The organism is Rhizobium sp. Leaf341 (assembly GCF_001424325.1).
Taxonomy (GTDB): domain Bacteria; phylum Pseudomonadota; class Alphaproteobacteria; order Rhizobiales; family Rhizobiaceae; genus Ferranicluibacter.
This window is the reverse complement of sequence record NZ_LMPE01000002.1, coordinates 180,102-237,772: the sequence shown is the minus strand read 5'-3', so window position 1 is coordinate 237,772 and position 57,671 is coordinate 180,102. Positions and strand designations below refer to the sequence as shown.

General features: G+C 60.5%; 43 protein-coding genes and 1 tRNA gene (2 of these 44 cut by a window edge). 26 read left to right on the top strand and 18 right to left on the bottom strand.

From position 1 onward, the window contains the following. Positions 1-18, top strand: partial view of a hypothetical protein gene (locus tag ASG03_RS01050; RefSeq protein ID WP_062691578.1) — the 3' portion only. It extends 1,056 nt beyond the left edge of the window; the window shows 18 of its 1,074 coding nt (coding positions 1,057-1,074); its start codon lies beyond the left edge, outside the window; the stop codon is at positions 16-18. 78 nt (positions 19-96) lie between these two features. Then, positions 97-588, top strand: a complete 492-nt coding sequence (locus ASG03_RS20890; RefSeq protein ID WP_082475477.1) for a GNAT family N-acetyltransferase — start codon at positions 97-99, stop codon at positions 586-588. Here the strand turns inward: ASG03_RS20890 and ASG03_RS22195 are convergent. Continuing rightward, positions 553-1,068 carry an AAA family ATPase gene (locus ASG03_RS22195; RefSeq protein ID WP_082475476.1) on the bottom strand — a complete coding sequence of 172 codons (516 nt, stop codon included), beginning with the start codon at positions 1,066-1,068 and terminating at the stop codon, positions 553-555. The genes ASG03_RS20890 and ASG03_RS22195 overlap by 36 nt on opposite strands. A 591-nt stretch (positions 1,069-1,659) precedes the next feature. Further along, the gene (locus tag ASG03_RS01035) at positions 1,660-2,940 is read right to left on the bottom strand and encodes a PAN domain-containing protein (RefSeq protein WP_244475121.1); all 1,281 of its coding nucleotides are present in this window, start codon (positions 2,938-2,940) and stop codon (positions 1,660-1,662) included. A gap of 181 nt (positions 2,941-3,121) precedes the next feature. Between ASG03_RS01035 and ASG03_RS01030 the strand changes: the two genes are divergently transcribed. From ASG03_RS01030 to ASG03_RS00990, 10 genes are all read left to right on the top strand, one after another. Further along, on the top strand, positions 3,122-4,114 hold the full coding sequence (locus ASG03_RS01030; protein WP_062691572.1) for an integrase: 993 nt from the start codon (positions 3,122-3,124) through the stop codon (positions 4,112-4,114). Between the two features lie 55 nt (positions 4,115-4,169). Beyond that, the gene (locus ASG03_RS21250; RefSeq protein ID WP_156381683.1) at positions 4,170-4,682 is read left to right on the top strand and encodes a hypothetical protein; all 513 of its coding nucleotides are present in this window, start codon (positions 4,170-4,172) and stop codon (positions 4,680-4,682) included. Positions 4,683-5,083: 401 nt separating this feature from the next. Next, positions 5,084-5,308 carry a hypothetical protein gene (locus tag ASG03_RS21245; protein ID WP_156381682.1) on the top strand — a complete coding sequence of 75 codons (225 nt, stop codon included), beginning with the start codon at positions 5,084-5,086 and terminating at the stop codon, positions 5,306-5,308. Between the two features lie 64 nt (positions 5,309-5,372). Next, positions 5,373-5,675, top strand: a complete 303-nt coding sequence (locus tag ASG03_RS01020) for a hypothetical protein (protein ID WP_156381681.1) — start codon at positions 5,373-5,375, stop codon at positions 5,673-5,675. Between the two features lie 49 nt (positions 5,676-5,724). Next, complete coding sequence (locus ASG03_RS01015) at positions 5,725-5,979, top strand: hypothetical protein (protein ID WP_062691565.1); 255 nt, start codon at positions 5,725-5,727, stop codon at positions 5,977-5,979. Between the two features lie 146 nt (positions 5,980-6,125). After that, positions 6,126-6,326 carry a hypothetical protein gene (locus ASG03_RS01010; RefSeq protein WP_062691563.1) on the top strand — a complete coding sequence of 67 codons (201 nt, stop codon included), beginning with the start codon at positions 6,126-6,128 and terminating at the stop codon, positions 6,324-6,326. Between the two features lie 63 nt (positions 6,327-6,389). Then, entirely contained in the window at positions 6,390-6,620 is a 231-nt protein-coding gene (locus ASG03_RS01005; protein WP_062691561.1) for a hypothetical protein, read from the top strand. Positions 6,621-8,056: 1,436 nt separating this feature from the next. After that, the gene (locus ASG03_RS01000; RefSeq protein ID WP_156381680.1) at positions 8,057-8,575 is read left to right on the top strand and encodes a hypothetical protein; all 519 of its coding nucleotides are present in this window, start codon (positions 8,057-8,059) and stop codon (positions 8,573-8,575) included. Between the two features lie 653 nt (positions 8,576-9,228). After that, positions 9,229-9,624: a hypothetical protein gene (locus ASG03_RS00995; RefSeq protein WP_062691557.1), complete on the top strand. Its 396-nt coding sequence runs from the start codon at positions 9,229-9,231 to the stop codon at positions 9,622-9,624. A 292-nt stretch (positions 9,625-9,916) separates the two neighbouring features. Beyond that, positions 9,917-10,294, top strand: coding sequence for a hypothetical protein (locus ASG03_RS00990; protein ID WP_156381678.1), 378 nt, complete (start codon positions 9,917-9,919; stop codon positions 10,292-10,294). A gap of 494 nt (positions 10,295-10,788) precedes the next feature. Here ASG03_RS00990 and ASG03_RS00985 read toward each other — a convergent pair whose 3' ends face one another. From ASG03_RS00985 to ASG03_RS00970, 4 genes are read right to left on the bottom strand one after another with little or no spacing between them, the layout of a single operon-like run. Next, positions 10,789-11,568: a hypothetical protein gene (locus tag ASG03_RS00985; protein WP_062691553.1), complete on the bottom strand. Its 780-nt coding sequence runs from the start codon at positions 11,566-11,568 to the stop codon at positions 10,789-10,791. Further along, on the bottom strand, positions 11,565-15,008 hold the full coding sequence (locus ASG03_RS00980; protein WP_062691551.1) for a DEAD/DEAH box helicase family protein: 3,444 nt from the start codon (positions 15,006-15,008) through the stop codon (positions 11,565-11,567). The genes ASG03_RS00985 and ASG03_RS00980 overlap by 4 nt, the downstream gene beginning before the upstream one ends. 6 nt (positions 15,009-15,014) lie before the next feature. Beyond that, complete coding sequence (locus ASG03_RS21635) at positions 15,015-16,181, bottom strand: restriction endonuclease subunit S (RefSeq protein ID WP_062691549.1); 1,167 nt, start codon at positions 16,179-16,181, stop codon at positions 15,015-15,017. After that, positions 16,178-17,746, bottom strand: coding sequence for a type I restriction-modification system subunit M (locus ASG03_RS00970; protein ID WP_062691547.1), 1,569 nt, complete (start codon positions 17,744-17,746; stop codon positions 16,178-16,180). The genes ASG03_RS21635 and ASG03_RS00970 overlap by 4 nt, the downstream gene beginning before the upstream one ends. Positions 17,747-17,902: 156 nt before the next feature. Here ASG03_RS00970 and ASG03_RS00965 point away from each other — a divergent pair, with 156 nt between their 5' ends. Beyond that, entirely contained in the window at positions 17,903-18,364 is a 462-nt protein-coding gene (locus tag ASG03_RS00965; protein ID WP_156381677.1) for a hypothetical protein, read from the top strand. Positions 18,365-18,615: 251 nt separating this feature from the next. Beyond that, positions 18,616-18,705, top strand: a tRNA-Ser gene (locus tag ASG03_RS00960). A 130-nt stretch (positions 18,706-18,835) separates the two neighbouring features. Here the strand turns inward: ASG03_RS00960 and rtcR are convergent. Continuing rightward, positions 18,836-20,443 (bottom strand): RNA repair transcriptional activator RtcR, encoded by a 1,608-nt coding sequence (rtcR, locus tag ASG03_RS00955; protein WP_062691544.1) that lies wholly within the window; start codon positions 20,441-20,443, stop codon positions 18,836-18,838. Between the two features lie 209 nt (positions 20,444-20,652). Here rtcR and ASG03_RS00950 point away from each other — a divergent pair, with 209 nt between their 5' ends. Together ASG03_RS00950 and ASG03_RS00945 are read left to right on the top strand one after the other, a co-directional pair. Further along, positions 20,653-22,209, top strand: coding sequence for an RNA-binding protein (locus ASG03_RS00950; protein ID WP_062691542.1), 1,557 nt, complete (start codon positions 20,653-20,655; stop codon positions 22,207-22,209). Positions 22,210-23,180: 971 nt separating this feature from the next. Further along, a complete protein-coding gene (locus tag ASG03_RS00945) occupies positions 23,181-24,584 on the top strand; it encodes an RtcB family protein (RefSeq protein WP_062691540.1) in 1,404 nt (467 codons plus the stop codon). Positions 24,585-24,671: 87 nt separating this feature from the next. Here ASG03_RS00945 and ASG03_RS00940 read toward each other — a convergent pair whose 3' ends face one another. Then, a complete protein-coding gene (locus ASG03_RS00940; RefSeq protein WP_062691538.1) occupies positions 24,672-25,595 on the bottom strand; it encodes a cobaltochelatase CobT-related protein in 924 nt (307 codons plus the stop codon). 821 nt (positions 25,596-26,416) lie between these two features. Between ASG03_RS00940 and fdhA the strand changes: the two genes are divergently transcribed. Next, complete coding sequence (fdhA, locus tag ASG03_RS00935) at positions 26,417-27,607, top strand: formaldehyde dehydrogenase, glutathione-independent (RefSeq protein ID WP_062691535.1); 1,191 nt, start codon at positions 26,417-26,419, stop codon at positions 27,605-27,607. Between the two features lie 366 nt (positions 27,608-27,973). Here fdhA and ispG read toward each other — a convergent pair whose 3' ends face one another. The 3 genes from ispG to ASG03_RS00920 form a co-directional block, all read right to left on the bottom strand. Beyond that, entirely contained in the window at positions 27,974-29,227 is a 1,254-nt protein-coding gene (gene ispG / locus ASG03_RS00930) for a flavodoxin-dependent (E)-4-hydroxy-3-methylbut-2-enyl-diphosphate synthase (protein WP_062691532.1), read from the bottom strand. Positions 29,228-29,402: 175 nt separating this feature from the next. Next, complete coding sequence (locus tag ASG03_RS00925; protein WP_062691530.1) at positions 29,403-30,605, bottom strand: MFS transporter; 1,203 nt, start codon at positions 30,603-30,605, stop codon at positions 29,403-29,405. 56 nt (positions 30,606-30,661) lie between these two features. Beyond that, positions 30,662-31,441 carry a DeoR/GlpR family DNA-binding transcription regulator gene (locus ASG03_RS00920; protein WP_082475475.1) on the bottom strand — a complete coding sequence of 260 codons (780 nt, stop codon included), beginning with the start codon at positions 31,439-31,441 and terminating at the stop codon, positions 30,662-30,664. A gap of 209 nt (positions 31,442-31,650) precedes the next feature. Here ASG03_RS00920 and ASG03_RS00915 point away from each other — a divergent pair, with 209 nt between their 5' ends. Further along, on the top strand, positions 31,651-32,028 hold the full coding sequence (locus ASG03_RS00915) for a CidA/LrgA family protein (protein ID WP_062691526.1): 378 nt from the start codon (positions 31,651-31,653) through the stop codon (positions 32,026-32,028). A gap of 95 nt (positions 32,029-32,123) precedes the next feature. Beyond that, entirely contained in the window at positions 32,124-32,843 is a 720-nt protein-coding gene (locus tag ASG03_RS00910; protein WP_062478077.1) for an LrgB family protein, read from the top strand. A gap of 106 nt (positions 32,844-32,949) precedes the next feature. Here ASG03_RS00910 and pyc read toward each other — a convergent pair whose 3' ends face one another. Next, complete coding sequence (pyc, locus tag ASG03_RS00905; protein ID WP_062691524.1) at positions 32,950-36,405, bottom strand: pyruvate carboxylase; 3,456 nt, start codon at positions 36,403-36,405, stop codon at positions 32,950-32,952. A gap of 407 nt (positions 36,406-36,812) precedes the next feature. On the opposite strand from pyc, the gene ASG03_RS00900 reads away from it, so the two are divergent. Beyond that, positions 36,813-38,567, top strand: coding sequence for a glucan ABC transporter ATP-binding protein/ permease (locus ASG03_RS00900; protein WP_062477580.1), 1,755 nt, complete (start codon positions 36,813-36,815; stop codon positions 38,565-38,567). A gap of 100 nt (positions 38,568-38,667) precedes the next feature. On the opposite strand, the gene ASG03_RS00895 is transcribed toward ASG03_RS00900, so the two are convergent. Next, positions 38,668-39,072 (bottom strand): RidA family protein, encoded by a 405-nt coding sequence (locus ASG03_RS00895; RefSeq protein ID WP_062477583.1) that lies wholly within the window; start codon positions 39,070-39,072, stop codon positions 38,668-38,670. Continuing rightward, complete coding sequence (gene leuD / locus ASG03_RS00890; protein ID WP_062477586.1) at positions 39,069-39,674, bottom strand: 3-isopropylmalate dehydratase small subunit; 606 nt, start codon at positions 39,672-39,674, stop codon at positions 39,069-39,071. Before leuD ends, ASG03_RS00895 begins: the two co-directional genes overlap by 4 nt. 261 nt (positions 39,675-39,935) lie before the next feature. Here leuD and ASG03_RS00885 point away from each other — a divergent pair, with 261 nt between their 5' ends. Beyond that, entirely contained in the window at positions 39,936-40,460 is a 525-nt protein-coding gene (locus ASG03_RS00885) for a DUF3597 domain-containing protein (protein WP_062477589.1), read from the top strand. Between the two features lie 99 nt (positions 40,461-40,559). Here the strand turns inward: ASG03_RS00885 and ASG03_RS00880 are convergent, their stop codons facing one another. After that, positions 40,560-40,883 (bottom strand): hypothetical protein, encoded by a 324-nt coding sequence (locus ASG03_RS00880; protein ID WP_062478079.1) that lies wholly within the window; start codon positions 40,881-40,883, stop codon positions 40,560-40,562. 159 nt (positions 40,884-41,042) lie between these two features. Beyond that, positions 41,043-43,745 carry a DNA translocase FtsK gene (locus tag ASG03_RS00875; protein WP_082475473.1) on the bottom strand — a complete coding sequence of 901 codons (2,703 nt, stop codon included), beginning with the start codon at positions 43,743-43,745 and terminating at the stop codon, positions 41,043-41,045. A gap of 283 nt (positions 43,746-44,028) precedes the next feature. On the opposite strand from ASG03_RS00875, the gene ASG03_RS00870 reads away from it, so the two are divergent. The 4 genes from ASG03_RS00870 (at position 44,029) to pbpC (ending at position 53,834) form a co-directional block, all read left to right on the top strand. Continuing rightward, positions 44,029-44,421, top strand: coding sequence for a hypothetical protein (locus ASG03_RS00870; protein ID WP_062691522.1), 393 nt, complete (start codon positions 44,029-44,031; stop codon positions 44,419-44,421). 268 nt (positions 44,422-44,689) lie between these two features. Continuing rightward, positions 44,690-46,087, top strand: a complete 1,398-nt coding sequence (locus ASG03_RS00865; protein WP_062691520.1) for an FAD/NAD(P)-binding protein — start codon at positions 44,690-44,692, stop codon at positions 46,085-46,087. Positions 46,088-46,263: 176 nt separating this feature from the next. After that, positions 46,264-51,705 carry an alpha-2-macroglobulin family protein gene (locus tag ASG03_RS00860; RefSeq protein ID WP_062691518.1) on the top strand — a complete coding sequence of 1,814 codons (5,442 nt, stop codon included), beginning with the start codon at positions 46,264-46,266 and terminating at the stop codon, positions 51,703-51,705. Between the two features lie 50 nt (positions 51,706-51,755). Beyond that, entirely contained in the window at positions 51,756-53,834 is a 2,079-nt protein-coding gene (gene pbpC, locus ASG03_RS00855; protein WP_062691516.1) for a penicillin-binding protein 1C, read from the top strand. Positions 53,835-53,885: 51 nt separating this feature from the next. Here the strand turns inward: pbpC and ASG03_RS00850 are convergent, their stop codons facing one another. Continuing rightward, entirely contained in the window at positions 53,886-54,095 is a 210-nt protein-coding gene (locus tag ASG03_RS00850) for a hypothetical protein (RefSeq protein ID WP_156379806.1), read from the bottom strand. Between the two features lie 448 nt (positions 54,096-54,543). On the opposite strand from ASG03_RS00850, the gene ASG03_RS21240 reads away from it, so the two are divergent. After that, a complete protein-coding gene (locus ASG03_RS21240; RefSeq protein WP_156379805.1) occupies positions 54,544-54,699 on the top strand; it encodes a hypothetical protein in 156 nt (51 codons plus the stop codon). Positions 54,700-54,750: 51 nt separating this feature from the next. Here the strand turns inward: ASG03_RS21240 and ASG03_RS00845 are convergent, their stop codons facing one another. Next, positions 54,751-57,671 carry the 3' portion of a PAS domain-containing protein gene (locus ASG03_RS00845; protein ID WP_062691769.1) on the bottom strand. It continues 148 nt past the right edge of the window, so only the last 2,921 of its 3,069 coding nucleotides appear in the window; its start codon lies off the right edge, out of view; it ends in the stop codon at positions 54,751-54,753.

Below are 57,671 nucleotides of genomic sequence, written 5' to 3'. Positions count from 1 at the left end.
GCAAAAAAGCGCCCATAACCGTTTATAATTACCGCCATACCTCTATGTCAGAGAGACGATAGGTGTATAGTTCCGACTCGCACCCTGGGAGACATTATGCAATTAGCTCATTTCACATGCGCGCGCACGCTCGCAGCTCAGGTGGATTCTGAGCGGGTTCGCGACCTGATTTCGAACTTTGCAGTTTATTATCCGGGTATCGATAGATGGTTCACATCAAAAGTTCAGCCCGGCCTCATGAGTGGGGCGCGCAAGATCCTTGTCGATGTTGCTGATAATAATAAGTTGAACGCCATTGCAATCCTCAAGAAGAATGATTCTGAAAAAAAGATCTGCACGTTCTGGGTGTCCCCCACCGCGCGAGGACGAGGGGTGGGTAGGCGTCTGTTGGCAGATTCGGTAGCTTGGCTCGAATGCGCTACTCCTCTTCTGACGGTTCCAGAAGAGGAGCTGGCGAACTTTAAGCCCTTGCTTTCAGAAACAGGCTTTAAGCTCACACAGTTTATACCTGGTGCCTATAGGCATGGTTCGATTGAATACGTTTTCAATGGATCAATTCCTACTCGTGGTAATTCCATATTCCAGTAGTGTTTCCTCTAGCAAGTTCTGACTTGCTGAAGGGATAATTTTGAACTGGCACTTGAGAGCATTCGAAAGGTCTTTCATGTAGCCCAGCTCAATCATCTGTAGTTCGCTTATTTTGAGCGCACAACTGTCGCTTAGTCCTGCCCTTCTCGCTAACACAGACGGATCAGTCTTAAGGAAAATGAGCGTATGTATGGGTAGATCAACAAAGAAATCCAGCGGCAGGTAATAAAGCCCCTGTTCAGATGGTATTATTGTGTGACCGTCCCAAATCACTTTTGATCCGATAGACTTTCCAACTAGCCATCTCCTTAATGATATTTGGTTTTCATTAAGATCTTCGAAATTCAACCTTTGTGTTGGTCGCCCTATCTGTTTAAGGATTGAACTTGCCGTCAGGAGAGTGAACTCGGAATTTTTTTCGATAAACGTTTTCAAAGTGGTAGTCTTACCACTCCCGGATGGGCCGCTAACAAAAATCATATTTTTCTCAAGATCTCTGATAATCCGTTACACCATCGCCAAGATTGCGGCGGGGTGAACTCATACCCCTTCTGAAGCTCAGCGCGTGAAAGCTCCGGTAGGTCGATTTCCAACACCTTCAACTTTATGGCGTTGGCGAAGCCGCACCCTTTGAAGTAAGTGTCGAACTCAGCTCTTGTGCATCCCGTCAAGCCCCCAATACTCGTCCAAAGAGCGTCATTTTCCATTGTAATTATTTCTTGAACCTCACATGCACAGACAAGCCTGCAAACAGGTGAGGTTGCATAAATCAAAGCTATGTCCCCTTGAGCATGTTGGGGAGGAGGCCTGCGACGGAGCTCGTAGAGCTTTTGCCGCTCTGCAATCATAGTGGCCCACCTAGGCTTGATGCTAAACATCAACATGCGCGCTACCCTATCGAGCCCTGTAAAGTAGCAAAGGTTTAGAAGGAACGTTGCGGAAACGCCACCTGTTTTGGACAGAGCATTTGCATCTCGCAATTTGGCGGAGGGCATCCTACGCGTGATCTTCGATTTGGTTATAACGATGATGCAGACGCTTCGTGATGGCTTGTGGCTCTCCGTTTAATAACTAGTCGAGGCTGATGATCTTCGCAGCCATAAACGTTTCAAGCTTCTTGAGCCCCGACACCATTCCCTTGCCGAACATCGGCGTGCCGACTGCACCCTTGAGCCAGCACTCCCTCTTCGGCTTGATGTAGGTGAACGCCACGCAGCGCTTCTCATCGATACAGGCCAACCTGCAGTCTAGCGGCGTCCTCGCTGATCGCTCTGGTCTGCTTGAAAGATCTCCACCAGGCAGATCGACATCATCAAAGAGTGCAGTTTGCGGGTCGATCGTCCCAAGGGTAAGTGCAGAGGGATCTGCCTCTGCACCGCTAAGGAAGCGGCCGGAGAATGCGACGCTGTTGCCGTCAGCTCGACCAGCGCTCGACTTGAGGAAGCAGTTTGGCCCTCGCTTGATCTTCGGGTTTGCGTTGAACGTGAAAGCCTTGCACTGGCCATTCATCGCGAGACAGCTCCTCGCGCACTCTCCTGCTTCCGCTACTCGGGAAGACAAGATGTCATCACCAAAGAGATCCAAGCCGGTATAAAGTGCTATCCGGTTAGGGCGGCGGGTGAATTCTTCAAGAGGTGATAGCTTCGCCTGCTGATTTGTCTCCGGCGCTGTAGAAGCCACTGCGGCTTCGGTTGAGGCTTCGATATTGTTCACCCGGTCATTATCTTTCGGAGCTACACCGGCCACGGCAACAGGCACGTCAACAATGGCAGTGGGGGGCTTCTCGAGACCGCTGGTCCGATTGAGTTTGTATTCAGCGACTTCTCCCTGACTGAAGACGTGCATGTCGTCCGGGGGTGTCTTGAACATGATGTGCATCACGTCCATCGGCGTCCCGAACCGGTTCAGCATCTCGATGATGTCAGAGATCGCAAGTTGCGCTCCGACAAGGTCGGGCGACTCCGAGGAGATCTGGTGCACGCCGAGCGCGCCATCGACTTTTCGCTCATCGCCGGCGAGAAAGACAAAGGAGCATGCCGAGAAGCACTTGCTCTCCTTCGGAATGTAGGTCGCCAGCCTGCGTTGATGGATGTCGTCGGCGATTAGCAAGCCCATCTGCACGCTGCCGCCTGGGCTATTGAGAGTGATCAGCTTAGCAGCTGGTGCCGCTTGAAGTGCTCGCCGGAAGTTTAGGCCAGAATTAACGTCGATGTCGCCATCAAGAGCGATGACACCGGGTTTGGTGTCGTCAACCGTGAAGGGGCCAAACTTCTTCTCGCCAGCCGCGACGCCGTTAATTGATACAAGCGATAGCAGAATGCCAGCGAGCGCAGCTCGAAGTCGATGACGCATAGAACAGACCCCTACCGGCAGTCATCAAACTACATCTGCTGTTCAGGAGCAAGGGCCTCCCAGCGGCCGGCTGACCTGCTTGTTCTTACTGTTCATTGTTGCTGCTGGCGGGCCGGGAATCCTCCTTGGCGCCCGTGAAGGGGCATCCTACGCAACATCTCGATCACAAATGGAGAGTGAGATGGCTACGATCAGAAAACTCAGGGGACGCTGGCAAGCTCAGGTCCGACGCCGTGGCACAAAGCCCCGCTGCAAATCCTTCGATACAAAGCTCGAAGCCGAGAAGTGGGCACGCGAGCTGGAGGCGCAGGTCGATCGGTTCGGTGCCGCGCCGGATACTCGTATCCTAGAGAGCACGACGCTCAGCGAGCTCCTGGAACGCTACAAGACAGAAGTGTCGCCCACTAAGCGGGGCTCGGTCCAGGAGATCCAGCGCATCGACGTGCTGAAGCGCCATGACATTGCCTACCGGACGATGATGGGTCTTTCACCGCAGGATATATCGTCGTTCCGCGACGAGCGTCTGAGAACCGTAGCTCCTTCCACCACTGTCCGCGAGCTCGCCATCCTGAGCCACGTCCTCGAGGTCGCAATCCGTGACTGGGGTCTCCCACTTGGCCGCAACGTCGTGAAGCTTGTGCGCCGACCGGTCATCCGAAACGAACGAAAGCGCCGCCTGGAGGGTAATGAGGAGCAGCGTCTGCTCGATGCTTGCTCCGGCGGTAAGATCCCCTACTTCCGCACGTTGCTCATCGTGGCGATCGAGACAGGGATGCGCCGAGGCGAGATCCTCGGCCTACGCTGGGGTGACATCTCGCACAATCGCCGGGTGATCACTCTGACGATGACAAAGAACGGGTCAGGGCGCGAGGTGCCGCTGTCACAGCGCGCCTACAGCGCTCTGAGCGAGTGGAAGGGTCGCTCCGACGAGACGGAGACCCGCGTGTTCGCTATGGCACCTGGTTCACTAGAGCAGGCGTGGTATCGGCTTTTGGCACGAGCAGAAGTTTCCGGGCTGCGCTTCCACGACCTTCGTCATGAAGGAGTCAGCCGGCTGTTCGAGAGAGGACTGAACGTCATCGAAGTCAGCAGCATATCCGGACATAAGGAACTACGCATGTTGAGGCGTTATGCGCATCTTGACGCAGCTGATCTGGTTGCTCGTCTAGGGTGACGATTTTTGCATGCACTCTCGGACATCGAAGTCCTAGAAAAGACAAGGAAGCTCGATGGGGATGCCTTTTGCGCCGCGAGATTTGAAATACCTATCCTCCTCTGCCGGTCGCTTTGAACCGCAGCTTGATATCGCCTACTCTTCACTTCACCATAAATGCGATCGTTCCCGCGGGCTATTAAGCCGGCCGCTACCCGCGGCTGGCCGTCGTGTTGTTGAGGATCTGGACGCATCAGCGCGTCTTGGCGCCAAAGCGGGGACGGTGCGCCGCAAGGACATGACGTTTGCCTGGGCCTTTGGTGAGCAGCGGCTTACCGATGTGTGCCGGCCGGCTGTCCTGAAGATCAGCATGCTCGGCAGCTATGAGCGCGAGGCGCTGACCGATTTCGTGCGGGCCGTTCTGGAGGACGACCGCCCACCGCGGATCCCGTTGCAGAACCTGGCGTTCATGCGGTGCGACGAGGAGCTCGCCCATCTGCTCGACGACCTGCATTTCAGGCGCTACTGGATCGGCGCTGACCTTATCTGCTGGCACCCTGTGACGGGCCAGCGGGAGCTTTTGCTCTAGCCAGTAATCCACAACCGCAAGGTAACGGTGGACTAAGGCCATCTAATATTCTTTCAATAACAATGATTTAGAAATCGCACTCGGGGGATAAACTCTCCACCCGAGGTAAAAGCATTGCTATTGGAAACGAATCAGTAGTAACTGCGAAGCAGCAAGCAGCCATCACCTATTTTTTTTGGTGAGAGGTGTGCCTATGCGAAATCCCAAAGATCAGTTGCGCGTGAAGATCCTATGGTTTGAAGTGTCCGCGATCGGGACGCTTCCGATTATCTTGGCCTTTGTCCTGGCACTTGTCATTTTGGTGCTGCGCCCGCTCATTGCATAGCCGCGCACAACCTGCCGCACTCCATGCGTGGCGCAGTTATATTCTAAGCATCAGCAACGCTTAGAGAGCGCCAGTCATGCCTCCTATTCTCTTCACCCCACGCAAGAGCGCCCGCTCTTTCACCCGCCTGAGCATGCGTCTGTCGGAAACCGACGTCGGCAAACTGCAGCGCGGCCGCTGGCGCGCAGAAATCACCGATCAGAACACCAAGACGCGCTACCTGGTGCGCGGCGCACCGATCTGTGCAGGAGACGCCTACGGCTTTGACCGGGATCTCTCCGACGCCGAGCTGATCGCTTAGCCGACCCTCGACAATTAGAAGAACATAAAGGTAAGCTGCCCGTCACCAATGGGCGGGGGCTTGCATGGGTGTTTCTCGGTTACGCAACAAGACGAAACTGCGCCTCGTGTCATCGCGCACCAACTATCGGCTAGAGGTGCTCTACAATGGCGACGAGATGCTCACGACCGTTATGGGCATTCAGAGCCTCGGCAAGCTTCTGTCCGACATCGGCGCCCTGAAAGAGCATTCCGTCCAGGATTGGGTTCGCATCATCGTCACCAGCGAGACCCCTCCGGAGTTCATCCTCAATAAGGAGACCGGCATCTCCGTCCGGGTAACGCCAACTCTGGCTGACCAGGACTACGACCCCAAGATGCTCAACTGAGGAACAAAGCGTCCATCATCATGTTCTCCCGCTCAACAGGGAGAACCATATGACCAGTGGACCACGCGACAACTCCTCCGGACCAGACCGCGCTTTTGATTGCCAGGAGAGCCTCGGCCTTCCCGTTACGCGCATCATCGATGATGCGGTCATGGCTGGCTGGACAACACCGGAGGTCTTTGACGCCCTCGAGGAAGTGATCCGCAACCGTCGCCTCTCTTACGCAGAAGACCCAGATCCGGCCGACGCACCCTCGGAGATCTCCATGGTGAGCACGCTAGACGGAGCCACAGCCAACCTCTAGCGCACCACGTTGACGACGCCGCCTCCAAGCGTCATCCTCCGGGCACCGACACAGGAGACCATCGTGACTAGCCGCAACGACTTATACAAGTTCCTCGCCAAATCGGTCATCAAGAACGCCTGCTGAAGAACGACGGCGAGGTAGCCATGTCGAGCAATGGTGCCATGTTCATCCGCATAGGGGCGCAGGTCTTCAAGATCAACATCGAGGATGTCGACGCCATCAGCGCTCACGAGCGTCCGGAGGAGCAGGCGAAGCTGTTCATGTCGACCCAGCCGTTCCTCTATACAGCCGAGGAGGACCGCAACGATCGTGACCCGAACGAGCCGGAAGCCCACCCGACATGAGCCAATAGCGGAATGCTATATTTGAACCCTGCATTCATAGGCGTCATTACTTAGGAGACACGTATGGCCAGCCCCAATGAAATCCTTAACGCTCTGGCGACTGCCTATCGGGACGCCGGTCGTCTCGATGAACATTCCGCAGCCGCACTTGACCACAGTGGAAAGCTTTATATTCGGATCGACGATCAGGTGTTCGAGATCGAAGCCGCTGAGGTTGACTTCCAAAGCTGGGCAGACCCCACGACACCTGACGACTTCATGAACAATTTGCCCTTTGTGATCGAGAAGCGATAGCCCGGTTAGACATCAAGCAGTGATTGCTCCGAACCATTTGACAGTCCTATCTAGCCTACCTGTTCAATCTTACGTTGGTTGCCCAATGTTGACACTCAACCACATTCTGCCAACATAGGCGCCAACATCAGGCCATCCAGAGGCCCGAAATCGCTATTCCGGCCAGGCCGACTGACAACATACGACTGCTAATATACCCCTGAAACATACCGCTATGTTGACATATGTTTACCTTATGTTGACAGAAACAGCCCGTTTTTGCGTTTTTCGGAAAAGTGTCAACTTGAGCGATCGCTAATCCTCAATCTCAGCTCGACTCATAGAAGCTCACAGAGAGCGACCGCATACATAGATAAGCAACGAGAGCAGACAGGCACACGGACGCGCTCACAGACGAACGTCGTGTCAAACCCGAAGCGCTACGGGGTAAGGGTCAATACGTATTCGAAGACGACACCGAGAGGGCGCTACACCAACACCGCCCATAGAGACCGAGAGAGCCGACCATCTATGAGAGGAGACTGATACGTAGAGAGGTAGAGGTGCATGCGCGTAAGTGAGTAGACGCTAAGAGAGAATGCCAGAAAGTATGCGGATGTGTGAGAGCGCGGTAGAGAGCTGTTATAGGAGGTCGGTGGCCGCGCCACGGTTATCCGCCATCCCAAGCACCCGCCCATCACCTCCCGCGCCATGCCATGCCGATTCATGGACAGCCGAGGCACATCACAATGCCGACAAGGTTGATGCACCCTGGCGATCTGTGAACACACGACAGCCTGCTCCGCGTCGATAAGGCTCTTCGGATACAGCGCTCCGGCGCCGACGAGGTCAATGATGAAGCGCCGTTTTTGAGAACATCAACGAGGTCGATGTCGCCGGCCAGCAATACATCGCGATGACAACCGAGGACTGAGGCGGCGGTAGCGCCGACGAAATGCATAAAGCTCCTGTCCTATACGATAGACACAGCATCGATCGCGGCAGGCAAAACGATGGCTGTCCGCTGGATGATGCCGCTGAAGAGATAGGATATAGGTCTGACTTGCCCTCTTCGCGTAACTCGACGCAGGAGCTCGTAGGCGAGCATCCGCTTGCCCTCGTGCATGACACTGAAATTGGTTCCGGTTTGTGCCAGTGCGAATCCTGGTGTCTTCAAGCATATGTTTACATGATCAGCGTCGCTCAGCCGAGGAGGGGAACAGCACCTTGCTGTTGCTCGACCCTCCGTCTTCTTTGGTGGCGAGCGTAGCGAGCCGCAGGCTCTCGACCAGCCGGAGCGCCTGTCACGTTTTCTGCGTTTTCTCCCTATGTATATATACTCTTAATTTTAATATTAGAATACAGTGAGGAAAGGCACAAAGCGTGACGCTCATGATCTCCGCGGTCCCACGGGAAGCCCCGTTATAATGGAAGTGTAAGTGAAGAAGGAGTCACGCATGAACGCATTGGAAACCATTACTACTCTTCCGGCCGTGGAAGGTGCGGTAGAACGTAACTGCCATGAACGCTATCGTGGAAATGCACCTCTAAGTGCTGCAATCGATGCCTGGCGCCGGAAGCGCAGTGAGGATGTGCACCGGAAGGTCGCCGCTGCCTCTGCTGCCGTCTCACGCAAGAAGTATCGCGAGGAGAGGGCCGCTCAGGGGCTGACGGTGCGCCCGCACACCTACCATGATCACGTTCCTCAGCAGCCCCATGAACACCGTGAAGACTACGAAAAGCGGATCCATCGCGACCGCGAACGCGAAAGGCGCGGTGTCACCGCGCAGACTGTGCGACCCTATCACGATCTGTCGAACATGACGGAGGAAGAGAAGGCAGAGCATCGTAGGACGCAGGCCAAGCTTCGGAAGGCGAACGAGCGGAAGCGCAAGGCGGAGGCAAAGGACTCGCCTATCGAACCGAACGTGTTAGAGGTTGGGTATGCTAGTGACCCCAACTTCGGCAGGTTCTGATTCATGCGGCGCAATGGTCTGAGCGAGGAACTGCGGTTGCGCTTTGCGGGAGTTGCCACGAAGTATCTCGATCCCGGGCTGAATTAGTTGAAGGGATCGGAACATTTTTGTTGCATGAAGAGGGAGAAGCCTCGCTTCAGAGTGAAGGCTAAGTGCGCCCTCTTCCTTCATCGTCACACTCATCGCAATAGCATGTTTGAGCGATTGGTGCACGAATAGACCATTTCCAATTTGTGCACCTCTTGACTGGGACTCGTCGTGTTGCGCGGCTCCTGAGCGCAATTGGTGCTTGCCCCAAAGTGTTCGATGCCTGCAGACGGCCAGTCTACCAAATCGTCCTCTACGCGGCTGTAAGGCACCGAACCCGCTCATTCGCAGTGGGATCGCGGAACCAGGCCTTGATTGCGGCGCATGAGGTGCTGTCTCTTGTCGCAGATGCATTGCACCTCCGCAGCTCCGGCACATAAGATTTACCGCTTCCGCAAATCCAGCTCGATGCTTTAGCCGTCATGTTGTCGGCCTACCCAAGGACAGGTAACGCGCTAAAAAGAGGACGCTAATTAAACCACGCGCAAGATCGACGCTCGACTTCGCGCATCCGAGCACCCAGCCCGCTATAACGAAAACATGAATGACAAGCATAGGAGCTGATCATGTTTTCATTAGAGGCGCTGCAGAGGATGTCGCACGCAGCGAAGAGTTACGCGTCCCATTGCGATACCGTCGAGGAGCTCGAGGGGCCCTATCTTTCCTACCCGCCGGAGCGACAGCGCGTTCCTCACCCTGCAACCTTCGCCAAGTTTTCGATCACCGAGAAGATCGCGATTATCGAAGCGGTCCAGCGCGAACTCGACTACCTGACTGAAGGAGTAAGGTCTGGCGCGATCACGCCAAACCATCGCGGCAGAGGTGCGGCGTTGAAGGATCTTCGCGCTCGGCAGATGCGCCTCAACAAGTTGGCCAGAGCCTTTGGCTTTCACCGGGAGTGGCGGTTGCGGGTAAGGACAAAGGCGATTGGTCGGCCGCTTCAGCTGGATCATAACTGTTGACGTGGTGGGGCAGGGTGCTTGCCGATCGTTTTGGCGAGTTCTTGTGCCGGCGTCGCGCGATCCGATACAGGATCTGCTTCATTAGCACCGCATATCGCTCACAAGCCGGAGGGTCTGGCAATGTAACAGTATGCTGAAAATGCTATATCTTTATGAGTTATATCAACATTAGGCTTGCGGTTATAGCGCTACATCCTTCCGGTTCGGCAATGCATGCTTCCGAATAGTAGGGCAGCTGTTGCGGGCAATTATAGGGTGTCCTGCACAAGCAACCCGGCACCCTCATGAGGAAATGATGATCTACGACTACATGAAAGCCCGTCGGTTTCTGCGGAACCGCATTGAGCACATTGCGGAAACCCGCGACCTCATTTGCACCACCCGGTTCGATGAATGCACAATCTCCCTGCGCGAGCTTTGCTCTGCCATGGTCAGCGATCCCGAGCCGTTCCCGCAGCATCTCGACGAGAGCATCGGCAGTATCTGCGCGCATGAGTATCGAATCTGGCTTCGGAAGGAGAGGACCTACGGTGACGCAGCAGCTCTTCTGATCGCGTTGTTGGATGCAACGGCGAATGGTTCGCGGCCAGCTCAGGGGATGTGGGTAACGGATGTCCTCCGCCAACGGCGGGATGTGGGGTGCGGCGCCGTGGCTAGCGGAGGTGCATAGCGGACCCTCTGTAGAACGCGCAATGCAATCGGACGGCCGAATATGGGGTTCCAGCAGAGCGATGTCAGCTTAATGAAACTTCCGTTCGCTGAGCGAGAGCATGGATACGTCGCTATCTGGCGGGCGCTTAGTCTTCACATGATGGGCGCGATGGCAGAGTTCGAAAGAGCCATTATCTGTTAACGCACCAAGGCGGCGATGGTAGCTGCAAGAGCATGAGGATCTCATATTGGACGCCGTCGCTCTATGACCGAAGTGCAGACCGAGGCAGCGAGGCACTCTGTCGAGATCGACCTGGAGCCGATCTCTAAGGTGGCTGCAACGTATCAGGTCCATCCGAAAACGCTGTCTCGTGTTCTACGGGGTGTCCAGATGCAAAAGCATTGTTGATTAAATCGGCTGGGAGGGTCGCTGGCGCGTCTGGCAGATTCATAGCTGCGACGCAACGTTTATGACCCCCAAGCCAGCCAGTGAACATCCTCGAGTCAAGCCAGCTATGCCAAAGCCAGCCTGCTCTTCTCAAGCGCTTCCCGAGCCCAAGGAGCCCATAAAACCGACGGCGGCATCCAGAACCACCCGCCTATTTCGTCCCCAACGACCTCGGATATGCCGGTCACCGCGCAGGCCGCAGTCAACAGACAGATCCATGCTGCTCTCTTCTCGTGGTCGGTCTCGGCTCGCATCGCGGCGAGCAGCTCCTGATTGCGCCAATTGAGAGCCTTGAAAACGTCGCTGAGAACGCCACTGTCGACAGCGTGATCATACAGCCAGTCGAACTTCTTTCGCTTCCCCGCCGCGGGCATTGCAAAGCGCGACTCGGGCAGAAGAACGCCGAGGAAGGCGTTGGGGAAGGCTTCGATCACTGAGGTGCCCGGCCGAATAGCCTTCTCGATCGCGTCACTCGGCAGTGCAAGATGGAGAACCTGCTCGGCGGTCTGAGCCGCCGCACGGCGCAGGTCCTTGCCATAGCCATGATTGCTCAAGCCCGGCTTGCATCGCGTCTGGAAGGCGCCGCGAATGAACAGGCGTTCGCACAAGCGGTCCAAGCTGTCATCTGCACCAATACGGACAAGCGGCCCGTCGATTGCAATCACCGAGAAGGCTGTTGACGGCGGGATGTGGAGGCTACGGCGGTCCCAGTCCGAATGTGTCCTCGCTGCTTTGAATTGCCCGCACTTGCTCCAGGCAATGCCTGTTGTCGGCCGTGACTTCGAAAAGCCGACATCGATCCCAAGAAGAGCAATCTGGTCGAGATCGACGGCTGGCTTGTTCATCCTGCTGCGCTTTCGTTCAACCCTCGGATCACTTCAACCAGTCTCTTCGTCTTCTCGAAGTCGAACACCTGTTGCGGGCCTTCTGGCGCCATGTCGATGAAGGGGCTTTCATAGAGCAGGCCGGGATCCATCACGCCCTTCTCGGTCAGGTGCTCGATCACCATGTCAAGGAATTCGATCTGGTCGGCGGTGACGCTGGTATCCGAGAGAAAACTGCTGAAGGCTTCGGCAACGGCGGCCCGGTCGAGCCCTACCAGCGAGCGGATGAAGAGGCCAAACCCGTGGGCAAGCTCACTGGCCTTTTCGAGGTGGGCCGCCTCGCCGATGCCGGCGGAGAGCAGCATCTGCCGGAGCTCCTCGATGTCGGTCGTCGTCAGCGGCTTGCCGTGGCGAAGCTTGGCAATGGCGATGTGGTCCTCATGCTCGCGCAGGAAATGCCGGGCCTTTTTCTTGAAGCGGGCAAAGTCTACCGCGCCGACCTCCGGCAAATCGTGCTCGATGCCCTGACCCAGCTCATCGACGAAATTGGTGTAGACGATCGCCTTGCGGCCTTTCTCGATGTGGTGCACCAGGCCGCGAAGCCTGAGCCGCACCAGCTCCAGCAGCGGCACGGTGATGCCCTCCCACCAGGGATCGGAGAGAATGTCGAGGATCAGCGCGTGCTGCGCGGCAATCGGGGGGATAGCGGTCTGCTCGTCCAGCACTGAAGCGATCTCGATCAGTTGCTTCTTCAGCCGGTCGAAGTTTTTTGCGCCCTTCAGCAGCGCCAGCTCCAGACTGAACATCAAGAGATCGAAGCGCTTTGCCTCCTCGGCCTCGCTCTTCATTTGGTTGGGCAGCGGTGCCACTTCGTCCAGCAGCTCGTCGCGCATGGTGTCGGAGAGACTGCTCCAGGCCTGTGGTGCCTGGTATTTCTCCACCAGCTTGCGCCGGGTGCGAACGATGAAGTTGTCGAGGTTCATGGTGCCGACATAGCTCTTCAGGAAATCGAGCGCGTCTGCCCGGATGGTGTCCTCGCTCGGGACCGCGTTCGGTCCGGCATCATAGGCCTCGCCGTCTTCGGCAACCCCCGGCGGCCGCTCCAGCGCCTGTTTGTCGTCCAGCGCCCGCACCAGATCGAAGCGCGCGGCAAACAGCCGCTCGCTCAGCGACTTGGCATTACGTCCTTCGTCTGGTTTGGGGTTCTCCTTGAAGAACTCGAGGTTCTGGCAATAGTCGAAGACGCGGAAGAACTCCTTGTCTTCGCCGGGGCCGAACAGATCCGGGCAGAGCCGCGTGCCGCGGCCAATAATCTGCCAGAACTTGGTCTTCGAGCGGATCAGCTTGAACAGCACGAGATTGACCACCTCGGGCACGTCGATTCCGGTGTCGAGCATGTCGACGGAAATGGCGATATGGGGGCCGGCGTCCTTCTTGGAGAAATCGTCGATCAGGCTCTGCGCATAGTCGGTCTTGAAGGTGATGACGCGGGCGAAGTGCCCGGCCAGATGCGGATAGGCCTTGTTGAACCGCTGTTCGATGAATTCCGCATGGGCCTGGTTCTTGGCAAAGATGATGGTTTTGCCCAGCCGGTCGCCGCCCGCCACCTTCACGCCATCGGTCATCACATGCGCCAGCACCTTGTCGACGGTGTCGGCGTTGAACAGCCATTTGTTGACCGCCTCGGCATTGACGCTGTCGGGTGGGTCACCGTCCTCCTCGTCCCATTCCAGCATGTCCCACTGCTCTCTCTCTGTCTCGGAAAGATCGTCGTAACGAATACCCTCACGGACGAATTTAAGCGGCACTGAGACGGAAACCGGCGGCACGAGCCAGCCATCTGCTATCGCCTGATCAAGCGCATAGGCATCGGTGGGCACACCGTCTTCCAGGTCGAACAGGCCATAGGTGTTGTGGTCGATTTCGTCCTTCGGCGTCGCGGTCAGTCCCACCAGCAGGCTGTCGAAATAGTCGAAGATCGCACCATAGCGCTGATAGACCGAGCGGTGTGCCTCGTCGATGATCACGAGGTCGAAATGGCCGGGGCCGAAGCGGGCTGTGCTGGCCGATTTTGTATCCGCCTTGCCAGACTGCCGCTCGTCAATCAGGTTCATCATGGTCGGATAGGTCGAAAGAAAGACGCGGCCCTCGGCTGTCTTCTCCGTCACCAGGTTGACCGGCGAGGAGTCCGGCAAATGCGCCTTGAAGGCCCGCAACGCCTGGTTGACCAGCGCCACGCGGTCGGCCAGGAACAGCACGCGCTTGACCCAGCCGGCGCGCATCAGCTGGTCGACCAGCGCGATCACCATGCGCGTCTTGCCGGAGCCGGTGGCCATAACAAGGAGTGCCTTGCGGCCTCGATCCTTCTCAAAAGCTTCTGCGACCCTCCGGATCGCTCCGAACTGGTATGAACGCTCAACGATGTTCTTGTCGATCGGAGATCCGGTGACCGGCCGCCGGCTTTGCCGCCGCTGGATCAGCAGCTGCAGCTCGTCTTTCTTGTAGAAGCCGGACACGTTGCGCGGCGGATATGCCAGATCGTCCCACAGCCAGTGATCATAACCATTGGTGTAGAAGATAACCGGGCGCTGGCCGTATTGCCGCTCCAGCCCGTCGGCATAAAGCTTGGCCTGCTGCTGGCCGGCTGTCGCATCGCGCTTGGTGCGCTTGGCCTCGATCACCGCGAGCGGCCTGCCGTCATCGCCCCACAGCACGTAATCGGCAAAGCCCTCGCCCTTCTGGTTGGGCATGCCGGGGATGGGGAATTCCCGGTCGCGCGCCTCGCTCAGCGGCCAGCCGGCTTCCCTCAGCAGCAGATCGATATAGAGGTCGCGGGTCTCGGCCTCCGAATAGTCGTGGGCGTCCGGCCGCGCCTCGTTCTGCCAGCGCACGCGAGCAATCTCGTCGCGCAGAACCTGCAGTTCCGCGTCGCGCTCCGCTTTGTCGCGCAGGAGGTCGGCAAAGGCCTTGTCGCGCGCCTCGGTCTCGGCCTTCAGGCGCGTCAGCTCGACAAAGGCCTTCTTCACCACGTCTGTCTTGCGGGTGAGCAAGGCCGGGTCGAAGCTCAAGCTGTCGGCGGGCGGGCGGCGCGCATAGCTGCGGGCCAGCCAGAAGCACAGGTGAAACAGCTCGCGCACGGCGTCGCCCGCATCTTTTGCCTGCGTCTGCCGGCTTTCATGGACCGCCTGGTTGCCGATGCGGATGATCAGCTTTGCCTTGGTGAAGACAGCCGGCCCGGCGCGCTCGACAAAGCTCGGCTCGTGGATCAGCGCGGAAATCTTGTCGTCATAGGGAAAGTGCAGGCTCTTGTCGTGCTTGTAGGCCCATTGCACCGCCAGTTCCACCGTGCGGCGCGCATAAAAGGCCGCGGCCCGCGGATCGCCCGCCGCATAGCTCTCCGCCTGCCTCGCGCTGTCGAAGATCTCGGGAAATTCGGCAGAGAGAAAGGCGAAATTGGACATGAAGCCTCAGAGCTGGCCGGAGAAGGCGCGGTGTTGGAGGGAGGCGAAGAGACCATCACTTTTGACTACGGCATCCTGTAGTCGCCCTTTCCGTTCCGCATTTTCAAGCGCTAAGCTTGCATACTCTCTCTGTTTCGAAAGGGAGGGTAGCATTATTTTCAGAGATTTAACGTCCGTTTGGTTGATGCTTGACTGATTTACGGCATCCTTCGCCTTCATAGAAATTTGCTGTTTTATCGAACTACTTTGAAGGAGGTCTATGCAATATTTTGAAGAAATAATGTCTTGATCGAGGCTTAGTCTCATCATGTTAGACTCGAATACAACTGGCTCTTCGAGCTTGGGGATCAGGGCACTTTTCCCCAGATATTCACGGCTATTCACTCGATTTATAACAAGATCGTTCTCGGAAAGGCCATAAGCTTGCTGCTCTTTCTGGGAAATTTCAAGTCGTCTGAGTTTATCGAGTTCGACGACCGCACCGTCATAGAAATTGTTTATCCGCAAAATTCTGACGCCGGACCCGTAGGCGTTTGCAGGCTTGTATAGGCCGTTTGTTGGGCCACTCACAATCAGAGAACCGAAGTCCACAATCGGCAGCTTCTTTGGATTCTCGTCTGGATCCCCGAACATCTCCAGAAAGATCGACTGGGTGAGGCTGTCGAGCAGCGCGATGGCTTTGCGGCGCTTATGCCGGAGCTGATCGGCCTTATCGAGAATCGCAGCAATCCGCTTCTGCTCATCGAGCGGCGGGAGATCGAGTTTGATTGCTCGAAGATCCTTTACAGAGAGGTGTTTAACCGTAACGAACGGCGTCCGGTCCTCTATCGTCTTTAGGGCAGAGGGCAAAAAATGGAACAGATAGTTGTTGTCCAGTTGGCCAGGTTTTCCAAATATCTTGCAGACACGCTGGTTTAGCAACGAGGCATTGCCTTGCCATTTTGCTCTATTGAACTCGCCGTCCATGCCAATCAGAATGTCACCATTCTCAACAACGAAGTCTCCATCGTAGTTGCCCTCGAAAAAGGTGTCTGTATAACCTCGAACAACGTCTCGGATTCGAACTAAAGGCAGGCCCTTGCCGTCCGTGTTAAAGCCACTGGATTTGAAGGCAAAGCCAGACACAATGACGCTGACTTCGCCTAACGACAGGGTAGACCAGGCCCGTTTCACAGCATCGCCTCCAACTCCTTAAGCCCCGTCGCAATCTCATCCTCCAGTGCCAGCAGCTCCGCAATGATCTCCTTCGGCGGGCGGTGGTCGGCGGCTTGGTGGGTCACTTCGCGGTAGCGGTTGAGCGACAGGTTGTAACTGGCAGCCGCGATGTCCTCGCGGGAGACGGAAAAGCTCTGGCCGGTGCGCGGGTTGTCGCGTTCGCTGCCGGTGCGGTTCTTCCAGCGGGCCAGCACGTCAGGCAGGTTGTTCTTCGCGTGGTCCTCGGCGTTCAAGGGCACCTGCGGCACCGGGCCGAACTTGTCCTCGGGCAGCAGCATCTGCCGCTTGTCGTCCAAGCTCATGCCGTCGGCCTGCACGTCGTAGAACCAGACATGATCCGTGCCGCCGGAATTGGTCTTGGTGAAGAAGACGATGGCGGTGGAGACGCCGGCATAGGGCTTGAACACGCCGGACGGCAGCTTGACGATCGCGTCGAGCCGGTGATCCTCCACCAGCATCTTGCGGATCGCCTTGTGCGCCGTGGAAGAGCCGAACAGCACGCCATCCGGCACGATCACCGCTGCACGCCCGCCGGGCTTCATGAGCTTGAGGAACAGCGCCATGAACAGAAGCTCGGTCTTCTTGGTCTTGACGATCGACAGCAGGTCTGCGGCTGTCGTTTCGTAATCCAGCGAGCCGGCAAAGGGCGGATTGGCCAGGATCAGCGAATATGTGTCGGCATCGTCGGCATGGCCGGTGCTGAGACTGTCGCGGTAACGGATATCGGCGCCCTCGACGCCATGCAGCTGCATGTTCATCGAGCCGATGCGCAGCATGGTGTTGTCGAAATCATAGCCATGGAACATGCTTTGGTGGAAATGCCGGTTCAGCTCGGTATCGCGGAACAGACCCTTGTGGTGCTCGCGCAGGAATTCCCCGGCCGCGACCAGGAAGCCGCAGGTGCCGCTCGCCGGATCGCAGATCACATCCTTCGGGCTCGGCGCCATCAGCTCGACCATCAGCTTGATGATGTGGCGGGGCGTGCGAAACTGGCCGTTCTGGCCGGCGCTTGCGATCTTGCCCAGCATGTATTCGTAGAGATCGCCCTTGGTGTCGCGGTCATCGAGCGGGATTTCCGCCAGCATGTCGACCACCTTGGCGAGCAGGCCGGGCGTCGGGATGGTGAAGCGTGCGCCCTTCATGTGCTCGGCGTGCGCCGTGCCCTTCTCGCCCATTTCGCGCAGGAAGGAGAACACGTTTTCGGAAATGATGAAGAACATGCGGGCCGGATCGTCATGACGGAATCTCGACCAGCGCAGCATGGCATAGGTGATCTCTTCCTTCACCGCGCCGGTCTCTTCATTCCGCACGGTGCGATAAATAGCATCTGGGAAAATCACCCGCTCGACCGGCCGGCCCAGCATGTTGGCCTTGCTTTCCTCTCGCGTTTGGATGTCATCCAGTCCGCGCATGAACAGCAGGTAGGTGATCTGCTCGATCACCTCCAGCGGATTGGCAATCCCGCCCGCCCAAAAGGCATTCCAGACCTGATCGACCTTCGAGCGAATTTCACCTGTGAGCATGCTGCATTCCATTTCAATCATGTGAGCGCGACAGTAGCGAAGCGCGGAGGAGAGGCAACCGGGAAAAGCTATGACAACCATCAGTTATCGCACTGGAAATTTAGCCAGTTGTTAGCTCTCTACCTGCTAGCGGAACAATCCAGCTCGGAGGCAAATATGAAAGCAATAATCGCTGCAGCTGTGGCTGTTGTGGGCGCGCTACTGACCTATGTGACATTCTTTAACACCGTGGCGGGATCGCTGGATTTTACCCGCGTGTCTAGCGCCTTTGTAGGCCTGCAAAGCATGGGCGGCATAGATCCTAAGGCTCAAGAGCTGGCAGGCACGATCGTTTTTCAGTGCAGGGCAGCGCAGATCGAGATCATGCGGACGGCTGCACAGGAGGCTGTTGTTGATCTTACCATTGAACGCATAAATCTCGCACAATCTCTCGCAGTCGATGCCGTCCTTACGTCTGTTTCAGCCTTGGCAAGTCAGTCAGGTGCAACGCCGGAGCAGTCTAAGTGCTTGGCTGCTCTCACGGTTATGAAACTCAAGTTTCCGGAGGCATGGAGCTACGTCGAGCGCGAACATCCGGAAGGCCTGACGCCGTTCGATGAATTGATCAAGCAGCAGTGACCTGATGCGTGACAAATGTCTTTTAGCCTGCAGGCATCCTATGCAGACTGACTTTGCGGTCGTGCAATCGTAGCGGGCGGCAACAACGCGAAATTGATTGCTGCTGATGCCCCTGGCTGTGTGACAAAGCCATTTATGCAGCTACAAGTGAAGTAATGATCAGGAGTGGTGGGATTTATCCGCGGAGGCACGTTGCGGCCACATCGCCGGTGCCCGTGTCGCAATCGCCAGCCCGATTTTTTCNACCCCGCGGAGAGGTGGCAGAGTGGTCGAATGCACCGCACTCGAAATGCGGCATGCCTGCAAGAGCATCGTGGGTTCAAATCCCACCCTCTCCGCCATCGGAGCCTTCGCTGGCAGTGGTTTGCCGATGCCTTTGTATCGGCTCTGTCGCCCAATTGCATATTTCTATCTTGTCGGCCGTATTAAGGGCCACACTCACGGCGCACCCATCTTCTCACCAGTAATCGCTTAGTCTCGTTTTCTCACGTCATCGAACTTCAGGTCGAATCTTGCCAGATATTTGACCAGACGATCCGCATCGTTGCTGCTCTTCTTTTCCATTCGCGAGTTCGCGAAGAGGGCTCGGCCGGCAGCGCTCGCAGTTGCCTGCTCCCGACAAGTGCGAATAACTGCGGAAAGCTGAGTTGCGTCGAAACGATCCAGGCGCTCGGCCGCTTCGGATCCCAAGAATTCCTCAATCAGTGCATCCGCCGCGTGACTGTCGGATGACGAGCGCCAGAAGTTGCTCAGCCGCCGAACTTCGTCGTCGACAACAGTCGTCGTGATGCGTCCATGGGGCGCCAACGTCGCCATGCGGGTGACGGAGGCTGACAGGTCGCGGAAATTGGCTTTCCAGAGCCCTTGGGGGCCCGTCGCGAAAGCAAGATAGCGCTCGCGCGCTTCCTTGTTGAAGGTGATGTTTTCGCCTTCGCGTTCTAGGTAGCGCTTTAATTCAAATTCGAGATTTGGCTCAATGTCCTCTTTACGCTCGCGCAGGGCCGGCAATTGGAACGTCCAGAGGTTAAGGCGGGCGTAAAGGTCCTCACGGAACTGCCCCTTGCGCACGTCTTCTCCTAGGTCGCGATTGGTGCCAGCCAGTAGCTGGAAATCGGCCGACATTTCTCGGTCGGCGCCCACAGGCAGAAAACGCTTTTCCTCGATCGCGCGCAGGCACATGGCCTGTTCATCAGGGCCCAATTCGCCGATCTCGTCTAGGAATAGGACACCTTTGTCGGCGGATTTGAGCAGCCCAGAGCGCTCGCCTGCTGCGCCTGTGAATGCGCCCTTCACATGACCGAATAAGGTGGACATCGCCTGGTCGCCGCGTAGCGTCGCGCAATTAACTTCGATGAAGGGCCCGCTCACCTTGCGCTGGCTTTTCTTCAGCTCATAGATTTTGCGGGCGAGCTGGGATTTGCCTGCCCCGGTCGGGCCGGTCAGGAGCACGGGCGCCGTCGAGCGGATTACCACCCGCTCGATCTCGTCGATCATCCGGTTGAAGGCGGCATTGCGGGTCGAAATTCCCGACTTGAGGAAAGAGGCTGCATCTTCGCGCTCCGAGGCAAAACGCTTGGCGATTTCGTCATAGCGCGAGAGGTCAAGATCGATGATCCGGTGCGTGCCGGCAAAGTTCTGGTCCGGTTCGCGGTCGCGTGGTGGCGAAAGCTGCAGCAATTTGCCGGGGATGATACGGGCCTCGGTCAAAAGGAACCAGCAGATCTGCGCGACGTGCGTGCCAGTGGTGATGTTGACGAGGTAATCCTCCATATCGGGATCGAACGGGTAGCTGCGGGCAAAATCGCGAAAGCTTGTGTAGACCTCGGAAAAATCCCACGGATCCCGGAAGTTGATGACGTTAGTGCGCACCTCCGTTGCCGGCGATACCGTCGTGATGTCAGCGATGATCCGGTTGGCGAGTGCGCTCGCGTGGTTGTCGTGGATGAGTTCCAACCGATCGATGAACAGGCCGGATTGCTGGCAGAGCCCGACATTGGGTCGCCAGCGGCTCCAGCGATTGTCCCATTTACCCATGTCCAGGGTAGTTCCCAATATGCTGATGGCAACACGCCGTTTCATGACTTATCCAATTTTATAGAATACAATAATTTTAGATACGATAGTAGGTGCGCTGGCTTTTGGCAATTTCTAGAAGTTCTTGCGGAGCGATAGTTTTTATTTTTAAATAACAGATAGATAGATTACTCTCTGCTCAATCGCGGCTGATTTTTTCTAACTGGCACATGTCTTGAATTGTATCTGGCATGAACCAACCAAGAGGTGCTGTCGTGGTCAACAAGGCGATCTTCAAAACCTACCTCGGAAAACTGCTTCCGGGCACGGACACGAAAAACCAAGAAGCTGCGCCGGCTTACAAGCTGACGCCGCGCGAAGCCCTGGCGCAATATGCTGTGACGGGCACGTTCAACGGAACCTTTTATGCGGATGGCGTCGATCAGTTGGAGGTGGTCAAGGCGCTTGCCCTGCAGGTCGAGCCGGAGTTCCTGGCCAAGGTGGCTATCCATGCCGCCGAAAGAGGCCACATGAAGGACATGCCGGTGACGCTTCTGGCTATGCTGACCGGTCTCCAGAGCGAGGCGTTTGCCCGTGCGTTTCCGCGCGTCGTCAAGAGCGGCAAGATGCTGCGCGGCTTCGTCCAGGTGATGCGGTCGGGTGCTACTGGACGCAAGTCGCTGGGCACGCGGCCGAAGAAGCTGGTGCAGGCATGGCTGGAACGGGCAAGCACCGAACAGATCCTGCGCGCGATGGTCGGTAACGACCCTTCGCTTGCCGATGTGATCCGTATGGTGCATCCGAAGCCGGCCTCGGAAGAACGCAGGGCTCTCTACGCCTGGGCGATCGGCAAGCCGCACAACTATGGGGCGCTGCCGGAGCTCGTCAAGGCGCTGGAGGCCTTCCGGCGCGACCAGACAAGCCCGGTGCCGGACGTGCCGTTCCAGATGCTGACCTCGCTGCCGCTGACGCGGGAACATTGGGTCGAAATCGCCCGGAAGGGTAACTGGCAGATGGTGCGGCAGAACCTCAACACCTTCGCACGCAACGGCGTGTTCGAAGTTGAAGGGTTTCCCGAGGTGCTGGCCGAGCGGTTGGCCGATCCGGACGAGGTCCGCAGGGCCAAAGTCTTCCCCTATCAGCTGATGATGGCGTGGAAGATGGTCGATGGCCAGGTTCCGGATGTCGTGCGCGATGCGTTGCGGGACGCGATGGATGTGGCAATTGCCAACGTGCCGTCGCTTGCCGGCAATGTGGTGCTCTGCCCGGACGTTTCCGGTTCAATGGGCTCGCCGGTGACCGGTTTTCGTAAGGGGGCGACATCAGCGGTTCGCTGCATCGATGTCGCCGGCCTGATGACCGCGGCATTCCTGCAACGCAACCAGAAGGCGCGGGTGCTGCCGTTCGAAAATGACGTGGTGAACGTCAAGCTCAACCGGCGGGATTCGGTGATGACCAATGCCGCCAAGCTGGCGGCGGTCGGCGGCGGCGGAACAAACTGCTCGGCGCCGCTGAGGAAGCTCGCAAACGAGAAGGCCAAGGTCGATATGGTTGTGTTCATCTCGGACAACGAGTCTTGGGTGCATGCGGGCAAGAACGGCCAGCCGACGGCTGTGATGTTGGAATGGGCAAGGATCAAGCGGGTCAATCCGGCTGCAAAGTTGGTCTGCCTCGATATCCAACCCCATGCCACCACACAGGCGCCGACGCGGGACGACGTGCTTAACATCGGCGGCTTCTCGGATGCCGTCTATGGGGTGATCACGGCGTTTGCGGCAAACTCGAACGGAGCAGACGGCTGGGTGGAGACCATCGAGGCGATTGAACTCTGACGCCAAAAGCAATGCCCCCCGCGCCGCCGTGAACGACGCGGGGACGTGACGAATGCCTTGGAAACTACAGTTCACACTTCCATGTCGCGGGTTCGAATCCCGCCGGGTCCGCCATACTATGGACCCGTAGCTCAGCCGGTAGAGCAGGAATGTTTCCAAAATCCTCGTCGTCGCGAACGGATGACATGGCGAATGCAAAGCGGATGTTTCCGTGAAATTGGTTGCCATGATCAACAAGGCGAAAAGCCGGAAACGATACTGGTGCTCCGCGAATGGAGTTGTGGGTTCGAAGCCTGCTCCGTCGTCGCCTCCCATCGTGGAGGACCGGCGGGAAGTGTCCGGGTAATTGTCATTCTGACGGGAATTGCAGCGGCGAATGCCGGGCGGAACTACAGCCACCAACGTTGGATGGTCTGGCAGGTTCGACTCCTCCTGGGCATACGCTCTCTGGCATGAGCGGGGCCATCCGGTTTCGTCCACCCTCGTCGCCGCTGCGAGAACTACCCGGCAAATGCCGGCAGGACTACAGGTAGAGCAGCCGATCGGTTTACCGATCAGTGTGTCGGATGTTCAATCATCCCGGGTTCCCGAAGGGAGCGCGTAGCTCAAATACTGTCCCGCCACCCTTGTTGCCGAGGCTTGAATGAACGGAATGCCCGGCGAATGCCAGGCAGGACTACACGGAAAGAGCAGCCCGTCGCTTTGCGGCGGGAAGGTCGGATGTTCGAATCATCCCGGTTGCACAAGGCAATGCGTAGCTCAGCACAACCGTCCTGCCAAAACTCGTCGCCGGGACCACGAAGAAGACCCTGGGCGAATGCCGTCGGTGGCTACAGGGGCCACTTAGCGCCATCGGTGATGGAATGCGAGCGGTGAGTTATTCTCCGGCCAACGCTCGTCGTCCGGGTGCTGTGACGAAACGAAACTGAACCAGAAGGACTGCAAACGCAGAAAAGACAATGACAGAGGTAATGAGCGGACAGGATTTGATCGATGCCGGCATGAGCCAGGGCAAGTGGTTTCGCGATGCGCTGGAAGCGGCCAACCGGGTGCTGAGCGAGGGCGGCTCGACGGCCGATGCGCTGACGGTTGCCGGCGGTTATCAGCCGGGGCCGACCCTGCCGCTCAAGACGCCGAATGATGTGTTGATCCATATGAACATCCGCGCCGAAGATGCGTTCGAACAGGGTAATATCGAGAAGGTGAGTGCGACGATGCGCGAGCTTTCCCGCACGCCGGTCGTTCGCACGGCCGCGATCATGCCTGATGCCTGCCCTTCCGGGCCGGTCGGCACGATCCCGGTCGGCGGCGTGGTGGCGTCGGAAGCGATCCACCCCGGCATGCATTCGGCCGATATCTGCTGCTCGATGGCGATCTCGATCTTCCCTGATGTGGAGCCGAAGGCGTTGCTCGACGCGGTGCACGCTGTCACTCATTTCGGCCCGGGCAGCCGTCCACGCGGCGCCCAGATCAAGCCTTCTGACGCGACCTTGTCGGCGTTCCAGGAAAATCCGCTTTTGAAGGAGATCCTGAACATCGGCATCGATCACTTCGCCACGCAGGGCGACGGCAACCATTTTGCCTATGTCGGGCAGATGAAGTCGACCGGCGCTACTGCGCTCGTCACCCATCACGGATCGCGCGCTCCTGGCGCACGGCTCTATGACCGGGGCATGAAGATCGCCAACAAGTTCCGCGAGCAGCTGTCACCCGAAACGCACCGGGAGAATGCCTGGATTCCTGCCGAGAGCGAGGAGGGAGAAATGTATTGGTCGGCGCTGCAGACGATCCGTCAATGGACGAAGGAAAACCACTACGCCATCCATGACATGACGGCGGAAAAGCTGTCGGCGAAGGTAAGCGACCGTTTCTGGAACGAGCACAACTTCGTCTTCCGCAAATCCGACGGTCTTTTTTACCATGGCAAGGGTGCGACGCCGGCTTTCGACAACTGGGCCGAAGACGCGACCGATTTGACGATCATCCCACTCAACATGGCGGAACCGATCCTGATCGTGCGCGGCTCGAACGCTGCCCACGGCCTTGGCTTCTCCCCACATGGCGCGGGGCGTAATTTCTCGCGGACGGCGCATATACGCCGCCTCGGCGCGGAATTCGGCGCCGATAGCCGTGGTCTCAGCCCGAATAACATCGCGGCTGTCATGGAGAGGGAGACGTCGGGCCTCGACGCGCGCTTCTTCTCCGGCATTCCCGATATTTCGGAACTGCCGAGCGCCTACAAGAATGCCGCCAATGTCCGGTCGCAGATCGAACATTACGGCCTTGCCGAAGTCGTCGACGAAGTAATCCCCTACGGCAGCATCATGGCCGGCGATTGGCAGAAGGATGCGCCGTGGCGCAAAAAGCGCCGCTAACCAACTGAGAGGGCGGGTTGCCGCCCTCTCGACAGATCTGCCGATACGACGGTCGGCCAATCGCATTTCGAGGCTTCGCTGTCCGCATCAGGTCGGCACGAGCCTCTTTTTCATGGTTTCCGCCAGCATATCGACCATTTCGAGAGCCAAATCTGCGGGCGTGTCGATGCGCCGATTGGTCGTGTAGACATCTGCCGCCCGGTGACCAAGGCTAATTGCCATAACCGTTACACGCTCATCGCATTCAAGCTCAGCCACAACATTTCGAAGATGCCCCGGTAAAAGATCGGGGCCATTCGCCGCGAGCGTCGAGTCATCCATCGGAACTCCGTCTGATAGAACGAGCAGAAATTTATGGGGCTCTGATGCGTGAAGCAAACGTTCGCTTGCCCATTGGAGGGCTTCGCCATCGATATTCTCTTTAAGAAGATCTGGGCGTAGCATGTTTTTGAGTCTATGGCCGAGGGAGGAAACGCGCAGATCATCCGCTGAGCGATAAATGATATGAAGAACGTCACAGAGGCGGCCAGGTCGCCTTGGCGATCCCAGCTTTTGCCAACGCTTGCGCGATTTCCCGCCTTTCCAACTGACAGTCGTGTATCCCAGCACCTCTACCTTGCACCCTAGATTTCGAAGAAAGTCTTGAGCGATATCCACAGCGACAGCTGCCATCAGAATTGATTGTCCGCGCATTGATCCGGAGTGATCGACGAGAAGCGAGACGATGATGTCCTCACGTTTTGGCCTTGGGATTTGCGCAGCAAGATCGGACCCGGTCCGTATGGCGGCGAGCGTCCATTCAGTGCGTAGAGACGTGACCGAAAGCTCGTAGGTCTGCCAGGCGCGGTCGAGAATTGCGGCATCTTTTGGGTTAGGAGAGCCGAGCACGCGATCGAGGTCATCGCTTCTCGCGATTTGATCGAAATCGGTGGTGAATGCTTGATAATCCTTCCCCTTCACCAACACAGGCTCGGCAGCGCTGCGCGTAAACATCTTCTCGAAAAAACGCATGTTCAAGGTCCGATATATCTGGAAGCCAATCTGTGTCTCACATCGACATATCGCTTCGAATATTGTGAATTCGTTTTTAGCGGCGGCGACCTCACGGCACTAGACTGGAACGCGAATACAGCAAGAATTACAGCGTCGGCACCAATTACTCAAGGAGGAGCTTAAACGCGTCAAGATAAAACAACTTGCTCTTTGATCAGCCGTCGGCCGGTGCGAAATGCGGCACGCATGCAAGGGCATCGCGGGTTAAAACCCCACCCTCTCCGCCATCGGAGCCTTAGGCCTCCAGCCCTTCCAGTGATCTGCTGATGTCTCTTGGTCTGCACGGCATGCCCATGTGGCCAGGGCCATGCTGCGGGCGCGTCCCTGCATTAGCGACCCGACTGCCACCATGTCTGCGAATGTGACCGGGAGAGAGGTTGACGTTGCGTGCTTGCTCCCTGCGTAGGGCATGTGGCAAGGCTCTGAGCGATACGCATCCCCGTATGCAGCGCAGCGGATGTTCACGGCAGGGGGGATCAGCCCATGCAGCTGGCCGCGGGTCGACGTGCTGGCTCCAGGGAGCAGGGCGGATTTCTTCGGTGAAGAGACGTGGGTCATGCACGTTGCAGATCGATTCCCGTCGCCAAATCGTTTCCCCGTGTCGTTGTTGCAGCAGTCGCGAGACGACTTTGATGTTCTGCTGGCGAGGTCAAAGGTGATAGTCTGCCGCGTGTGATCTTTTCGAGGAGGAAAAGATCCGGAACACGGCAGGATGGCCGTATTCGACCAGCGGCAGGCGACCGTTTTTGACGTCGTAAAAACCCAGAGGAGGAATGGGAATGAGCAGGAACAGAGGTGTAGTGTATCTGCGGCCGGGCAAGGTCGAAGTGAGAGATATCGATGACCCCAAGCTCGAGGCACCGGACGGTCGTCGGATCGAGCATGGCGTCATCCTGAAGGTCATTTCCACCAATATCTGTGGGTCCGACCAGCATATGGTGCGTGGTCGCACAACAGCTCTGCCCGGTCTGGTGCTGGGGCACGAGATCACGGGCGAGGTCGTCGAGAAGGGCATCGATGTCGAGATGCTGGAAATCGGCGATATCGTCTCCGTTCCCTTCAACGTCGCCTGCGGCCGTTGCCGCTGCTGCAAGTCGCAGGATACCGGAGTCTGCCTGACCGTGAATCCATCCCGCGCCGGCGGGGCCTATGGGTATGTTGACATGGGCGGCTGGATAGGCGGCCAGGCCCGCTATGTCACCGTCCCCTACGCCGATTTCAATTTGCTCAAGTTCCCGGATCGCGACAGAGCGCTTTCGAAGATCCGCGATCTTACCATGCTGTCCGACATCCTACCGACCGGTTTCCACGGGGCGGTGAAGGCAGGGGTCGGTGTCGGCTCCACGGTCTATGTCGCAGGCGCGGGTCCGGTTGGTCTGGCAGCGGCCGCGTCAGCGCGCATTCTTGGTGCGGCAGTGGTGATGATCGGCGATTTCAACAAGGATCGCCTTGCTCATGCCGCCAAGGTTGGCTTCGAGCCGATTGATCTTTCAAAGAGCGACCGTCTCGGGGACATGATCGCCCAGGTCATTGGGACCGATGAGGTCGATAGCGCGATCGATGCGGTGGGTTTCGAGGCCCGCGGCCATTCCGGCGGAGAGCAGCCGGCGATCGTCTTGAACCAGATGATGGAGATCACCCGCGCGGCAGGCTCCATCGGCATTCCCGGCCTCTACGTCACCGAGGATCCCGGTGCCGTCGATGACGCCGCCAAAAAGGGAAGCCTGTCCCTTCGGCTGGGCCTCGGCTGGGCCAAGGCCCAGTCCTTCCATACCGGTCAGACGCCTGTGCTGAAATACAATCGTCAGCTCATGCAAGCCATCCTTCACGACCGGTTACCGATCGCCGACATCGTCAACGCCAAGATCATTTCGCTTGATGATGCCGCGCAGGGCTACGAGAGTTTCGACCAAGGGGCGGCGGTCAAATACGTGCTGGATCCCCACGGGGACCTGACACGAGCCGCGTAACCTGCCTCGGCCGCGTCGCGGTCTGCTGTCCTTGCTCGGCCGGTTCCAAGGCCGGGCAAGAACCGCCTTTCTGGTCGCCCACCTCATGCTTTCGATTCGTTTCGTCTCGCCGGAATGTTCCTTGGCACCTTCAACATGGCATGCGACGCCTGATTTCAACGTTGAGATCGGCGCGGCGACCGTCAGAAAGCTCAGGGTGTGCCGGCAAGCGGAGGTCCCCTGCCGTGTCACGAAACCTGCTGCAAATCCTTTGATGCAAAGCTTGAAGCAGAGAAGGGGAACGCGAACTGGAGGCGCAGGTCGATCGATTCGGCGCCCCTCCAGGGACTTGCGTCCCAGCACGCATCACGCTTTCTCCGCGTCGGCCTATTCCGCCGCGGCATGGCCCTGGCCAAAGCGTTTTTCGATATACTCGCCGACGAGCGCTTCGAAGTCGCCTGCGATGTTTGTGCCGCGGATGGTCAGTGCCTTCTTGCCGTCGATATAGACCGGAGCGGCAGGAAGCTCGCCGGTCCCCGGCAGGGAAATGCCGATGTCGGCATGCTTGCTCTCACCGGGACCGTTGACGATGCAGCCCATGACGGCAACCTTCAGGCGTTCGACACCCGGATATTTTTCCTGCCAGACCGGCATGTTGCGGCGGATGTCGTCCTGGATCTTCTGGGCGAGCTCTTGAAACACGGTCGACGTCGTGCGCCCGCAACCCGGACAGGCGGCGACGACGGGGACGAACTGGCGGAAGCCCATCACCTGCAGCAGTTCCTGTGCCACCTGCACCTCACGGGTCCGGTCGCCGCCGGGCTCGGGCGTCAGCGAGATGCGGATCGTATCGCCGATCCCCTGCTGCATGAGAATGCCGAGCGAGGCAGACGAGGCGACGATGCCCTTGGAGCCCATGCCGGCTTCCGTCAGGCCGAGATGGAGCGCGTGATTGGTGCGCACCGATAGCATGGCATAGGTCGGAATGAGGTCTTGAACGTTGGAAACCTTGGCCGAGAGGATGATACGGTTGCGCGGCAGGCCGATCTCCTCGGCAAGTTCCGCCGAGATCAGCGCCGACTGCACGATGGTCTCGCGCATCACCTGTTGGGCCGTCAGGGGAAAGCCCTTTTCCTGATTGTCGTTCATCAGGCGGGTCAGGAGCTCCTGATCGAGAGAACCCCAGTTGACGCCGATGCGGACGGGCTTGTCGTACTGGATCGCCCGCTCGATGATCGCGCCGAACTGGCGATCCTTCTTTTCCTTGAAACCGACATTGCCGGGGTTGATCCGGTACTTGGCCAAGGCTTCCGCGCAGGCCGGGTGATCGGCGAGCAATTTGTGGCCGATATAGTGAAAATCGCCGATCAGGGGCACGTCGAGGCCAAGGCGTTCCAGCCGCTCGCGAATGCGCGGCACGGCGGCCGCGCTCTCATCACGATCGACGGTGATGCGCACGAGTTCGGAACCCGCGCGATGAAGGGCCGCCACCTGGGCTACGGTCGCATCCACGTCGGCCGTATCGGTGTTTGTCATCGACTGCACGACGACAGGCGCGCCGCCGCCGACCAGAACCCCGCCCACATCCACCCCGACTGTTTCACGGCGTGGCTGCGGTTCGAAGGCGAAGGACATGGACATGATGGGCCTCGTGCATTCCCGGTCGGTGGGCGCTCCTGAGGTGCAGGAGGATCGCCACGCTGTCAACTGACGCTGCCTCCCGATGGCCGAAAAGCGGCATCGGCAGCAGCGGTGCTCCAACAGATCTTGGCGGCAAATTCGTGGCGCCTGTGTCGCTGCCTTGCGTGCCTTTGGTTCAGCCCTTTGCCGAATCGGCGTGGACCGCATGGCGCGAGAGAAGCAGAACGATAAGGAACAGTGCGGGAATTGCCGTGAAAATCGCGGAGAAGCCGACATGTTCGGCAATGAAGCCGATGAGGGACGGAGCAAACAGGATGCCGGAATAGCCCATGAAGGTGACGACCGAGAGGCCGATGCCCGGCGCCAGGCCCGGCAGGTTGCCGGCCGCCGAAAAGGCGATCGGGACCATGTTGGAAATGCCGATGCCGGCAAGCGCGAAACCGATGATGGCAACCGTTGCATCGGGTGCAAGCCCGGCCGTCACCAGGCCGACGAGCGCCAGCAGGGTGCAGACCCGTAAAGTCCTCACCGCACCGAAGCGGTCCCGGACGTGATCGCCGGCAAAGCGCATGATCGCCATGGTGGCCGAGAAGGCGGCAAAGCCGTAGCCCGACAAGGCAACCGACGCGCCCAGTTCGTTGCGCAGGTAAAGCGCGCTCCAGTCGATGACCGATCCCTCGGGAATCATCGAGAACAAGGCGATGATGCCGATCAGCCAGGGCAGCGGCGAGCGGGGCAGGGCCAGTTTTTCCGCCTGCGCCTCGGGGTGCGGATGATCCGCCATCACGAGCGGCCAGGCGACGGCGAGGAATGCAAGCCCGGCGATCGTCACGAGCACCGCATGCAGGATCTCGCCGAAATGCGCGATCGCCGGACCGCCGAGGGCCGCGCCGGCCAGGGCACCCAGGCTCCAATAGGCATGGCAGGACGACATGATCGCGCGCCGCATGCGCTTTTCGACGGCGACGGCGTTGGCGTTCATTGCCACATCCATCGCGCCGATGAAGCCGCCGAAGAGGAACAGTCCCACGAATGCGAGCGGCAGGCCCGGCATCAGGCTGAGCACCAGAAGAACAGGCACCAGGCATGCGGCCATCAGCTTGGAGATCTTCTGCGAGCCGAGCCGAGAAATCAGACCTCCTGCAATCGGCATCATCAGAAGGGAGCCGATCCCGAAGGTAAGGATCAGCAAGCCGAGCACGCCCTCGCTAATGCCGAGCCGGTCTTTCAGGATGGGGATCTTTGGCGCCCAGCTGCCCATCATGAAACCGTTCATGAGGAACAGCAACGAGACGGCGAGCCGGATCCGCGGCATGTAGCCCGATGGGGCCAGATCTGTCGGAGGAACCGAAGCGCCTGCGTTCGTGTGGTGGTCCATCCTCTGTCTCCTTGCGGTCTGCGACCGGATCGTGTCGCTTTGGTTTTATCTGCGGATCAGCTGGCCACCGCCTGCGCGCGCAGAACGGATGCACCGGTTGCCTGAAGCGCGGTCGTAAGCGTGTCTGGCGCGTCCGCCTCGAGCGTCAGAGTCATCCGCGCGTCGAGGGCAGCGATGACGAAGGGATGAACCGATCCCAGCTTGTCGGTCGTGCAGGCAACGAGGACGGCGGATGCATGGGCAGCGGCAATCGTCTTGAAGACCACGTCGTCATAGATCAGCCCGGTCAGGCCAGACCCGGCATCGATGCCGCAGGCGCCGAGAATGCAGAGGTCCGGTCGCAGCATCTTGAGATCCCGCTCCGCCTGCGTGCCGATCGCCGCGCCGACATGACGATCGATCCGTCCGCCGATGGTGATCACCTCGATCCGCGCATGGTCGAGCGCCGCCGCGGCGATGGCCGGCATGTTGGTGGCCAAGGTCAGGGAGAGACCGGGGGGTAGCGCCTTGACGATTGCGAGGTTGGTCGATCCGGCATCAACGAACACCGTCATCCCGTCCGTGAGACGCGTGACGGCGGCTGCGGCCAGCGCCTGCTTGCGTCCGCGTGAAATGCCGGTCCTCACGGAGAATGGTTGCTCGGAGGGCAGAGCCAGAGCGCCGCCATAGACCCGCTCGCAGAGACCGGCTGCCGCCATGTCGCGCAGGTCGCGCCGGATCGTGTCTTCCGATACCTTGAAATGGCGCGCAAGGTCGCCGGCGAGAACCCGGCCGGATTGGCGGAGTTCGCTCCGGATCGCTTCCTGTCTCTCGCGCGTCAGCAGATCGCTCGACATCCGCGTTTTCCAATCATGCATAAATCGGTACGAACGTGCATAAACGTATTCTTTCGATATGCAAGGCGTATCTCGCTCGACGGGGTGCCGGACACGCACCGCTTTCCTTTCCCAGTTGCCGGTTGACGTGTCTTGACGCTTTCGGAATCACAGGTTCACAAGCAGAAGCAAGGGACAGATCGATTGCGTCATCACAGGAGAGACCCGGCATGATCCAAGGCATCACATGGCTGCTGGGCTTCCAACTTGTCGGGGAGGCTCTGTCGTATGCAGCTGGAGGACAGGTTCCAGGACCTGTCATCGGCCTTGCGCTTCTGACACTCTTCTTGCTGACGACCCGGGGGGTGTCGGCTGCCGCCTCGATGGAGCAATCCACCGGCAAGGTCGCAGATGGCCTTCTCGCCAATCTCGGCATCCTGTTCGTCCCCGCGGGGGTCGGCATCATCCAGCATCTGGATCTCGTGGTGTCCATGGGGCTGCCAATCCTCGCCGCGATCCTCGTCTCCACGGTCGTCACGCTCGTCGTCACCGTCTGGGCTTTCACATTCGCCAAATATCTGGAGCAGAAATGGAAGCGCAAACCATGACCGGCCTAACAGAGGGAGTTCCAACAGGAACGGGTCTGGCGGTTCCGGACATAATGGGGCAGGTCTTGGCGGGGAAAGCTGCGGCCGGCGGGGTCATGGCGCAGCAAGCACCTGTTCTGCCATCCAGCCTGTGGGTCTATCTCTCGGCAACGCCCCTCTTCTGGCTGACGGCGACGCTGGTCGTCTGGCTGCTTGCCAGTGCCGTGGCTCGCCGCGCGAAGGGGCATCCCATGGTTAATCCGGTGCTGATTTCCGTCATCGTCATCGGCCTCGGGTTGACGCTCGGCGGCGTCGCCTATCCCGCCTATTTCGAGGGGGCACAGTTCATCCACTTCCTGCTGGGTCCGGCGACGGTCGCGCTCGCGGTGCCGCTCGTGCGGCAGATCAGGCTCGTCATTGCCAATCTGCTGCCCATGCTGGTGGCGCTCGCCGCCGGCAGCATCACCGCCGTCCTCAGCGTGCTTGCGCTCGGGAGGCTCTTCGACTTTCCCGACGCGCTCACCGTCTCCATGGCGCCGAAGTCTTCGACAGCCGGCGTTGCCATGGCGATCTCGAAAGGCCTTGGAGGTGATCCCGGTCTCACCGCGGTCTTCGTCATCCTCACCGGCATCACTGGCGCGGTGGTCGTCACGGGTTTGATGAACCGCATGCGGATTACCGACTACGCGGCCCGCGGCTTTGCCGCGGGTCTCGCGTCTCACGGCATCGGTACGGCGCGCGCCTTTCAAGTCGATCCGGTCGCCGGTCTCTTCGCCGGCATTGCCATGGCGTTGAACGCGCTGGTCACCGCGCTGATCGTACCTCTGTTTCTCTGAAGCCGGCGAGACGCACAGACCGTCCGGATACGAATCGGAGCAGACCGCCTAAACCCTGGAACACCGGCCGTCGCCGACCGGTGTCCCCCTGTGATCTGGCCGCGGCTCAGCCGAAGACGACGAGCAGATCCTTGGTGTCGATCTGGTCGCCTGTCTTCACCAGCACCTCCGCGATCACACCGTCTTTTTCGGCATGGAGCGCGGTTTCCATCTTCATGGCTTCGATGGAGAGAAGCACGTCGCCGGCTTTGACCCTCTGGCCGGCAGAGACGGCGACGGTGGAGACGACGCCCGGCATCGGCGCACCGAGATGAACGGCGTTTCCGGCTTCGGCCTTGCGGCGCACGGCGGCCGTCGCCGCCCGATTCCGGTCTGGCACCTTGATCATGCGGGCCTGGCCGTTCAGCTCGAAGAAGACCTTGACCATGGCCTGCTCATCCGGCTCGCTCTTGGCCTGGTGCTGGATCACCAGCGCCTTGCCGCGCTCGATTTCCGGCAGAAGCTCCTCGCCCGTCGTCAGTCCGTAGAAGTAGGCATGCGTCGGCAGTACCGAGACGGGGCCGTATGTCTCGACCGCCAGCGCGTAGTCCGTAAAGACCTTGGGATACATGAGGTAGGAGGCGAACTCGGCGTCCGACACCGGGCGGCCGATCTTGGTTTCGACCTCCTGGCGCTCGGCATCGAGATCGGCTTCGGCCAGCAGCGAGCCCGGACGATCGGTATAGGCTTCCTCGCCCTTCAGCGCCTTCTTCTGCAGGGCTTCCGGCCATCCGCCCGGAGGCTGGCCAAGATCGCCCTTCAGCATGGACACGACGGATTCCGGGAAGGACACGTCCTTGGCCGGGTTTTCAACATCGGCGACGGAAAGGTCCTGGCTCACCATCATCAGTGCCATGTCGCCGACCACCTTGGACGACGGTGTGACCTTGACGATGTCGCCGAACATCTGGTTGACGTCGGCATAGGTCTGGGCGACCCGATGCCACTTGGTCTCGAGCCCGAGCGAACGGGCCTGTTCCTTGAGATTGGTGAACTGGCCGCCCGGCATTTCATGCAGGTAGACTTCCGAGGCCGGTCCTTTCAGATCGCTTTCGAACGCCGCATACTGATGGCGCACGGCTTCCCAATAGAAGGAGATGCGGCGGATCGCTTCAGGGTCGAGGCCCGGATCGCGCTCTGATCCCTTCAGCGCTTCGACGATCGAGCCAAGGCAGGGCTGCGATGTGTTGCCGGACAAGGCGTCCATTGCTGCGTCGACCACGTCGACGCCTGCATCCACGGCGGCCAGCACCGTTGCCGCGGCAATGCCCGACGTATCGTGCGTGTGGAAGTGGATCGGCAGGTCTGTTGCCTCGCGCAGGGCCTTGAAGAGCACGGTGGCGGCTGCCGGCTTCAGGAGGCCTGCCATGTCCTTCAGCGCAATCATGTGAGCGCCGGCCCGCTCCAGCTCACCGGCCAGCGCCGTGTAGTATTTTAGGTCGTATTTCGGGCGCGCGGAGCTGAGGATGTCACCCGTGTAGCAGATCGCCGCCTCGCAGATGCGATTCTCCGCATTCACGGCGTCCATCGACACGCGCATGTTCTCCACCCAGTTCAGGCAGTCGAACACGCGGAACACGTCGATGCCTTCGCGGGCTGCCTGGCGCACGAAATACTTCACGACATTGTCCGGATAGTTCTTGTAGCCGACGCCGTTCGCGCCGCGCAAAAGCATCTGGAGCAGAAGGTTGGGCGCGTCCTCGCGAATGCGGGCAAGGCGGTCCCATGGGTCTTCGGTGAGGAAGCGCATGGAGACGTCGAAGGTCGCACCGCCCCAGCATTCCAGCGAGAAGAGCTGCGGCAGGGTCTTGGCATAGGTGTTGGCGATTCGCGCGATGTCGTAGGTCCGCATGCGTGTCGCCAGCAGCGACTGATGGCCGTCGCGCATTGTCGTGTCGGTCATCAACACGCGTTTTTCGGCACGAACCCATTCGGCGAATTTCTTCGGGCCGAGTTCGTCCAGCTTCTGCTTGGTGCCGGAAACCACTTCGCTGCGTGCGAACGGGACGACCGGCTTGGCAGCATCTGCCGGCGGGCGTGGCCTGCCCTTGGCTTCCGGGTGGCCGTTGACAGTGACGTCGGCGAGATAGGTCAGCAGCTTTGTCGCACGGTCCTGCCGTTTGACCTGCTGGAAGAGCTCGGGCGTTGTGTCGATGAAGCGCGTCGTGTAGGAATTGTCCCGGAATTTCGGATGCGTGATGATGGCTTCGAGAAAGGTCAGATTCGTCGCCACGCCGCGGATCCGGAACTCGCGCAGCGCGCGCTCCATGCGGGTGATCGCCTCGGCCGCGCCCGGCGCCCAGACGGTTACCTTGACGAGCAGCGGGTCGTAGAAGCGGGTAATGACAGCGCCGGTGTAGGCTGTGCCGCCATCAAGCCGAATGCCGAAGCCGGCCGCCGAACGATAGCCGGTGATGCGACCATAGTCGGGAATGAAGTTCTGTTCGGGATCCTCGGTGGTGATGCGGCACTGAAGCGCATTGCCATTCAGGCGGATGTCCTCCTGCTTCGGTACACCCGATTCCGGCGTCCCGATGGCATGGCCGTCGAGAATGTGGATCTGCGCCTTGACGATGTCGATCCCCGTGACGACCTCCGTCACGGTATGCTCCACCTGGATGCGCGGGTTTACCTCGATGAAGTAGAACTTCCCGGTATCCATATCCATCAGATACTCGACCGTGCCGGCACCGACGTATTGGGTCGACTGAGCGATCTTGACGGAATAGGCCGCAAGTTCCTGACGCTGCGCCTCGTTCAGATAGGGGGCGGGCGCCCGCTCCACGACTTTCTGGTTGCGGCGCTGAACCGAACAGTCGCGCTCGAACAGGTGCACCACATTGCCGTGCGTATCGCCGAGAACCTGGCTTTCGACGTGGCGGGCACGCTCGACGAGTTTCTCCAGATAGACCTCGTCCTTACCGAAGGCCGCCTTCGCCTCGCGCTTGGCTTCCGTCACCTCGCGGGCAAGATCCTTCGGATCGCGAATGGCGCGCATGCCGCGCCCGCCACCGCCCCAGGAGGCCTTCAGCATAATGGGATAGCCGATCTCCTCGGCCATGCGCGCCACTTCGGCCATGTCGTCCGGCAGCGGCTCGGTGGCGGGTACCACGGGGACGCCGATCTCGATCGCGAGATTGCGGGCCGCCACCTTGTTGCCGAGGCGGCGCATCGTGTCGCCTGTCGGTCCGATGAATATGATGCCGGCTTCCTTGCAGGCGTCCACGAATTCGGGGCTCTCAGACAGCAGGCCATAACCCGGATGGATCGCATCCGCGCCTGACAGCTTGGCCACGCGCAGGATTTCCTCGATCGAAAGGTAGCTTTCGATCGGTCCGAGGTCGCGTTCCAGATGTGGGCCTCGCCCGATCTGATAGCTTTCGTCGGCTTTGAACCGGTGCAGGGCGAGCTTGTCCTCCTCCGCCCAGACAGCCACGGTTTTCAGGCCCAACTCGTCGGCTGCTCGAAACACGCGGATGGCGATTTCGGATCGATTGGCAACGAGAATCTTTTTGATGGACAAGCTGGCCTCCTACACCTTGACGTGCGGCTCTGCTGCACCGCGGAAGAACTCTATCGGCTCACTTTAGGAAGTTCAATTTCGGAATCTCACGGGATGCGAGATTCAGCACGCCCCGGCGTCTTTTCCGCCCAGACAGCGGAAGCCTGCGCACGCGGCCTGTTCCGCGGCGGCGGGGCAGAAAATCCGCGGTCCGCTCCGGATGGAAATGGCCGTGTCGTGCAGGGAATGCAGTGCGCTTTTTGCGCTGCACCGCAACATGAATACCCCGTTCAGCGACCATTCATGTTGCGATTGCGATAGTGGCGTCATCGAACAGGGAGAAGCACGTCTTCTGACCGGTTCGCCTTCAAGCCGGGCCGGTTGGCCGGTCTGGCGCGACAACGAGATTTCCCACGAGGGATAAGACAGTGTCATTGTTTCAGGTCTATGCGAGAGCTCTCCAGTATCTCGCCGCTCACAAGTTTCGCGTTTCTGCGATCGTCATTGCCAACATTGTGCTGGCGGCCATCACGATTGCCGAGCCGATCCTGTTCGGCCGCATCATCGACGCGATCTCCTCCAAAACGGAAGTCACGTCGACCCTTATCATGTGGGCGACGCTCGGCATCTTCAACACCATCGCTTTCGTGCTGGTTGCCCGTGAAGCCGACCGCCTGGCGCATCAGCGCCGCGCGACGCTCATCACGGAGGCGTTCGGCCGCATCATCTCCATGCCGCTGTCCTGGCACAGCCAGCGCGGGACATCGAACGCCCTGCATACACTGCTGCGAGCTTGCGAAACGCTGTTCGGCCTCTGGCTCGAATTCATGCGCGAGCATCTCTCGACCGCTGTTGCGCTGACCCTGCTGGTTCCCACGGCCTTTGCCATGGACTACCGCCTCTCGCTCGTCCTTGTCGTTCTCGGCACGCTCTATGTCATCATCGGCAAGCTTGTCATGGCGAAGACCAAGGACGGTCAGGCTGCCGTCGAAGGTCACTATCACACCGTGTTCGGCCATGTATCGGATGCCATCAGCAACGTCTCGGTCGTCCATAGCTACAACCGCATCGAAGCCGAAACACGCGAACTGAAGGCTTTCACGCAGAAGCTCATGTCGGTCCAGCTCCCGGTTCTCGACTGGTGGGCGCTGGCCAGCGGCCTCAATCGCATGGCCTCCACGATCTCCATGATGACGATCCTCGTCATCGGTACCCTCCTCGTCCAGCGCGGCGAACTGGGTGTTGGCGAAGTGGTTGCCTTCATCGGCTTTGCAAACCTTCTGATCGGCCGTCTCGACCAGATGAAGAACTTCGTCAACCAGATCTTCGAAGCCCGTGCCAAGCTCGAAGACTTCTTCAACCTGGAAGATTCGGTTCGTGACCGCGAAGAGCCTGCCGATGCCGGCGAACTGAACCATGTTCGTGGCGACGTCGAGTTCCGTGATCTGACCTATCACTTCCCGGGCACCACGGATGGCCTGCACGACATCAACATCAAGGTAAAGGCTGGCCAGACCATCGCCATCGTCGGCCCGACCGGCTCCGGCAAGACCACGCTGATCAACATGCTGCAGCGTGTCAACGAACCGAACTCCGGCAAGGTCCTGATCGACGGCGTCGATGTTGCCAAGGTAACGCGCAAGTCGCTGCGTGCCTCGATCGCTACAGTCTTCCAGGATGCTGGCCTCCTCAACAGGTCGATCTCGGACAACATCCGTCTCGGTCGTGAGGATGCAACGCTCGAAGAGGTCGTGAAGGCCGCTGAAGCTGCCGCTGCTTCGGACTTCATCGAAAGCCGCGACACGGGTTACGACACACGGGTCGGCGAACGGGGTAACCGCCTCTCCGGCGGCGAGCGTCAGCGGATCGCGATCGCTCGGGCCATCCTGAAGAACGCACCGATCCTGGTGCTGGACGAAGCCACCTCCGCGCTTGACGTGGAAACGGAAAACCGGGTGAAGGACGCGATCGACAACCTGCGCAAGGACCGGACGACGTTCATCATCGCACACCGTCTGTCGACGGTTCGCGAAGCCGACCTGGTGGTCTTCATGGATCGTGGCCGGGTGGTCGAAATGGGCGGCTTCAACGAGCTCAGCCAGTCCAACGGCCGCTTTGCAGCCCTGCTGCGGGCCTCGGGCATCCTGACGGACGACGACGTCCGCCGCGCAACGGCTGCCTGATTTGTCAACGATCAAATACCGGATATAGGAACGCCCCGTCAAAAGCGGGGCGTTCTTGCGTTGAGGTGCTGATGTGCGACGGGATATCTGGGTGCCGTGATCAGCGCCGAAGCGCCGTGACCTCGATCTCGATCCGCATTTCGGGGCGGATCAAGCCACAGACGACCATGGTGGCAGCCGGGCGGATCTCGCCGAACGCTTCTCCCAGAATGGGGAAAACCAGGTCGGCAGAGGACGACTCGGTAATGTAGTAGCGGCAGCGGACGATGTCGGACAGCGCGAAGCCGGCCTCGTGCAGAACGGCGGCGATGGTCTTCAGGCAGTTGCGGGCTTGATCCTCTACCGCTTCCGGCATGGTCATCGTCGCATAATCATAGCCCGTCGTTCCCGAGACGAAACACCAATTGCCCTCGACCACGGCACGCGAATAGCCCGCCGCGCTCTCGAACGGCGAGCCGGAAGAGATCCGCCGTCGCGAAGCGGCGGTGCTGGCGTCCTGGGTCAAGCCCAGGGACGCTCTACGGCGTTAGCCTTCTCGAAGCCGTCGATGGCCGAGACCTTCTCCAGCGTCAGGCCGATATCGTCGAGGCCATTCAGCATGCAATGGCGCTTGAAGGCATCGAGCTCGAAGCTGATCTTGCCACCATCGGGGCCGGTGATTTCGAGGTTTTCGAGGTCGACGGTAAGAACGGCGTTCGAACCGCGGCTCGCATCGTCCATCAGCTTTTCCAGATCCTCGGGGCTGACGACGACCGGCAGAATGCCGTTCTTGAAACAGTTGTTGTAGAAGATGTCGGCAAACGAGGTCGAGATGACGCAACGGATGCCGAAGTCGAGAAGGGCCCAAGGAGCGTGTTCGCGCGAGGAACCGCAACCGAAATTGTCGCCGGCAACGAGGATCTTGGCGTCCTTGTAGGCAGGCTTGTTCAAGACGAAACTTTCGTTGAGCGTGCCGTCCTCGTTATAACGCGCTTCGGCGAAAAGGCCGGTGCCGAGCCCTGTCCGCTTGATCGTCTTCAGATAATCCTTCGGAATGATCATGTCGGTGTCAATGTTGACGACGGGCAGGGGAGCGGCGACGCCGGTGAGCTTGACGAACTTGTCCATGGCCTTGCGACTTTCGTGTCCAGAAGAGGGAATTGTCCTGCGCTTTAGAGCAAAACGTGGGTAATTTGAAGGAAAATCTCTGGCGGTGCGGAGACAGTCGAAGGCGCGTGAGGCGGCGGAGCACGGATCCGGGCCACTTTCTGTCGCCGCTTTACAGCGTCACTTCCCGCAAGCCCTTGGAGAACGAAACCTACAGCATAGGTAAAGCGTTGAGCACCGTGCGCATGAAATGCGCCGCCCCACCACAGGAGGACGTTCCCAATGGGCATTTTCGACAAGATCAAGGATGCGATCTTCGGTCATCACGACAAGGCCACGGCACCGGCATCGCCGACCGGCACGACCTTGAACCCGTCAGGCGCCGGTCCCGTCGTTGCGTCCACAGCGCCCTCGGCGACCCCGGTTGCCCCGACGGGAACCGCAGGTACAGCTTCCGGCTCGGCGTCTGGAATGCCGTCCGGAACACCCGTCGCTGCCCCGTCCCAGGCGCCGTCGGCCACCGCGCCGACGACCGCGTCGGCGTCCGGTCCGGTCGATGTCGCCGCAATGCTCGACAAGGCTGTCGCCGCCAAGGGCCAGAAGCTCGACTGGCGTCATTCGATTGTCGATCTGATGAAGGCGCTCGGCATGGAAGCCAGCCTTTCCGAACGCAAGGAACTTGCGCAGGAGCTGCATTATACCGGCGACGCAAACGACTCCGGCAAGATGAACATGTTCCTGCACAAGGCGCTGCTTCAGAAGCTGTCGGAAAACGGCGGCAAGGTTCCAGCTGAACTGCTCGACTGAGACCAGCCTTAAGGGAATCTGGTCGATGACATGAAAAAGGGCTTCCGTAGGGATACGGAAGCCCTTTCGGTTTGGCGCGTCTGTTTGCAGAAACGCGTCTCAGATTTCCGGGCAGCCATTCCGGTTGGCGAAGGTAATGCGCTGAGGACCACGGCGGGTCATGCCTTCCACGACGACGCGGCGTTCGGTGACCCGAACAACTTCGGGATCGCGCAGGCCGGAATCGCGTGCTGCTGCACGGGCTTCGCGCTCGCCGCAACGATCGCGCCCACGCTCACGGCGCGGTTCGCGAATGACCGGGCGAATGCCATCGGGCCCAACGCGCAATTCGACACCCTGAGCGTTGGCGATGCCCGCAAAACCGGCTGATCCGCCGGCTGCAATCGCCAGCGCCATGCTGGCAGAGACGAAGAACTTCATCATGATATGACCTCCCATGCGCAGTGATGCGCCTTTGAACAATCTCCATCAATCCAGACGGGGGGATTTGGTTCCGCTGATGTCGGTAGAGCTTGCGTCCCTCGCCAGGGACCGGATGCCAGCACCGAGGCATGTTGCCATGCCCCGGTTGCGCGCTCGTTTTCAGTCGTCGCTGTCCATCACGGCAGGTTCGATGCTGACGGGCTCGATGGCATCCCGTCCGCCAGCGATAATCGACCGCTTGCCGACATGGTTGGCCGCACCCACGAGGCCTTCGCGCTCCATCCGCTCGACCAGGGAGGCGGCACGGTTGTAACCGATCTGCAGGCGGCGCTGGATATAGGACGTGGAGCACTTCTTGTCGCGCAGCACCACCTTCACGGCCTTGTCGTAGAGATCCTGGCCGTCTTCCTCGGCCATGCCGGACTTGTCGAACACGGCCGTATCTTCTTCGGGAGCCTCTTCCACCTCGTCCGCATCCTCGGTCACCGTGCCGAGATATTCCGGGCGGCCCTGCGCCTTCAGATGGTTGACGACCTTTTCGACCTCCTCGTCGGAGACGAACGGTCCGTGCACGCGGGCGATGCGTCCCCCGCCGATCATGTGCAGCATGTCGCCCTGTCCGAGCAGGTGTTCAGCACCCTGCTCGCCAAGGATGGTGCGGCTGTCGATCTTCGAGGTCACCTGGAAGGAGATGCGGGTCGGGAAGTTGGCCTTGATCGTGCCGGTGATGACATCGACCGAGGGGCGCTGCGTCGCCATGATCAGGTGAATGCCGGCGGCACGGGCCATCTGGGCGAGCCGCTGGATCGCGCCTTCGATCTCCTTGCCAGCCACCATCATCAGGTCGGCCATCTCATCGACGATGATGACGATGTAGGGCATCGGCGCAAGGTCGAGCTCCTGCTCTTCGAACACCGGCTCGCCGGAGCCGCGATCGAAACCGGTCTGGACCGTCGTGAACACCGTCTCGCCCTTGGCCCGGGCAATGGCCGCGCGGCTGTTGTAGCCGTCGATGTTTCGCACGCCGAGCCGCGACATCTTGCGATAGCGATCTTCCATTTCCCGAACGGCCCATTTCAGCGCCATGACGGCCTTCTTCGGGTCGGTGACGACGGGGGTCAGGAGGTGCGGGATCCCGTCATAGATCGACAGTTCCAGCATCTTCGGATCGACCATGATCAGGCGGCATTCCTCGGGCTTCAACCGATAGAGCAGCGACAGGATCATGGTGTTGATCGCGACGGACTTGCCGGAGCCCGTCGTTCCTGCCACGAGAAGGTGCGGCATCTTGGCGAGTTCCGCCACGACAGGTTCGCCACCGATCGTCTTGCCGAGGCAGAGCGGCAACTTGAACTTCGTTTCCTCGTAGCTGTGCGATTCGATCATCTCCCGGAAGTAGACCGTTTCGCGCACCGGATTGGGCAGCTCGATGCCGATGACATTGCGGCCCGGAACAACCGCGACGCGGGCCGACAGGGCCGACATGGAGCGGGCGATGTCGTCGGACAAACCGATGACGCGCGAGGATTTGACGCCCGGGGCCGGCTCGAACTCATAAAGCGTGACGACTGGGCCGGGCCGCACATCGATGATCTCGCCGCGGACGCCGAAGTCTTCCAGCACGCTTTCGAGCAGGCCGGCGCTCTGCTCCAGGGCTTCCTGGCTCATCGAGGTGGTCTGCTGGAACACCGGCTCCTGCAGAAGGTCGACCGGCGGGAGTTGATAGCCCTCCATCTCCGGCAACACCGAGAGATCGATCGCGCGTGCCGCGGCACTCAGTTGCAGCGAAGGGGTCAGCCGTCCGGCGAGAACCTGAGCGGCGCGAATGCGCGGCTTGATGGCAGCCGGCGCTTCCGTCTCGGCCGCGTCGGGAGCCATGGGGATGTCGGCAGGGATAGGCTCGGGAGCAGCTTGCGGCATCTGCTCGGTTCCCAGGGTCACCGCGTCCGCGCCCTCGTCAACGACCGGCAATACCGCGGATTTGGTCGCACCGACCTCGATCACGCGATAGAGGGCCGTAACGGATTCGGGGCTTGCACGAAACGCAACGGTCGGGTTTGCCGGAGCCGTCGAGGCCATGGTCTTTTCTGATGACATCGGATGCGCCGTCGGCGTAGGCATCGGCTCGACGGCCGGGATAACGCGAATGGCCGGCGCCGGAACAAGAGAAAGCGACGGATCGAAATCGGGGTTCGATAGCAGGGTCTCGAAGAAGATCGCGTCGTTGATGGCAAAGCTGAAGGCCCGGGGCGCAACGGATGGGGCCGTTTCCATCTCGATGGCGGCGTCATCGACAACCGGTGTCACGACAGGTTCCTCTTCCACCTCGAGCGGATCCTGCAACCCGTCGGCACGTGGTGCTTCGATCTGTGCCTGTGGCCAGCTTTCCGGCTGGGAGAACTCGCGGCGCAGTTTCAGCGCCAAGGCGAGCGCGCCGCGCGCCGTTGCGAAATCGGTGGGGATATCGAAAGTCTGTGTCATTTCAGGTCGTTCCAATGAAGCGTCGGCTTCGATCATGTCCGAGGTCAAGGCGGCCAGCGGCTCGTTCGGCTGCTCGCTGATCTGAACCATTTCAAGCATGGGTGGCGATTTCGGGCTACGTTTGGGGTAGGCGCTGTCCGGTGTTCGGGTGAAGCGGACGTTGGGGCCGATCACGAAGTTGCTCTGCCAGATCGGCGCCCGTCCTTCGATCTCGCCGGCTGCCATCTCGTCGGCGTTCTCCGCATCGTTACCCGACAGGAAAGCGCCGCCGAGTGTCTCCGGCGTGCCGTAGATACGCTTGACCGGCTCGATGCGCTGCGGCGCATCTTCGGCTTTCGTACTGTCGATACCGTGGGGAAGATTTGTTCTGGATAGACGCATAGGAACCTGCAAACTCGGGAACATGAGGGCCGATGGGCACCTCTATTCAATAGAAAATAAAGGTTAATCAGCCCTTTCCACGCGACACGTCCAACAGGAGCGGAAGTGCGTCGTACCCATATTAAACTCTTGTAATCATTGAAATCATGATTGGCTCTGCGCAAAAGTGCGCAAAAAAATTTCTCCAAAGGCTGGAACCGGAGGGGAAAGCAGGTCATTAATACATCCGGCGGAAATGTGCAGGCGCGACCCGCCCGCGTCGAAGCAAAGTGAGGAGACGCAGATGAAGACACTGCTGCCAGAACTTCACCAGGGGCATGCTCCGATTAACCTGCATCAGCTGTTCCGCGAGGCAATCGACGCCTACGAGGACTGGGATGGGGGCGCCGATGCGCCGACCATCTACCATCAGGGTGCACTCCTGCCGATCGCGCTGGTCTTCGACCATATGCGGGATTGCACCGACATTCTGCCGACGTCCGTCCGGGAAGTCGTAACGTCGCAGCTGACCAAGCCATGGTCGAGCGAAAGTCCGCTCGACGACATGACGGTGTCGACGGCAGCCCGAATCATGGGCGTCATGGTCCGCAAGCGCCAGGTGCGCAGCGGTCGGGCCGACATCAATGCGTTTCTTCGACGGATGGAGCGACAGCAGGCGCATCGCGCCGCGCGCTGACAGACAGATCAGGGGCTGCGAGAGCGGCCCCTTTTTCGTTGGTAGGTCGCGCTCGTGTTCTGTTCGCCAAGGTCAGACCTTGGCGATCGCCGTCGTCAACGAAGACTGAAACCGCTTGATGGCGGCCAAGACCCATGGTGTAATCTGTCGACGACAGAGACCGCATATGTGAACGCGTGCGCCATCGACGTCCCAGGGACGATCGGGGCGAGGGCATCAGGTTCAACCATCCGACACCTGCCAGAGGTGGCAGCAAGGGAGGAATGATATGACGGTTCAGGGCTTTCCCACGTCCAGCCGACGCACCCCCGGCGAGCCGCGCGAGATCGCGGTGGTGGGGCGCGGCTTCTCCGGAATCATGATGGCGATCGCTCTTCTCAAGACGGTCACCCAACCGTTCCGGCTTCGACTTTTCGATCCGGCTCCCACCATCAGCGGCGGACAGGCTCTGGCCGGCGCGCGCTCGACCGAGATCCTGAACAGCCGTGCGCGGGATCTCTCCGTGGCGACCGGGGAACCGAAGGATTTCACGCGGTGGCTTCAGGCGAGCAGCGAGTTCCGTGATGCCGTATCGGCTGCCATCCCCGGTTTCGGGCAGATTTTCGTTCCGAAGTCGATCTTCAGCGACTACGTCTACCAGCGCTTCTCCGAGGCGCTCGCCCAGCGGCGAGACGTCACGGTTCAGATGTCGCATGATGTCGCCGACGATATTCGTCGTCTTGAGCACGGGGGTGTGCGCCTTGGTTTTGCCGATGGCGGCGCCATGGTGTTTGATGAGGTGATCCTTGCAACGGGGTACGGGCTCAAGGCTGACGCGGGCGACGTGGCGCGGGCTGTGACTCGGGACATCACCACGCCGGACAGCGCCGAAAAGCATGTCATCGTCATGGGCAGCGGTCTTCGCGCCGTGGATCAGGTTCTGCAACTGCGCGACGCGGGGTTCGGCGGACGGATCTCCATTCTTTCGCGCCGTGGCTTCCTGCCGCAGCCGCACACGCGGCTTGCCGCTGACTCGGTCTTTCCGACCCAGCCGATGCCGTCTCAGCTGCGCCACATTCTGCGATTCGTGCGGGAGGCGTGTGCGGAGGCTGAGGAAAATGGCTGGAGCTGGCAGGCGGCCATGAACGGGTTGCGCAAGCGTGCAAGCTCGCTCTGGTCGTCGCTCCCGCCCAGCGAGAAGCGGCAGTTCAACCGCCATCTTCGCTCGATCTACGACGCTCATCGCAACCGTCTGCCGGCGGATGTCCATGCGCGACTGGAGCGCGAGCTAGGCGCCGGCCTGACGGATCTCAGACGCGGCACGGCGCTGCGTCGCTCAAGCAAGGGCCTTGTCGTCCGCTGGTCCGGCGAGCAGGGCGAAAGTCTGTTTGCGGCGGATCGAATCATCGATTGCCGTTGCCTGTCGGCCGATCTCGACGTGCCTGTGATCGCAGCCGCGCTTCGCAACCAGCTCGCCGTGACGGACGAGCTCCAGCTCGGTCTCTCGGTCAATTCGGCCGGTGAACTTCTGGATGGACGTGGCCGCGGGCTTGGTCTCTTCGCCATCGGGCCACTGGGCTTGGGCTCCCTGCCGGATATCGATCTGGTGCCGGAAATCGTTGCCCAGGCCTATGCCGCCGCCGCTCTCATCGACCTTCGCGCCCGCCCGCAGCGACAGGCCGGCTGACGCGACGGCCTGGTCGGCGGATGGCTCGGCGTGCATGTCGCGTCCACGCGTTCCGTTCTGCATGCGGCGGCTTCGCCGGCAGGGTGCGTTCGCATTGACAATGACGGGGGGCGGACAGAAAGTGGCAGCGGAACCGACCGCCGTGAGCAGGCCGGGCCTTGAGGGGGGAACTCGGTATGCGCGCGACACTTCGGTTTGCCGTCGGTCTTCTGATGCTGATCGCTTCGGCCATCGCGGCGCAAGCCGCCGGCGGGCGAACGATCGTCACGACGCAGGACCAGGATTATTTCGGTTTCGACCTGCGCACGGAGCAGAACCTCTCGCTGTCCGCCTGCGAAAAGGTCTGCATCGCAGACCGCAACTGCCGAGCCTTTACCTATAATCCCAAGGTGAAGTGGTGTTTTCTCAAGTCGGATTTCCACACGATCAACGCCTTTCCTGGTGCTATCGCCGGCCGGATCGTGGATGCCGGGACGGCTGGCCCGGATATCGGCGCGGCGCTTGCGCTGCCCTTCCTCTCGGAGGATCTGGTTACCCAGGCGCGAGACGCCAAACGCGCTCTTACCGTCCCGGAGGATCGCGCTGAATCCGGTCGAGCAGCGCTCATCGCCCAGGCTGCCCGGGAACGTCAGGATGGCGCCATCGAAGCATCGCTTCAGAGCCTGATGGCCGCACTTGCGATCGATGCCGAGGACGGACGTCTGTGGACGCAGGCCGCCCGCACGGCCAATCTCATCACCGGCAATGCGGCTGTCGCCAACCAGTCCGCACTCGCTGCCATCAACGGCTACGAGCTTTCACGAACCGCAACCGACCGCGCCGAGGCTCTGGCAATGCTCGGGCAGGCGCTCGCCGCCACCGAAAGCTTTCGTCCGGCGCTCGAGGCCTACAAGGCGAGCCTCGCCCTGGTCGAGAATCCGACCGTACGGGCAGCATTTGCCGAACTCCGCAGCAAGAACGGCTTTCGCGTGATCGGCAATACCGTGGAGGCAGAGGCCGCCTCGCCCCGCGCGTGCGTGCAGTTTTCCGAGCCGCTGCAGCCGGGCGTCGATTACACGCCGTTCCTGACGCTCGACAAAGCCGCGCCGCAGGCCGTCGAGGCGAAGGACAGTCAGATCTGCGTCGAAGGCCTGTCGCATGGGCAGCGCTATAAGCTTTCGCTACGCCCCGGCCTGCCGTCCTCCGTCGAGGAGCCGCTTGAGGCGGTCGTCGATCTTGATCTCTACGTTCCCGACCGCCCGGCCATGGTCCGTTTTACGGGAGACAGCTTCGTTCTGCCGATGACCGCGCGCCGCGGCATTCCCCTTGTGTCTGTGAACACCACGAGCGCCAATCTCAAGCTCTACCGCGTCGGCGATCGCAACATCGCCCAACTGCTGACGAACTCGCAGTTTCTGACCCAGCTTGACGGCTACAGCGCCGACCGCATTCAGAACGAGAGCGGTGAACTGGTCTGGCAGGGCACGATCGACCTCCAGACCGACCTCAATAAGGAGGTCATGACGAGTTTCCCGGTGGATGAGGCGCTGCCGAAGCGCAAGCCGGGCGTGTATGTGCTGACGGCCGTCTCGGCCACCGGCGCGTCCAACGAATGGGATAGCCAGGCCACGCAATGGTTCGTGGTTTCCGATATCGGTTTGTCCACTTTCGCCGGCACCGATGGCCTCAGCGTCTTCGCTCGTTCTCTTTCCTCCGCGAGGCCCATGCCGGGCATCGTGCTTGAGCTTGTTGCCAAAAACAACGAAGTGCTCGGCACGGCGACCAGCGATGAAGATGGTCGTGCCGTGTTCGATGCCGGTCTGCTGCGCGGTGCCGATGCCGCCCTGCCGGCCGTCATTTCTGCCCGGGCCGGGCCGGACGACTATGTGTTTCTCGACATGACGCGTGCCGGCTTCGATCTGTCGGACCGCGGCGTTACCGGGCGTCCTGCGCCGGGCGCCGTGGATGTGCTCACCTGGACCGAACGCGGCATCTATCGGGCGGGCGAGACGGTTCATGTCTCGGCGCTTGCGCGCGACCCGACGGCGACAGCCGTCACCGACCTGCCGTTGACCTTCGTGTTCCTGCGCCCTGACGGCGTGGAGGACCGGCGGATCGTGTCTGGAGACAGCAAGCTCGGCGGCTATGCGCTCGACATGGTGCTGCAGCCGAACGCCATGCGCGGCACGTGGACCGTCCAGGTGTTCACGGACCCGAAGGGCAAAGCCATCAGCGAGAAGCCGTTCCAGGTCGACGACTTCGTGCCGGACCGCATCGAATTCGACCTGAAGAGCGCTGCACAAGCGATGACACCCGGCACGCCGGTGCCGGTAACCGTCGATGGTCGCTATCTCTACGGCGCGCCTGCCGCAGGCCTTGAGCTGGAAGGCGACGTGCTTTTAAAGCCCACGCACGAGAGCGCCGATTATCCGGGCTATGTCTTTGGCCTTGCCGACGAGGAAAACACCGAGGACAGCCGACAGACGCTCGACCTGCTGCCGCCGCTCGATGCGGACGGAAAGGCGCGTTTCGATGTCGATCTCTCCGAGCTTCCTGCCACGACCCAGCTCGTCAACGCCACGATCGCGGTGCGGCTTCAGGAGGCCGGCGGGCGGGCCGTCGAGCGGACGCTGGAGCTTCCGGTGCGGGCCGAAACCGACAGGATCGGCATCAAGCCGAATTTCAGTGGTGCGCTGACCGAGAATTCGACCGGCACGTTTCAGGTGATCGGTATCGGGCCGGATGGCGCGCGCAAGGCGATGACGGGCCTGAGCTGGAAGCTCATGAGCGTCGAGCGGCAGTATCAGTGGTATCGCGAGGGGACGGCATGGCGGTACGAACCCATCCTGTCGACGAAGCTGCTGTCGAACGGCACGCTGGATGCCGGTCTTGAGGGCGGCACACTCCGTGTTCCCGTGACCTGGGGACGCTACCGGCTGGAGGTCGCAGCTCCCGGTGGCGATCCCGTCTCCAGCGTTGAGTTCGATGCCGGCTTCTATGTCGCAGCGACCTCAACCGAAACGCCTGACGGCCTGGAGATCGCGCTCGACAAGGACAGCTATAAGGTCGGGGAAACGGCAACTCTCAACGTCTCGCCGCGATTTGCAGGCGAGCTCCTGATAACCGTCGGCTCGGAGACGCTGATCGCAACCAAGACGGTCTCGATCCCCGCGACCGGAGACAAGATCGCCTTGCCGGTCACAGCCGATTTCGGCGCGGGCGCTTACGTGACCGCAACGCTCTATCGCCCGGGAGACGCGCAGGACAGCCGCATGCCGATGCGCGCGATCGGGGTCAAGTGGCTGACGGTGGATCCGGCCGAGCGCAGGCTCGATGTTTCCCTGACGCTGCCGGAAAAGACGCTTCCCCGCCAGACGCTCAACATTCCGGTCAGCGTCGCGGGCGCCGGTGTCGGCGAGGACGCTTACGTCACATTGGCTGCCGTCGATGTCGGTATACTCAACCTCACGCGCTATCAGGCGCCGGATCCCGACGGCTGGTACTTCGGCCAGCGCCGGCTCGGCCTTGAAATCCGCGATCTCTATGGCCGCCTGATCGATGGCTCGCTCGGCGCGACCGGACGGTTGCGGACGGGTGGCGATGGCGGCGCCATGGCACTGCAGGGCAGTCCGCCGACCGAAAAGCTGGTCGCCTTCTTCTCCGGCCCGGTCAAGCTCGATGCCGAGGGCAAGGCCATCATCGGCTTCGATATTCCGCAGTTCAACGGGACCGCGCGCGTCATGGCCGTTGCTTGGACGAAGACCGGCGTCGGCCACGCGACGGCAGACGTCGTCATTCGCGATCCTGTCGTCGTCACTGCCAGCCTGCCGAAATTCCTCGCGCCTGGCGATAGCGCGGAGTTGCGTCTCGATATCGCCAACACCGACGCGCCAGCCGGCGATCTTTCGATCACCGTCGAGGCCGATCCCTCCGTGTCCGTGGATACGGCATCACTCGACCAGCGCTTCGCCATTCCGGCGGGCGCGAAGGTCGATGTGACATTGCCGCTGAAAGGCATCCAGCCAGGAGACGGAACACTGACCATCAAGGTCGTCGATGCCAGTGGACAGTCTCTCGAGCAGACCCTGGCCATTCCCGTCCGGCCCGCTTCCCTTCCCGTCACCACCCGTTTTCCGGTCGAGCTGAAGCCGGGAGGGAGCCTGGTGGTGGACGAGGGGCTTCTGGCGGAAAGCCAGTTGCGCGGGGCATCCGTCAGCCTCAGCGTCAGCCGGGCTGCGGCGTTTGACATCCCGGCACTTCTCATGGTGCTCGACCGCTATCCCTATGGCTGTGCGGAGCAGACCACCAGCCGCGCCTTGCCGCTTCTCTACCTCAGCGAACTCTCGGTTCCGTCCGGGCTTCCGTTGGACAGCGACGTGCGGACGCGGGTGGAGGATGCGATCCACCGCGTTCTCTCCTATCAGTCGTCGTCCGGCAGTTTCGGGCTCTGGGCGCCGGGTTCCGGCGATCTCTGGCTGGACAGCTACGTGACCGAGTTCCTGACCCGTGCCCGGGAGAAGAACTTCGACGTGCCGGAGCAGGCCATGATCCAGGCACTCGACAACCTGCAGAACTCCCTGTCCTACGATGTCAACGTGACGGAGCAGGGCAACGGCATTGCCTATGCGCTCTACGTTCTCGCGCGCAATCGCAGGGCCGCCATCAGCGATCTCCGCTATTACGTCGACACGAAGCTCGGCGAGTTTCCGACTGCGCTGTCGAAGGGTCACCTGGCCGCTGCGCTGTCGCTGTATGGGGATGCGAACCGGGCGCAAACCGTGTTTTCCCAGGCTGCGACCATGTCGACGGATGCAAAGATTTCCGACCTTGCCCGGTCGGATTACGGATCGGCCCTGCGCGACGATGCCGCGGTCCTGGCGCTGGCCGCCGAGAGCCGTCCCGTCCCGACAATCATCCCGGCGCTTGCAAAACAGGTGTCGGAAGCCTGGGATCGCACATCGACGACAAGCACACAGGAGCAATTGTGGATGCTGCTGGCCGCGCGTGCCGTGTCTCGCGGAGACGAGGGCCTTGCCCTGACGATCGACGGCGTGGCGTCTTCCGGCACCTTTGCCGCCCGCAAGACCGGCGAGGAGATCCTTGGCCGTCCGGTCACCATCGTCAATAGCGGCAAGGATCCGGTCACGGCGACGGTGACGACCGTTGCAGCGCCGGCCTTTCCGCTTCCGGCCGGCGGCAATGGCTATGCCATCGAGCGCAGCTACTACACGCTCGACGGGGAGCCGGCGAATGTCAGCGAGGCACGCCAGAACGAGCGCTATGTGGTTGTGATCAAGGCGACCGACCTCAATCCCGGTCCTGCACGGATCCTCGTGACCGACCTTCTGCCCGCCGGGTTCGAGATCGACAATCCGACGCTGGTGGATAGCGCCAAGCTGTCGAATTTCGAATGGCTGGGCGAAATGCAGGCCGCCCATAGCGAGTTCCGAAGCGACCGTTTCGTTGCCGCGTTCGACCATGCGGCCGGGGATTCAAACGACATGACCGTCGCTTATGTCGTGCGCGCCGTCACGCCCGGCACCTACGATCATCCCGCCGCCACTGTCGAGGACATGTACCGTCCGCAATTCTCCGCCCGCACGGCGACAGGACGAATGGAGGTTCAGGCAGTCGAGTGATGCGGTCCTCGGTTCGCTCCCTCCCGAAACCCCGGCGGCTCGTCCGGGCAATGACCGCCACCTTCATCGGTGGCGGTATGCTGGCCGCGCTTGCCGTCATTGCCGGTTTCGGGATCGATGCACTGGATCATGCCTATCCGCCGCCGCTGGATGGCGCGGCGCTTGCAACATCGGCGGAAATGGTTGATCGCGACGGCCGGCTGCTGCGCGCCTTTGCGACAACCGACGGACGCTGGCGACTGAAAACGACCGCAAAGGATGTCGATCCGCAATTCGTCCGGATGCTCATCGCGTATGAAGATCGCCGCTTCGCCGACCATGGCGGCATCGACGTCCGCGCGCTCGCCCGTGCCACCTTACAGTTTCTGACGCATGGGCGGATCGTCTCGGGCGCCTCGACCCTGACCATGCAGGTCGCCCGTCTGATCGAGCCGCGCGAGAGCCGTTCGATCGGTGCAAAGCTCCGGCAGATGGTCCGCGCCTGGCAACTGGAGCGTCGGCTTACCAAGGCGCAAATTCTCGACATCTACCTCACCCACGCCCCCTATGGCGGAAATCTGGAAGGCGTGCGGGCGGCAAGTCTGGCCTATTTCGGAAAGGAGCCACGCCGTCTGACGGTCGCGGAGTCCTCCCTGCTCGTGGCCCTGCCGCAACTGCCCGAACGCCGCCGCCCGGACCGGCATCCCCATGCGGCAGAAGCGGCCCGCGCCCGCGTGCTGGAGCGGGCTGCGGTCGCCGCCGTCATCGGCGAGGGTGAGGCCGAGCGCGCAAGCCTCATGCCCGTGCCCGAAAGCCGCCGTCCACTGCCGACGCTCAGTCCGCATCTCGCCGAACTCGCGCGCCGGAAGGTGCCCGCCGCCTCTACGCTGCGCACGACGCTTGTTGCCCCTGTCCAGGCGGCACTGGAGTCCGTGGCGAAGGGTGCCGCGGAACGGGCGGGCCCACGCATCTCCGTTGCGATGGTCATGGCGGATGCCGCGACAGGCGAGATCCTGGCAGAGGTCGGATCTTCCGACTATCTCGATTCGAGCCGCAAAGGCTGGATCGACATGACCCGAGTGCCGCGCTCTCCGGGATCGACGCTCAAACCGTTCATCTATGGCCTCGCTTTTGAAGAAGGCTTGGTGTCGCAGGAAACCGTGATCGAGGATCGGCCGGCAGATTTCTTCGGCTATCGCCCGCGCAATTTCGACATGACCTATCAGGGCGATGTTACCATCCGGCAGGCGCTGCAGCTATCGCTCAACGTTCCTGCCATCCGCTTGCTGGACGCCGTCGGGCCTTCCCGGCTGATGCTGCGTATGCGTCGGGCCGGAATCGATCCGATGCTTCCGGTGGGAGAGGCGCCGGGCCTTGCGATCGGGCTTGGCGGTCTTGGCGTGTCGCTGCGCGAACTGGTGCAACTCTATGCGGGACTTGCCAATGAAGGCCACCCGATCCGCCTTGGCGATGGGGTCGATTCCGCCCCTGGACCGATTGCTGGCGAGCCCATCCTCGATCCGGTCGCCACATGGCAGGTGGCCGATATTCTCTCAGGCGTGCTGCCGCCGGCCGGTAGCGCGCGTCGTGGCATCGCCTACAAGACGGGGACGAGCTACGGATATCGCGATGCCTGGTCGGTTGGGTATGACGGGCGAACGGTGCTCGGCGTCTGGGTTGGGCGGGCGGACAATGGGGCCGTCCCGGGGATGACGGGCTACACCACGGCGGCACCCGTCCTGTTTGATGCTTTCGCGAAATCAGGTATCGCCGGAGTACCGCTTCCGCGTGCGCCGGCTGGCGCCGTTCGCGTTGCGGCGCAGGACCTCCCGATCAGTCAGCGGCGGTTCTCCATGACGATAAGCGGCCTTCTTCGCGCCAATATTCGTGAGGCCGCGCCGCAGATCGTCTATCCGCCTGAAGGGGCCCGCGTCGATCTCGGCAAGGATGTTTCAGGGGTCCCGTTGCCGCTCACGCTCAAACTTCAGGGCGGACGCGCGCCGTTTCGTTGGCTCGCCAATGGTCGGCCCCTGGCGGATCTCAGCCGACGGCGCATCAACCAGTGGGTGCCGGACGGGGCCGGCTATTCCACGCTGACCGTGATCGACGCAGCCGGGCGTGCAGCGAGCGTCCGGGTATTTCTGCAGTAATTGTCGCGTCAGGTCCGGACCCGCTCCCGCAGGCCCGCTCGCGTCGGCGCATCAGTTCTTCTCGTCGAGGGCCTTCAAGACGCGCTTGAGAAGTTCGTCCTCATCAAGAACGCCATGACGATAGAGCGTGAGGACGAGGGCGGCGACAGGATTGCTGGCATCGCTGTCGGGTGCGATCTTGCGCTTCTTGCGGGCAGCGTCGTAGACGCGCTGACAGAGAGCGACATGCTCGGGAAGCATGGGTTCGTTACGCCAAGGCATCGTTCAGTCTCTTCTCTCTGACGGCTGCGAGGTGAGGGCCAGGCAGTTCTCGCGTTCGGGATAACCCTTGAGTGAAAATAGGGCAGTTCTGATAAAAGTGTAAAACCTCATTTGGTTCGATTTACGGAAAAACAATGGCTCTCCTCAGAAAAGGAAAGCGTAGATCGAAAGAATTCCTCCAACGTTGATCGCTGATCAAGGGGAAGGGGCCGCAACAGTCCGTCGAGGGAAAGGTGTTTCTACAAAAGGACTCCTGCTCCATACTGCAACTTTCGCGACGTGTTGAAATAGCTGTGGTAAACGTTACGTGACAAAAGATGGTCTATGCGGCGGTAGCATCGCGGTCGGGATCATCCAACAGAGGCTGCTTTGGTGTAGCCGGGAGCATGAAATGCTAGGCTCGTATGTTTTCCAGGAAGGAACTGTGATTACGCCAACGGAGATGGATATGCTTTTTCGCGTTTTCCAACGTCTCTGCGACCATCGGCAGATCCCCCATACCGGCCCAAAGGCCGAGATCGAGGCAGCCTATCTCGTTGCGCTGTTCAGCGACGGTCTTAATACGGAAGAGCTTCTGTGGAGCGTTGTCGCCGCCGAGGCGTGATTTCCGTCCGGGCGTTTCGAGGTTATGCCTTTGGAAACAAGACGCCGCAGGTCAGGGTGTGCTGGCCCTGCGCACAGCTGCCTTGATGGCTGCTTCCAGACCATCGGCATCATAGGGCTTTCGCAGCAGCACTGCTTCTGGCGGCGCTTGCTCAGGCGCACGATCGTTGCCGGTGGCAAAAACGATGCCGAGTGCCGGGTTTGTCGCCCGCGCGTCGACGGCAAGATCCGCTCCCGAGGCATCGGGAAGGCCAAGATCCGTCACGAGAACATCGACCGCGGCTTCGGCCAGCCTTTCCCTTGCTTCCCGCGCACTGCCGGCCTCGAGCACGGCATGGCCGAAATCCTCAACGAGTTCGACGGTGTTGGCGCGGATCAACGGATCGTCCTCGACGACGAGGACCGTCAGCAGGGCCGGGCCGGGCGCCCGTATCACGAGGGCTACCTCACCGGGATTGGATGTCACGGAGACATCGGGCGTCATCGCAGCGGAATCCGACATAGCGGAACTGGATGTCCCCGGTTTGGCGGGGTCGTGGCCCAAGGCCTTGAGACCGGATGCCGATGGACCAGACCCTCGCGGGTTCAGAGCGGAACGCTGCTTCTGGTTGGCAATGACGTGCCGGATTTTCCGTGCAAGCGCCTCGCGGGTGTAGGGCTTGGACAGAAGCTCGACGCCCGCATCGAGCCGGCCGCCATGGACGATCGAGTTCTCGGTGTAGCCCGAGGTGAAGAGCACGGCGATATCCGGCAGCCGCTCCTTGGCCTTGCGCGCCATTTCGACGCTTTTCAGCGGGCCAGGCATGACGACATCCGTGAACAGGAGATCGATCGCGATGCCGCTTTCCACGACGCTCAGGGCGTTCTGGGCATTGGTCGCTTTCAGCACGCTGTAGCCGAGATCGCTCAGCATCTCGACGACCGTATTGCGCACCTCGTCGTCATCCTCCACGACAAGGATCATTTCCGTGCCGCCGACAATGGGGCCGGCCTGGATCACGACCTCGCGGTCTTCGCCCGCCGTGGCGCGGGGCAAATAGAGCTTGACCGTCGTGCCGTGGCCGACCTCGCTATAGATCTTGACATGGCCACCGGACTGCTTGACGAAGCCATAGACCATCGAAAGGCCGAGCCCGCTGCCCTTGCCCTCTGCCTTCGTGGAAAAGAACGGTTCGAAAACCTGCTCCAGAACCTCCGGCGAGATGCCCGACCCGGTATCGCTGACGGAGAGCACCACATACTGGCCCGCCTCGACGTCGGCATGGTTGCGAACGTAGTCGTCGTCGAGATAGGCGTTGCCGACCTCGATCGTCAGCTTGCCGTTGCCCTCCATGGCATCACGCGCATTGATGGCAAGGTTCAGAACTGCGTTCTCGACATGCACCGGATCGACGAAGGTGTTCCACAACCCGCCAGCAACGATGGTTTCGAGTTCGATGGCCTCGCCGATCGAGCGCCGCAGCAGATCGTCCATGCCTGACATGAAGCGGCCGACGTTGATGACCTTGGGCTCCAGGGCCTGCCGGCGACCGAAGGCGAGAAGCTGGCTTGCGAGCTTTGCGCCACGGCTGACACCGGCCAGAGCATTGGCGACCCGCCGTTCGGCGCGCTCGTTGCCGGCCACGTCTTTGGATAGGAGTTGCAGATTGCCGGAGACGACCTGCAGCAGATTGTTGAAATCATGGGCGACGCCGCCGGTCAGCTTGCCGATGGTTTCCATCTTCTGCGCCTGCTGCAGGGCCCGCTCGGCCTGCCGCCGTGTCGCGATCTCCTCGCTGACGCGGGCTTCCAGCGTTTCGTTGAGCAGACGCAACTGCTCTTCGGCACGCTGACGGTGGCGAACCTGCCGCTCGAGATGCACCGCATGGCGGCGCAGCTCGTCTTCCGCCTGCCGCTGGTCGCTGATATCGGTGTGGACGCCGACCCATTCGGCGATCTCGCCCTGATCATCGAAGATGGGAACGCCGCGAATGGCAAACATCCGCCAGACGCCGTCATGCCGGCGGACCCGATGCTCCCAGATGAAGGTGTGTCGGTCGGCGACCGCATCGTTCCACGCTTCGACGGTCGCCTGTCGATCGTCGGGGTGAACAGCATCTGCCCAGCCGTAGCCCTGGTAGGTCTCGTAGGGCTGACCGGTGAGTTCGGCCCAGCCTGGCTGCGGCCCGATCATTCTGCCATCGGCGCTGTTGGTCCACAGCACGCCGTGGACGGCGCGCACCGCGGCGCGGAACCGGTTGTTGCTGACCATCAGCTCCCGCTCCGCCCGCTTGCGGTCTTCGATATCGATCAGCAGGATGTAGATGCCATCGACCGTGCCGCCATCCGTCAGCCGCGGCATGTATCGCACCTCGGCGGTGCGGTCGTCGCCGCCCGGCCTGCGGATCACCGTATCCGTGACGACAGGCTCGCCAGCAAAGGCACGCTCGAGATAGGCAATCCGCTTGCGGTAGTATTCCTCACCGATGATCTCGCGAATGTGCCGGCCGACGACGGCACTGGCGGGATGGCCGAACCATTCCAGATAGCCCTTGTTGGCGAACCGGTAGATGTGGTCGACGTCCAGAAACCCGACGAGAATGGGAAGCGCATCGCTGATGCGGCTGAGCTCGGCCTGGCTTTCGGCCAGTGCCCGCACGGCCCGCACGCGATCGGTGTTCTCAAGCACCGTGCAAAGGACGCCATCGACGCCGCCCTGCTCGTTGTAGATCGGCGTATAGAACAGGTCGAAAACGATCTCTTCAGGCCGGCCGTTGCGATGCAGCACCAGAGGCTGGTCTCGATAGCTCTGGACCTGACCCTCAAAGCCGCATTGCAGGATCCGGCTGTTCCAATCCCAGATCTCCGGCCAGATCTCCGGCACAGTGCTGCCGAGCGCTTTGGGGTGATTTCCGCCTGCGATTTCGCGGTACCCGTCGTTGTAGATCATCACGTGATCCGGGCCCCACATCAGGACCTGCGGGATCGGCGAAT

Excerpts from the sequence above, each read along its gene's own strand:
- ASG03_RS20890 (WP_082475477.1), top strand. The coding sequence starts at position 97 with ATGCAATTAGCTCATTTCACATGCGCGCGCACGCTCGCAGCTCAGGTG.
- ASG03_RS22195 (WP_082475476.1), bottom strand. The coding sequence starts at position 1,068 with ATGATTTTTGTTAGCGGCCCATCCGGGAGTGGTAAGACTACCACTTTG.
- ASG03_RS01035 (WP_244475121.1), bottom strand. The coding sequence starts at position 2,940 with ATGCGTCATCGACTTCGAGCTGCGCTCGCTGGCATTCTGCTATCGCTT.
- ASG03_RS01030 (WP_062691572.1), top strand. The coding sequence starts at position 3,122 with ATGGCTACGATCAGAAAACTCAGGGGACGCTGGCAAGCTCAGGTCCGA.
- ASG03_RS21250 (WP_156381683.1), top strand. The coding sequence starts at position 4,170 with ATGGGGATGCCTTTTGCGCCGCGAGATTTGAAATACCTATCCTCCTCT.
- ASG03_RS21245 (WP_156381682.1), top strand. The coding sequence starts at position 5,084 with ATGCCTCCTATTCTCTTCACCCCACGCAAGAGCGCCCGCTCTTTCACC.
- ASG03_RS01020 (WP_156381681.1), top strand. The coding sequence starts at position 5,373 with ATGGGTGTTTCTCGGTTACGCAACAAGACGAAACTGCGCCTCGTGTCA.
- ASG03_RS01015 (WP_062691565.1), top strand. The coding sequence starts at position 5,725 with ATGACCAGTGGACCACGCGACAACTCCTCCGGACCAGACCGCGCTTTT.
- ASG03_RS01010 (WP_062691563.1), top strand. The coding sequence starts at position 6,126 with ATGTCGAGCAATGGTGCCATGTTCATCCGCATAGGGGCGCAGGTCTTC.
- ASG03_RS01005 (WP_062691561.1), top strand. The coding sequence starts at position 6,390 with ATGGCCAGCCCCAATGAAATCCTTAACGCTCTGGCGACTGCCTATCGG.
- ASG03_RS01000 (WP_156381680.1), top strand. The coding sequence starts at position 8,057 with ATGAACGCATTGGAAACCATTACTACTCTTCCGGCCGTGGAAGGTGCG.
- ASG03_RS00995 (WP_062691557.1), top strand. The coding sequence starts at position 9,229 with ATGTTTTCATTAGAGGCGCTGCAGAGGATGTCGCACGCAGCGAAGAGT.
- ASG03_RS00990 (WP_156381678.1), top strand. The coding sequence starts at position 9,917 with ATGATGATCTACGACTACATGAAAGCCCGTCGGTTTCTGCGGAACCGC.
- ASG03_RS00985 (WP_062691553.1), bottom strand. The coding sequence starts at position 11,568 with ATGAACAAGCCAGCCGTCGATCTCGACCAGATTGCTCTTCTTGGGATC.
- ASG03_RS00980 (WP_062691551.1), bottom strand. The coding sequence starts at position 15,008 with ATGTCCAATTTCGCCTTTCTCTCTGCCGAATTTCCCGAGATCTTCGAC.
- ASG03_RS00970 (WP_062691547.1), bottom strand. The coding sequence starts at position 17,746 with ATGCTCACAGGTGAAATTCGCTCGAAGGTCGATCAGGTCTGGAATGCC.
- ASG03_RS00965 (WP_156381677.1), top strand. The coding sequence starts at position 17,903 with ATGAAAGCAATAATCGCTGCAGCTGTGGCTGTTGTGGGCGCGCTACTG.
- rtcR (WP_062691544.1), bottom strand. The coding sequence starts at position 20,443 with ATGAAACGGCGTGTTGCCATCAGCATATTGGGAACTACCCTGGACATG.
- ASG03_RS00945 (WP_062691540.1), top strand. The coding sequence starts at position 23,181 with ATGAGCGGACAGGATTTGATCGATGCCGGCATGAGCCAGGGCAAGTGG.
- ASG03_RS00940 (WP_062691538.1), bottom strand. The coding sequence starts at position 25,595 with ATGCGTTTTTTCGAGAAGATGTTTACGCGCAGCGCTGCCGAGCCTGTG.
- fdhA (WP_062691535.1), top strand. The coding sequence starts at position 26,417 with ATGAGCAGGAACAGAGGTGTAGTGTATCTGCGGCCGGGCAAGGTCGAA.
- ispG (WP_062691532.1), bottom strand. The coding sequence starts at position 29,227 with ATGTCCATGTCCTTCGCCTTCGAACCGCAGCCACGCCGTGAAACAGTC.
- ASG03_RS00925 (WP_062691530.1), bottom strand. The coding sequence starts at position 30,605 with ATGGACCACCACACGAACGCAGGCGCTTCGGTTCCTCCGACAGATCTG.
- ASG03_RS00920 (WP_082475475.1), bottom strand. The coding sequence starts at position 31,441 with ATGTCGAGCGATCTGCTGACGCGCGAGAGACAGGAAGCGATCCGGAGC.
- ASG03_RS00915 (WP_062691526.1), top strand. The coding sequence starts at position 31,651 with ATGATCCAAGGCATCACATGGCTGCTGGGCTTCCAACTTGTCGGGGAG.
- ASG03_RS00910 (WP_062478077.1), top strand. The coding sequence starts at position 32,124 with ATGGCGCAGCAAGCACCTGTTCTGCCATCCAGCCTGTGGGTCTATCTC.
- leuD (WP_062477586.1), bottom strand. The coding sequence starts at position 39,674 with ATGGACAAGTTCGTCAAGCTCACCGGCGTCGCCGCTCCCCTGCCCGTC.
- ASG03_RS00885 (WP_062477589.1), top strand. The coding sequence starts at position 39,936 with ATGGGCATTTTCGACAAGATCAAGGATGCGATCTTCGGTCATCACGAC.
- ASG03_RS00880 (WP_062478079.1), bottom strand. The coding sequence starts at position 40,883 with ATGATGAAGTTCTTCGTCTCTGCCAGCATGGCGCTGGCGATTGCAGCC.
- ASG03_RS00875 (WP_082475473.1), bottom strand. The coding sequence starts at position 43,745 with ATGCGTCTATCCAGAACAAATCTTCCCCACGGTATCGACAGTACGAAA.
- ASG03_RS00870 (WP_062691522.1), top strand. The coding sequence starts at position 44,029 with ATGAAGACACTGCTGCCAGAACTTCACCAGGGGCATGCTCCGATTAAC.
- ASG03_RS00865 (WP_062691520.1), top strand. The coding sequence starts at position 44,690 with ATGACGGTTCAGGGCTTTCCCACGTCCAGCCGACGCACCCCCGGCGAG.
- ASG03_RS00860 (WP_062691518.1), top strand. The coding sequence starts at position 46,264 with ATGCGCGCGACACTTCGGTTTGCCGTCGGTCTTCTGATGCTGATCGCT.
- pbpC (WP_062691516.1), top strand. The coding sequence starts at position 51,756 with ATGACCGCCACCTTCATCGGTGGCGGTATGCTGGCCGCGCTTGCCGTC.
- ASG03_RS00850 (WP_156379806.1), bottom strand. The coding sequence starts at position 54,095 with ATGCCTTGGCGTAACGAACCCATGCTTCCCGAGCATGTCGCTCTCTGT.
- ASG03_RS21240 (WP_156379805.1), top strand. The coding sequence starts at position 54,544 with ATGCTTTTTCGCGTTTTCCAACGTCTCTGCGACCATCGGCAGATCCCC.